This window comes from Sphingopyxis sp. (assembly GCF_036261875.1).
Taxonomy (GTDB): Bacteria; Pseudomonadota; Alphaproteobacteria; order Sphingomonadales; family Sphingomonadaceae; genus Sphingopyxis.
In genome coordinates, this window is sequence record NZ_DATAJZ010000039.1 from 1 (window position 1) to 55,637 (window position 55,637).

58 protein-coding genes, 1 pseudogene, 1 riboswitch and 1 other annotated feature (1 of these 61 running past the window's edge) are annotated in these 55,637 nt (G+C 66.1%); of the genes and pseudogenes, 32 read left to right on the forward strand and 27 right to left on the reverse strand.

What is annotated here, in order from left to right; all coding sequences use genetic code 11:
* Positions 1-244 precede the first annotated feature (244 nt).
* The 4 genes from VHO04_RS16610 to VHO04_RS16625 form a co-directional block, all read right to left on the reverse strand.
* On the reverse strand, positions 245-397 hold the full coding sequence (locus tag VHO04_RS16610; protein WP_329629350.1) for a hypothetical protein: 153 nt from the start codon (positions 395-397) through the stop codon (positions 245-247).
* 106 nt (positions 398-503) lie between these two features.
* Entirely contained in the window at positions 504-1,079 is a 576-nt protein-coding gene (locus tag VHO04_RS16615) for an LptA/OstA family protein (RefSeq protein ID WP_329629351.1), read from the reverse strand.
* Positions 1,076-1,717, reverse strand: a complete 642-nt coding sequence (lptC, locus tag VHO04_RS16620; RefSeq protein ID WP_329629352.1) for an LPS export ABC transporter periplasmic protein LptC — start codon at positions 1,715-1,717, stop codon at positions 1,076-1,078. Before lptC ends, VHO04_RS16615 begins: the two co-directional genes overlap by 4 nt.
* A 22-nt stretch (positions 1,718-1,739) precedes the next feature.
* Positions 1,740-2,357 (reverse strand): ribonuclease D, encoded by a 618-nt coding sequence (locus VHO04_RS16625; protein WP_329629353.1) that lies wholly within the window; start codon positions 2,355-2,357, stop codon positions 1,740-1,742.
* 260 nt (positions 2,358-2,617) lie between these two features.
* On the opposite strand from VHO04_RS16625, the gene VHO04_RS16630 reads away from it, so the two are divergent.
* The gene (locus tag VHO04_RS16630) at positions 2,618-3,373 is read left to right on the forward strand and encodes a cold-shock protein (RefSeq protein WP_329629354.1); all 756 of its coding nucleotides are present in this window, start codon (positions 2,618-2,620) and stop codon (positions 3,371-3,373) included.
* A gap of 226 nt (positions 3,374-3,599) precedes the next feature.
* Here the strand turns inward: VHO04_RS16630 and VHO04_RS16635 are convergent, their stop codons facing one another.
* The 4 genes from VHO04_RS16635 to VHO04_RS16650 form a co-directional block, all read right to left on the reverse strand.
* Positions 3,600-4,058 (reverse strand): DNA starvation/stationary phase protection protein, encoded by a 459-nt coding sequence (locus VHO04_RS16635; RefSeq protein ID WP_329629355.1) that lies wholly within the window; start codon positions 4,056-4,058, stop codon positions 3,600-3,602.
* A 117-nt stretch (positions 4,059-4,175) separates the two neighbouring features.
* Positions 4,176-4,736, reverse strand: coding sequence for a hypothetical protein (locus tag VHO04_RS16640; RefSeq protein ID WP_329629356.1), 561 nt, complete (start codon positions 4,734-4,736; stop codon positions 4,176-4,178).
* Positions 4,737-4,767: 31 nt separating this feature from the next.
* Complete coding sequence (locus VHO04_RS16645) at positions 4,768-5,097, reverse strand: hypothetical protein (protein ID WP_329629357.1); 330 nt, start codon at positions 5,095-5,097, stop codon at positions 4,768-4,770.
* A gap of 52 nt (positions 5,098-5,149) precedes the next feature.
* Positions 5,150-5,800 (reverse strand): GGDEF domain-containing protein, encoded by a 651-nt coding sequence (locus VHO04_RS16650; protein WP_329629358.1) that lies wholly within the window; start codon positions 5,798-5,800, stop codon positions 5,150-5,152.
* Positions 5,801-6,010: 210 nt separating this feature from the next.
* Here VHO04_RS16650 and purE point away from each other — a divergent pair, with 210 nt between their 5' ends.
* The 9 genes from purE to VHO04_RS16695 are packed head-to-tail and all read left to right on the forward strand — an operon-like array spanning position 6,011 to position 15,264.
* Positions 6,011-6,508 carry a 5-(carboxyamino)imidazole ribonucleotide mutase gene (gene purE / locus VHO04_RS16655; RefSeq protein ID WP_329629359.1) on the forward strand — a complete coding sequence of 166 codons (498 nt, stop codon included), beginning with the start codon at positions 6,011-6,013 and terminating at the stop codon, positions 6,506-6,508.
* A gap of 6 nt (positions 6,509-6,514) precedes the next feature.
* Entirely contained in the window at positions 6,515-7,588 is a 1,074-nt protein-coding gene (locus VHO04_RS16660; RefSeq protein ID WP_329629360.1) for a 5-(carboxyamino)imidazole ribonucleotide synthase, read from the forward strand.
* Positions 7,585-8,079: a dihydrofolate reductase gene (locus VHO04_RS16665; RefSeq protein WP_329629361.1), complete on the forward strand. Its 495-nt coding sequence runs from the start codon at positions 7,585-7,587 to the stop codon at positions 8,077-8,079. The genes VHO04_RS16660 and VHO04_RS16665 overlap by 4 nt, the downstream gene beginning before the upstream one ends.
* Before the next feature lie 12 nt (positions 8,080-8,091).
* Positions 8,092-9,291, forward strand: coding sequence for a dipeptidase (locus tag VHO04_RS16670; RefSeq protein ID WP_329629362.1), 1,200 nt, complete (start codon positions 8,092-8,094; stop codon positions 9,289-9,291).
* Entirely contained in the window at positions 9,288-10,217 is a 930-nt protein-coding gene (locus VHO04_RS16675) for a bifunctional riboflavin kinase/FAD synthetase (RefSeq protein ID WP_329629363.1), read from the forward strand. Before VHO04_RS16670 ends, VHO04_RS16675 begins: the two co-directional genes overlap by 4 nt.
* 20 nt (positions 10,218-10,237) lie before the next feature.
* On the forward strand, positions 10,238-11,278 hold the full coding sequence (locus tag VHO04_RS16680) for a glycerophosphodiester phosphodiesterase family protein (RefSeq protein WP_329629364.1): 1,041 nt from the start codon (positions 10,238-10,240) through the stop codon (positions 11,276-11,278).
* A 50-nt stretch (positions 11,279-11,328) separates the two neighbouring features.
* Complete coding sequence (gene ileS, locus VHO04_RS16685; RefSeq protein WP_329629365.1) at positions 11,329-14,295, forward strand: isoleucine--tRNA ligase; 2,967 nt, start codon at positions 11,329-11,331, stop codon at positions 14,293-14,295.
* Positions 14,292-14,816 carry a signal peptidase II gene (gene lspA / locus VHO04_RS16690; RefSeq protein ID WP_329629366.1) on the forward strand — a complete coding sequence of 175 codons (525 nt, stop codon included), beginning with the start codon at positions 14,292-14,294 and terminating at the stop codon, positions 14,814-14,816. Before ileS ends, lspA begins: the two co-directional genes overlap by 4 nt.
* A 28-nt stretch (positions 14,817-14,844) precedes the next feature.
* On the forward strand, positions 14,845-15,264 hold the full coding sequence (locus VHO04_RS16695; RefSeq protein ID WP_329629367.1) for a DUF3035 domain-containing protein: 420 nt from the start codon (positions 14,845-14,847) through the stop codon (positions 15,262-15,264).
* 45 nt (positions 15,265-15,309) lie between these two features.
* Here the strand turns inward: VHO04_RS16695 and VHO04_RS16700 are convergent, their stop codons facing one another.
* The 5 genes from VHO04_RS16700 to VHO04_RS16720 all read right to left on the reverse strand — a co-directional run bounded on the left by VHO04_RS16700 (position 15,310) and on the right by VHO04_RS16720 (position 18,849).
* On the reverse strand, positions 15,310-15,615 hold the full coding sequence (locus tag VHO04_RS16700) for a transcriptional regulator (RefSeq protein WP_329629368.1): 306 nt from the start codon (positions 15,613-15,615) through the stop codon (positions 15,310-15,312).
* Complete coding sequence (locus VHO04_RS16705) at positions 15,612-16,061, reverse strand: hypothetical protein (protein WP_329629369.1); 450 nt, start codon at positions 16,059-16,061, stop codon at positions 15,612-15,614. Before VHO04_RS16705 ends, VHO04_RS16700 begins: the two co-directional genes overlap by 4 nt.
* Before the next feature lie 96 nt (positions 16,062-16,157).
* Positions 16,158-17,390: a cytochrome P450 gene (locus VHO04_RS16710; protein WP_329629370.1), complete on the reverse strand. Its 1,233-nt coding sequence runs from the start codon at positions 17,388-17,390 to the stop codon at positions 16,158-16,160.
* Between the two features lie 122 nt (positions 17,391-17,512).
* On the reverse strand, positions 17,513-17,815 hold the full coding sequence (locus VHO04_RS16715; protein WP_329629371.1) for a hypothetical protein: 303 nt from the start codon (positions 17,813-17,815) through the stop codon (positions 17,513-17,515).
* Positions 17,816-17,928: 113 nt separating this feature from the next.
* Positions 17,929-18,849 carry a DUF4189 domain-containing protein gene (locus VHO04_RS16720; protein WP_329629372.1) on the reverse strand — a complete coding sequence of 307 codons (921 nt, stop codon included), beginning with the start codon at positions 18,847-18,849 and terminating at the stop codon, positions 17,929-17,931.
* A gap of 113 nt (positions 18,850-18,962) precedes the next feature.
* A riboswitch (TPP riboswitch) is annotated at positions 18,963-19,073 on the forward strand.
* Between the two features lie 42 nt (positions 19,074-19,115).
* On the opposite strand from VHO04_RS16720, the gene thiC reads away from it, so the two are divergent.
* The 8 genes from thiC to VHO04_RS16760 all read left to right on the forward strand — a co-directional run bounded on the left by thiC (position 19,116) and on the right by VHO04_RS16760 (position 26,424).
* Positions 19,116-21,005, forward strand: coding sequence for a phosphomethylpyrimidine synthase ThiC (gene thiC, locus VHO04_RS16725; RefSeq protein ID WP_329629373.1), 1,890 nt, complete (start codon positions 19,116-19,118; stop codon positions 21,003-21,005).
* 72 nt (positions 21,006-21,077) lie between these two features.
* Positions 21,078-21,866 carry a DUF4145 domain-containing protein gene (locus VHO04_RS16730; RefSeq protein ID WP_329629374.1) on the forward strand — a complete coding sequence of 263 codons (789 nt, stop codon included), beginning with the start codon at positions 21,078-21,080 and terminating at the stop codon, positions 21,864-21,866.
* Positions 21,867-21,875: 9 nt separating this feature from the next.
* Positions 21,876-22,526, forward strand: coding sequence for a hypothetical protein (locus VHO04_RS16735; RefSeq protein ID WP_329629375.1), 651 nt, complete (start codon positions 21,876-21,878; stop codon positions 22,524-22,526).
* A gap of 50 nt (positions 22,527-22,576) precedes the next feature.
* Positions 22,577-23,805 (forward strand): IS3 family transposase gene (locus tag VHO04_RS16740; RefSeq protein ID WP_329629376.1). Its coding sequence is split into 2 segments (ribosomal slippage): positions 22,577-22,865 and positions 22,865-23,805, totalling 1,230 coding nucleotides; the frame shifts between segments, so codons are not numbered across the junction.
* Positions 22,858-22,972, forward strand: a sequence feature (AL1L pseudoknot). (Overlaps the previous gene by 115 nt.)
* A 69-nt stretch (positions 23,806-23,874) precedes the next feature.
* Positions 23,875-24,168 (forward strand): hypothetical protein, encoded by a 294-nt coding sequence (locus VHO04_RS16745; RefSeq protein WP_329629377.1) that lies wholly within the window; start codon positions 23,875-23,877, stop codon positions 24,166-24,168.
* A gap of 48 nt (positions 24,169-24,216) precedes the next feature.
* On the forward strand, positions 24,217-24,744 hold the full coding sequence (locus VHO04_RS16750; RefSeq protein WP_329629378.1) for a 2'-5' RNA ligase family protein: 528 nt from the start codon (positions 24,217-24,219) through the stop codon (positions 24,742-24,744).
* A 391-nt stretch (positions 24,745-25,135) separates the two neighbouring features.
* Positions 25,136-25,771: a hypothetical protein gene (locus tag VHO04_RS16755; protein WP_329629379.1), complete on the forward strand. Its 636-nt coding sequence runs from the start codon at positions 25,136-25,138 to the stop codon at positions 25,769-25,771.
* Between the two features lie 203 nt (positions 25,772-25,974).
* Positions 25,975-26,424, forward strand: a complete 450-nt coding sequence (locus VHO04_RS16760; RefSeq protein ID WP_329629380.1) for a glycine zipper 2TM domain-containing protein — start codon at positions 25,975-25,977, stop codon at positions 26,422-26,424.
* Here VHO04_RS16760 and VHO04_RS16765 read toward each other — a convergent pair.
* From VHO04_RS16765 to VHO04_RS16785, 5 genes are all read right to left on the reverse strand, one after another.
* Positions 26,421-27,302 (reverse strand): arylamine N-acetyltransferase, encoded by an 882-nt coding sequence (locus VHO04_RS16765; protein WP_329629381.1) that lies wholly within the window; start codon positions 27,300-27,302, stop codon positions 26,421-26,423. The two genes, VHO04_RS16760 and VHO04_RS16765, sit on opposite strands and share 4 nt — an antisense overlap.
* A 93-nt stretch (positions 27,303-27,395) precedes the next feature.
* A complete protein-coding gene (locus VHO04_RS16770; protein WP_329629382.1) occupies positions 27,396-28,253 on the reverse strand; it encodes a TauD/TfdA dioxygenase family protein in 858 nt (285 codons plus the stop codon).
* A gap of 60 nt (positions 28,254-28,313) precedes the next feature.
* The gene (locus VHO04_RS16775) at positions 28,314-28,616 is read right to left on the reverse strand and encodes a hypothetical protein (RefSeq protein WP_329629383.1); all 303 of its coding nucleotides are present in this window, start codon (positions 28,614-28,616) and stop codon (positions 28,314-28,316) included.
* A gap of 62 nt (positions 28,617-28,678) precedes the next feature.
* Entirely contained in the window at positions 28,679-29,086 is a 408-nt protein-coding gene (locus tag VHO04_RS16780) for a DUF1801 domain-containing protein (protein WP_329629384.1), read from the reverse strand.
* Positions 29,087-29,099: 13 nt separating this feature from the next.
* Positions 29,100-29,525: a DUF1801 domain-containing protein gene (locus VHO04_RS16785; protein ID WP_329629385.1), complete on the reverse strand. Its 426-nt coding sequence runs from the start codon at positions 29,523-29,525 to the stop codon at positions 29,100-29,102.
* Positions 29,526-29,636: 111 nt separating this feature from the next.
* On the opposite strand from VHO04_RS16785, the gene VHO04_RS16790 reads away from it, so the two are divergent.
* On the forward strand, positions 29,637-30,203 hold the full coding sequence (locus VHO04_RS16790) for a hypothetical protein (RefSeq protein WP_329629386.1): 567 nt from the start codon (positions 29,637-29,639) through the stop codon (positions 30,201-30,203).
* A 169-nt stretch (positions 30,204-30,372) separates the two neighbouring features.
* Positions 30,373-30,957: a hypothetical protein gene (locus VHO04_RS16795; RefSeq protein ID WP_329629387.1), complete on the forward strand. Its 585-nt coding sequence runs from the start codon at positions 30,373-30,375 to the stop codon at positions 30,955-30,957.
* Here VHO04_RS16795 and VHO04_RS16800 read toward each other — a convergent pair.
* The 4 genes from VHO04_RS16800 to mutM form a co-directional block, all read right to left on the reverse strand.
* Complete coding sequence (locus VHO04_RS16800; protein ID WP_329629388.1) at positions 30,954-31,382, reverse strand: OsmC family protein; 429 nt, start codon at positions 31,380-31,382, stop codon at positions 30,954-30,956. The genes VHO04_RS16795 and VHO04_RS16800 overlap by 4 nt on opposite strands.
* Before the next feature lie 243 nt (positions 31,383-31,625).
* On the reverse strand, positions 31,626-33,008 hold the full coding sequence (dnaA, locus tag VHO04_RS16805; protein WP_414713130.1) for a chromosomal replication initiator protein DnaA: 1,383 nt from the start codon (positions 33,006-33,008) through the stop codon (positions 31,626-31,628).
* A 478-nt stretch (positions 33,009-33,486) separates the two neighbouring features.
* Positions 33,487-33,750: a 30S ribosomal protein S20 gene (gene rpsT, locus VHO04_RS16810; RefSeq protein ID WP_257547308.1), complete on the reverse strand. Its 264-nt coding sequence runs from the start codon at positions 33,748-33,750 to the stop codon at positions 33,487-33,489.
* Positions 33,751-33,939: 189 nt separating this feature from the next.
* The gene (mutM, locus tag VHO04_RS16815) at positions 33,940-34,752 is read right to left on the reverse strand and encodes a bifunctional DNA-formamidopyrimidine glycosylase/DNA-(apurinic or apyrimidinic site) lyase (RefSeq protein ID WP_329629483.1); all 813 of its coding nucleotides are present in this window, start codon (positions 34,750-34,752) and stop codon (positions 33,940-33,942) included.
* 93 nt (positions 34,753-34,845) lie between these two features.
* On the opposite strand from mutM, the gene VHO04_RS16820 reads away from it, so the two are divergent.
* From VHO04_RS16820 to VHO04_RS16855, 8 genes and pseudogenes are all read left to right on the forward strand, one after another.
* Entirely contained in the window at positions 34,846-35,583 is a 738-nt protein-coding gene (locus VHO04_RS16820; RefSeq protein ID WP_329629390.1) for a class I SAM-dependent methyltransferase, read from the forward strand.
* Positions 35,580-37,124, forward strand: a complete 1,545-nt coding sequence (gene ubiB / locus VHO04_RS16825; protein WP_329629391.1) for a 2-polyprenylphenol 6-hydroxylase — start codon at positions 35,580-35,582, stop codon at positions 37,122-37,124. The genes VHO04_RS16820 and ubiB overlap by 4 nt, the downstream gene beginning before the upstream one ends.
* A gap of 31 nt (positions 37,125-37,155) precedes the next feature.
* Positions 37,156-37,413: a type II toxin-antitoxin system CcdA family antitoxin gene (locus VHO04_RS16830; protein ID WP_329629392.1), complete on the forward strand. Its 258-nt coding sequence runs from the start codon at positions 37,156-37,158 to the stop codon at positions 37,411-37,413.
* 2 nt (positions 37,414-37,415) lie between these two features.
* Entirely contained in the window at positions 37,416-37,697 is a 282-nt protein-coding gene (locus VHO04_RS16835; protein WP_329629393.1) for a CcdB family protein, read from the forward strand.
* Between the two features lie 4 nt (positions 37,698-37,701).
* On the forward strand, positions 37,702-39,069 hold the full coding sequence (locus VHO04_RS16840; RefSeq protein ID WP_329629394.1) for a bifunctional phosphopantothenoylcysteine decarboxylase/phosphopantothenate synthase: 1,368 nt from the start codon (positions 37,702-37,704) through the stop codon (positions 39,067-39,069).
* Positions 39,062-39,493, forward strand: a pseudogene (gene dut, locus VHO04_RS16845) (dUTP diphosphatase); the annotation flags it as partial. The gene VHO04_RS16840 and the pseudogene dut, both read left to right, overlap by 8 nt.
* A 92-nt stretch (positions 39,494-39,585) precedes the next feature.
* Positions 39,586-40,335, forward strand: a complete 750-nt coding sequence (locus tag VHO04_RS16850; protein ID WP_329629395.1) for a HesA/MoeB/ThiF family protein — start codon at positions 39,586-39,588, stop codon at positions 40,333-40,335.
* On the forward strand, positions 40,323-40,688 hold the full coding sequence (locus tag VHO04_RS16855; RefSeq protein ID WP_329629484.1) for a DsrE family protein: 366 nt from the start codon (positions 40,323-40,325) through the stop codon (positions 40,686-40,688). The genes VHO04_RS16850 and VHO04_RS16855 overlap by 13 nt, the downstream gene beginning before the upstream one ends.
* Before the next feature lie 127 nt (positions 40,689-40,815).
* Here VHO04_RS16855 and VHO04_RS16860 read toward each other — a convergent pair whose 3' ends face one another.
* From VHO04_RS16860 to VHO04_RS16880, 5 genes are all read right to left on the reverse strand, one after another.
* Positions 40,816-41,559 (reverse strand): class I SAM-dependent methyltransferase, encoded by a 744-nt coding sequence (locus tag VHO04_RS16860; RefSeq protein WP_329629396.1) that lies wholly within the window; start codon positions 41,557-41,559, stop codon positions 40,816-40,818.
* Entirely contained in the window at positions 41,559-42,686 is a 1,128-nt protein-coding gene (prfB, locus tag VHO04_RS16865; RefSeq protein WP_329629397.1) for a peptide chain release factor 2, read from the reverse strand. The genes VHO04_RS16860 and prfB overlap by 1 nt, the downstream gene beginning before the upstream one ends.
* A gap of 62 nt (positions 42,687-42,748) precedes the next feature.
* Positions 42,749-45,265: a penicillin-binding protein 1A gene (locus tag VHO04_RS16870; protein WP_329629398.1), complete on the reverse strand. Its 2,517-nt coding sequence runs from the start codon at positions 45,263-45,265 to the stop codon at positions 42,749-42,751.
* A gap of 240 nt (positions 45,266-45,505) precedes the next feature.
* On the reverse strand, positions 45,506-46,651 hold the full coding sequence (locus VHO04_RS16875) for a DSD1 family PLP-dependent enzyme (protein WP_329629399.1): 1,146 nt from the start codon (positions 46,649-46,651) through the stop codon (positions 45,506-45,508).
* A 4-nt stretch (positions 46,652-46,655) separates the two neighbouring features.
* Positions 46,656-47,621 (reverse strand): N-acetylmuramoyl-L-alanine amidase family protein, encoded by a 966-nt coding sequence (locus VHO04_RS16880; protein ID WP_414713131.1) that lies wholly within the window; start codon positions 47,619-47,621, stop codon positions 46,656-46,658.
* A 586-nt stretch (positions 47,622-48,207) separates the two neighbouring features.
* Between VHO04_RS16880 and VHO04_RS16885 the strand changes: the two genes are divergently transcribed.
* The 4 genes from VHO04_RS16885 to VHO04_RS16900 form a co-directional block, all read left to right on the forward strand.
* A complete protein-coding gene (locus VHO04_RS16885) occupies positions 48,208-50,838 on the forward strand; it encodes a ribonuclease E/G (protein WP_329629400.1) in 2,631 nt (876 codons plus the stop codon).
* A 366-nt stretch (positions 50,839-51,204) separates the two neighbouring features.
* Positions 51,205-52,608 (forward strand): M48 family metalloprotease, encoded by a 1,404-nt coding sequence (locus VHO04_RS16890; protein WP_414713134.1) that lies wholly within the window; start codon positions 51,205-51,207, stop codon positions 52,606-52,608.
* Between the two features lie 56 nt (positions 52,609-52,664).
* Positions 52,665-54,263 carry a DsbA family protein gene (locus tag VHO04_RS16895; RefSeq protein ID WP_329629401.1) on the forward strand — a complete coding sequence of 533 codons (1,599 nt, stop codon included), beginning with the start codon at positions 52,665-52,667 and terminating at the stop codon, positions 54,261-54,263.
* A 2-nt stretch (positions 54,264-54,265) separates the two neighbouring features.
* Positions 54,266-55,637, forward strand: the 5' portion of a protein-coding gene (locus tag VHO04_RS16900; protein WP_329629402.1) for a tetratricopeptide repeat-containing sulfotransferase family protein. The gene runs 224 nt beyond the window's last position; the window shows 1,372 of its 1,596 coding nt (coding positions 1-1,372); the start codon lies at positions 54,266-54,268; its stop codon lies beyond the right edge, outside the window.

A 55,637-nucleotide genomic window follows, 5' to 3' on the forward strand; every position in this document is an offset into this window, starting at 1 on the left:
GATCCTCCCTGCGGCGCAGCCGTGGGGAGGGGGACCGCCGCGAAGCGGTGGTGGAGGGGCCGCGACGGTTGCGCCAAGGGCCCCTCCGTCAGCGCTGCGCCAAAGGCGCAGTTTATCCTGAGCGCCTGCAAGGCAGTCGAAGGGCGCTGCCACCTCCCCATCGCTGCGCGACAGGGAGGATCGGCGACGGCCATTCTCCACCCCAAAGCCGACCTCACGCCGATGCCATATACACAACCGCCGCTCAGCGCGCTTTCGACGCCCCCGCGTGGCGGATGATCCGGTCGATCAGCCGCCGCTCCTCGCTCGTCGGCTCGGCGGGTTCGATCCCGACATCGGCGGGCTTGCGGCGGCCGAACAACGGACGGCGGACGGGAAGAAAGGGGGAATATCGCATCGGGGGCACGCCTTGCTCGTGCGGCCGCCCCCCCGGCACCGCATGGGGTCTGGTCCCCGCGACAACCCTCGCGCGCGGCGCCTTGCCCAAGGATTAAGGGGTAAGGTTACTGCTTCCTTTGCGGAACCGAGAAAGTGCCGGTGACGCGCCCGTTGGTGCCGCCGGTGATCGGATTGCCGTCGGGGCCTCTTGCGGCGCCGCGTCCGTCGACCGTCGCGCGGCCGCTGTTGAGGTCAATCACCAGCCGCCCGCCGCTCAGGTGATTGCCGCCCTGGTTGAGCTGGACGTTGCCGACCATCGTGATCAGCCTTTTGTCGAGGTCATAGATGGCGACATTGCCCTTCGCGGTCTCGTCGCCCTTGTTCACCGTCACCCCGCCGGTCGCGTCGAGGCGGTTGACGTCGGTGCCGCCCGAGCGCGTGTAGGCGACGGTCATCCGCGGCGCCTTCACCGTCAGCCCCGCCTGCGTCACCGTCACCCCGCCCGCCAGCACGACACGGTCGGCGCGGTCCTGCACCTCGATGCTGCCGGCGTCGAAATCGACCGGGGCATTGCTGTTGTGGTTGGCGAGCGCCTGCGCCCGCGCCGGGGCGCCGCCGCCGGTCGCGAGGATGCCCAGGCTGGTGAGCGCGAAGCCCGCCCCCGCGAGCATGGCGCTCTTCATCGTCCAAAGCCCCTTCATTTCTTCAGCGCTCCCTGGTTGATCCGAAGCTTGGCATTGCCCGACAGGCGCACGATGCGGCTGTCGAGGTCGGCGACAAGCTGGTTGGCCGAAAACCGGCCGATGTTCAACGTGCCGTCGACGCCGCCGGTGCCCGTGAGGCTGCGTGCTTTCAGGTCGATCGCGACATTGCTCGCGTCGATCGCATAGCCGTCGGCGCTGCGCACCTTCACCGTGCCGGGCACCGACACCTTCTCGCTATCCATATCATATTGCCCCTCGGCGGCGGCGATCGTCGCCGGGCCGTCCTTCAGGCGAATCGCGCCCGAAAGCTCCTGCATCCGCACGATCGGCTCGGCCGAGCTTTTCTGCACCGCGCTCCCCGCGAGCAGGGCAAAGGGCTGACCCTTCGAATCCTGGCCGCGATATTCGGCGCGCGTCACCTTCATCCGCTCGCTCGCCATGTCGACCTTGTCCTTGGCGAGCAGGAAGCTGATCTCGGTGCGCTGGGTGAAGGGCGAGAAGACGAGGACCGCGGCGATCACCCCGATGATCAGCGGCAGGCCATAGCGCAGGCTGCGCACGACGCGGTCGTGGCTCGACCCTTTCGCGGCCCACAGGCGGCGCATCGTGCGGTCATGGTCGGCGCGTTCGGACATGGTCTTTCTTGCGAATCGCTTTTCAGGTGTGCGCGAAAATATCGGTTTCGGGCCAGCCCGCGAGGTCGAGCGCCGCCCGGGTCGGCAGGAAATCGAAGCACGCCTGCGCCAATCCGGTGCGCCCCTCGCGCGCGAGCCGGGCGTCGAGCACCTCCTTCATCGCGTGGAGGAAGCGCACGTCGCTCGCCGCATAATCGCGCTGCGCGTCCGAAAGTTCCGCCGCGCCCCAGTCGCTCGACTGCTGCTGCTTCGACACGTCCTGGCCGAGCAGTTCGCGCACCAGTTCCTTGAGGCCGTGGCGGTCGGTATAGGTGCGAATCAGCTTCGAGGCGATCTTGGTGCAATAGACGGGCGCCGTCACCACCCCCAGCGCGTGCTGGATCGCGGCGATGTCGAAGCGGCCGAAATGGAATATTTTCAACCGGTTCGGGTCAGTGAAGATCGCCTTCAGCACCGGCGCGTCATATGTGCTGCCGGGCTTGAAGCGGACGAGGTGCTCGTCGCCCGATCCGTCGCTGATCTGGACGACGCACAATCGGTCGCGCAGCGGATTGAGGCCCATGGTCTCGGTGTCCACCGCGACCGCGCCGGGGCCCAGCGCGCCCTCGGGCAGGTCTTCTTCGTGAAAATATACGGTCATGGGCCTGCCTTAGGCGAAGGCGCCGCGCCGCTCAATGACTGGTTTCGCCGGGGAGGGCGCGACCGGCCCGGCTCCGCGCAAAGCCAGCAAAATTGCCTATCGCTGCCATGAATTTTCTGTTCGCAGACTGTGGATAATTAGGTTATATCTTGCGTTCTTGGCGGCACGGGGCGAGTCTGTGCCCATGGTGAACTGCGTCCCCGTCCGGCGCAAGGAGCCGGTTCAATGGGGTGTGGACGACCGAAAGCGACTAACAGACTATGAGTTTCAACAAGGATCGCCGCGGCCAGCGGGGACGCGGCAAGCGCGATGATTTCGGCAATTTCGACAGCTTTGAACCCGCACCCTATGGCGGCGACAGCTATGGAGGCGGCAATCGCGGCGGTGGCTTCGGCGACCGCGGCGGTTTCGGCGGCGGTGATCGGGGCGGCGGCTTCGGTGGCGGCGATCGCGGCGGCTTCGGCGGCGGACGCGGCGGCGGCATGCCGGCGCAGGTCGTCGGCGAGGGCCAGGGCACGGTGAAATTCTTCAACCCGTCGAAGGGGTTCGGTTTCGTCGCGCGCGATGACGGCGGCGAAGACGTCTTCGTCCACATCAGCGCGGTCGAGCAGGCGGGCCTTCAGGGTCTCGCCTCGGGCCAGCCGCTCGGCTTCACGCTCGTCGAACGCAACGGCAAGGTGTCGGCCATCGATCTCAAGATCGAGGGCGAGCCGATGCCGATCGAGGAATTCGCACCGCGCCGCGACGACCGCGGCCCCGGTGGCGATCGTCCGGGCGGCGCCCGCGGCCGGCGCCAGCTGACCGGCGAGCGCACCTCGGGCACGGTGAAATTCTTCAACACGACGAAGGGCTTCGGCTTCATCGCGCGCGATGACGGACAGGCCGACGCCTTCGTCCACATCAGCGCGGTGCAGCGCGCCGGCATGGCCGGCCTCAACGAGGGCGACCGCGTCGCTTTCGACATCGAGGTCGATGATCGCGGCAAATTCGCCGCGGTGAACCTGCAGCCCGAATGAGCGGCACGCTTCGCTAAAAACGGAAAGGGCGCCCGCGGGCGCCCTTTTTGTTTTGAGAGGCAGCAAATCCCACATGGTCGCCGCCTTGACGCTACCTCTCTTTCATCGTCACCCCGGACTTGATCCGGGGTCCATTCAAAGCAGCGCTGGAAGAATGGATTCCGGATCAAGTCCGGAATGACGAAAAAGCAGATCATTGCGTCCAAACGGACCGTGAATCTCCAACTCAATACCCCAAGGTCGCCTCGAGGAACCAGATCCGCTGCTGCGTCTCGTCGGCCCAGCCGTCGACCAGCCCGCTCGTCGCGATGTCGCCGTCCGATTCGGCCGCCGCCTTGGTCTCCTTGAGCTGGTCGAGCAAGGTCCGGTTGTCGGCGGCCAGCGCCTTGATCATCGCATCGGGTTCGACCGAGGCCGCGTCGTCGTCCTTGATCGACTGGCGCCGCGAGACGTCGCCGATCGAGCGCAGCGTCGGCGCGCCATTCTTGCGCACGCGCTCGGCGATCAGGTCGGTCGTCGCGAGAATCTGCGCCGCCTGCTCGTCGAACAGCAGGTGCAGCTCGCGAAAGCGCGGCCCCTGCACATGCCAGTGATAATTCTTCGTCTTGAGATAGAGCGCGAAACTGTCGGCGAGCAGCGCGTTGAGCGCATCGGCGACGGCGGGCTGGTTCTTCTTGTCGGACATGGGAGAATCCTTTCTGTTGTTGGCCTCTAGATAGGACAAACGCGCCGAAAAGGCCCATGGAAGCATTTGGTCGCTATCATCGACAAAAACGATGAAACCCGAAATGCGGATCGGTCCCTACAGGCCAAAGGCGCCCATCGCGGTCCGCACGCCCCACAGCGCCAGAACCGCCGCGCTTCCCCAGCGGACGAAGCGCGCCCCGCGGCGCCCGGCGGTCGCCGCGCCAAAGGCGAGGAAGGGCAGCATCGCCAGCACCCAGCCGATCATCCCCCCCGCCGCCGCCCACAGCCCCGCGCCGCTCGTCGCCGCAAGCGCGCCGATCAGGAAATGGCTGCGGTCGCCGAATTGAAGCGCCAGCATCCGCCCCGCCAGCATCGCCGGCGACGCCTGTTCGGCGCCCGCATCGGCCAGCGGAGCCGCGCGCCATAGCAGCGCGACCGCCGCCGACAGCATCGCCGCCGCGACGAGCAACTGCGCGACGCCCTGTCCGATCATCCGGTTGGCAAGGGCCCCCGCAAAGGCGGCAACCAGCGCGTGGATCAGGAACGCGCCAAAGACGATGACGACCGTGACCCGGCGGCCCGGCCGCACGGTCAGCAGATGCGACAGGAAAAGTCCCGCGCGCCCGTCGGCATTGGCGAGGGCCACCGCGACAAGGGCGAGCATGATCGCATCCATGGGAGCGGCCTGCGGCCTCGGCGCCCCGCCGTCAATGCCCCAATCGCATCGCGACCAACGCCAGCCACGCTTCCTGCGCGCCGCTGGGCAGCGGCCCGCGCGGCGCCGCGACCGCGTCGCTCATCGCGTCGAGATAGGTCAGGATCGCGGCGCGATAGCCGCCGCCCGCGACCGCCGATTCGAGCCGGCTCGCCAGCGTCTCGACCGCGCCGAAGCCGTGGTCGCGCGCCAGGCAGCGGATGTCGTCGATGCCCTGCACGATCTGCGCCAACGCACAATGCGGCAGAGCTTCGGCAAGCGCCCCGATCTGCCCGCTGATGCGGTTCTGGATGTCCTGGAATGGATCGGTCTGGATCGCCATATTCGCCCCCTGTCCCTTGTGGGAACGATGCGCGCATATGGTTAAGACGCGGTTAGCGGTGCCGCGTGGGTGAATCGGCGGCCTGCGCCTGCTTGCAGCGATACATGTCGCGGTCGGCGGCCGCCAATATCTCGGACTCGGTCGCCCCGGCGCGCAGCATCGCGACCCCGAAGCAGGCCGACAGCGCGATATCGTGCCCGTCATAGAGCGCCGGGATCGCGCTCAGCACATGGCGCAGCCGGTTGATCTGGACGCGCGCGCCCTCTTCGCTCGACTGGTCGAGGATCAGCCCGAACTCGTCGCCGCCGATCCGCGCCGCGACGTCGGTCGCGCGAATCGATTCGCCGAGGCGCTTGGCGATTTCCATCAGCGCGAAATCGCCCGCGGCATGGCCGAAGCTGTCGTTGATATATTTGAGCTGATTGACGTCGACGAAGACCACCGCGGCACTTTCGGCATGACGCTCGAAGCGCGCGAGCCGCTGGTGGATCGCGGTCAGGAAATAGCGGCGGTTGAACAGCGGGGTCAGCGTATCGCGCTCGGACACGCGCTCCAACTCGGCGACCGCGATCTTCAGGATGCGGTTCTCGCGGCGAAGCCCGTCGCGTTCGCGGCGCAGTTCGCGTAGCTGGTCTTCGATGGAGTCGACGGATACAAAGCCGGTCCGGTCGACCGCTATCCGTGCCCCCCCTGCGATATCCATTCCCAGTCCCCGGTGCGACCCACATCTCCGCCGGCCGGATTGCCGACAGCTCTATCCATCTGCATCTGTTAGCTGCGACTGGATACCAATCGGTAAACGCGCGGCCCGAAATGCGGCGTGCCCCGCGGGCGTTGCCCCGCTGCGGGACAGCCGCTAGGGGGAAGGCGGCGGCGATTCATCGTCGGCGCGGCCGGGACAGGAGGGTGACGGATGGGCGATGCAGCCCCAGCGGTGGGCGTGATCATGGGCAGCCAGTCGGACTGGCCGACCATGGCGCATGCGGTCCATATCCTCGAGGAGTTCGGCATCGCGCACGAGGTGCGAATCGTCTCGGCGCATCGCACCCCCGACCGCCTGATCGACTATGCAAAAAGCGCGGCCGGCCGCGGTTTGAAGGCGATCATCGCGGGCGCCGGCGGCGCCGCGCACCTACCCGGCATGGTCGCTTCGATGACGCGGGTGCCGGTGCTCGGCGTCCCCGTCCAGTCGGCCGCCTTGAGCGGCGTCGACAGCCTCTATTCGATCGTCCAGATGCCCGGCGGCATTCCGGTGGCGACCTTTGCGATCGGCAAGGCAGGGGCGACCAACGCCGGTCTGTTCGCCGCCGCCTTGCTCGCGACCGAAAGCACCGATCTGGCGCAAAAACTCGACGCCTGGCGCGCGGCGCAAAGCGAAAGCGTCGCCCCCACCCCCGTTCGCGAGGGCTGAACGCCGGTGCTCTCCCCCGGCTCGACCATCGGCATTCTCGGCGGCGGCCAGCTCGGCCGGATGCTCGCCGTCGCGGCCGCGCAACTCGGCTACAAGGTCCACATCTTTGCCCCCGATGCCGAAAGCGTCGCCGCCGAAGTCACCGCGCACCACAGCCAGGCCGCGTGGGACGACGAGCCGCGCCTCGCCGCCTTCGCCGCCGCCTGCGACATCGTCACCTTCGAGTTCGAAAATGTCCCCGTCGACACCGTCCGCTTCCTGTCGGGCCATGTCGCGGTGCATCCCGGCGCGCAGGCGCTGGAGGTCGCGCAGGACCGCCTTGCCGAAAAAAGCTTCGTCGCCGATCTCGGCGGCCGCACCGCACCCTTCGCCGCCGTCCCCGACCGCGCCGCGCTCGATGCGGCGCTTGGCGAGATCGGCGCTCCCGCCATCCTCAAGACCGTGCGCATGGGCTATGACGGCAAGGGACAGGCGCGCCTTGCCCACGCCGCCGACGCCGATGCCGCGTGGGAGACGATCGGCCGCCACGCCGCGATCCTCGAAGGCTTCGTCGCCTTTGCGCACGAATTTTCGGTGATCCTCGTCCGCGGCATCGACGGCGAAATCCGCTTCTGGGATTCGCCGGTCAACGTCCACGAAGACGGCATTCTCGCGACCGCCAGCCTGCCGCCGCCGCCGATCGTCCTGGATCAGCAGGACGAGGCGCGCGCGATGATGGCGAAGGTCGCCGACGCGCTCGACTATGTCGGCGTCCTCACCGGCGAATTCTTCGCCACCGACGCGGGACCCGTGTTCAACGAAATGGCGCCGCGCGTCCACAACAGCGGCCACTGGACGATCGAGGGCGCGGTGACGAGCCAGTTCGAAAACCATGTCCGCGCGATCGCCGGCCTGCCGCTCGGCAGCACCGCGACCCGCGCGCTGCCGGTCGTGATGCGCAATTTGATCGGCGACGGAATCGCGCAAATCCCCGCGCTGCTCGCCGACGAAAATTGCCGCGTCCACCATTATAGCAAGACCGAGGTCCGCGAAGGCCGCAAACTCGGCCATGCCACATGGTGCGGAGCCACTCCGGCATGAGCCGCCCCGAGATCACGCTGATCCTCGCGCGCGCCGCCAACGGCGTGATCGGCGCCGACGGCAAGATGCCGTGGCACCTCCCCGCCGACCTCCGCCGTTTCAAGCAGCTCACCATGGGCCGGCCGATGATCATGGGGCGCAAGACCTTCGACAGCCTGCCCGCGATCCTCGAGGGCCGCCGCCATATCGTCCTCACCCGCGATGCGGACTGGCAGGACGAGGGCGCGGAGGCCGCGCACAGCATCGAGGAGGCGCTGAAGCTCGCCAACGCGCCACAGGTGATGGTGATCGGCGGCGCCGAAATCTATCGCCTGTTCCTGACCATGGCGACGCGCATCGAACTGACCGAAGTCGCGCTGGAGCCCGCGGGCGATGCGACGATCGCCTATCCCGACGCGGCCGACTGGCAGGAAATCGCGCGCGAGGATCATGCCGCAAGCGAGGGGCGCCCGGCCTACAGCTTCGTCACCTTCACGCGCCGGACGAAATAGGGGGAGAAAAACATGCGTCGCTGGCTGATCGGCCTATTCGCGCTGCTGCTCGTCGCAGCGGCCGCCTTCTTCCTTCTCGCGCCGGGCATGATCGAGCGCGGCACGAACAAGATCGACAGCAAGCCGCTGCTGCACGTCAGCGACCACGCCAAGGCGCTGCACAAGACGCTGACGATCGTCGACCTGCACAGCGACAGCCTGCTCTGGAGCCGCAATTTCCTGAACCGCGCCGACCGCGGCCATATGGACCTGCCGCGCCTCGAAGAGGGCAATGTCGCGCTGCAGATATTGTCGAGCACGACCAAGGCGCCCAAGGGCCAGAATTACGACGCGAACAGCGGCGACACCGACATCGTCACCGCGCTCGCGATCGCGCAGCTCCAGCCGGTGCGGACGTGGAACTCGCTGCTCGAACGCTCGCTCTGGCACGCCGAGAAACTGCACCGCGCCGCCGCCGCCTCGGCGGGCAGGCTCGTCGCGGTTGCGACGCAGGACCAGCTCGACGCGCTGCTCGCCGCGCGGCGAACGAAAGTGCCGCCGCCCGTCGGCGCAATGATGAGCGTCGAAGGGCTGCATAACCTCGAAGGCCATATCGACAATCTGGACAAGCTCTACGCCGCGGGCGTCCGCATGGCGGGGATCACCCATTTCTTCGACAATGAGTTCGCCGGGTCGATGCACGGCATGAAAAAGGGCGGCCTCACCCCGCTCGGCCGCGAGGTCGTCGCGCGGATGGAGACGATGGGGATGATCGTCGATGTCGCCCATTGCAGCCACGCCTGCGTCGCCGACATCCTCAAGGTCGCGCGCCGCCCGGTCGTATCGAGCCACGGCGGGGTGCAGGCGACGTGCAAGGTCAACCGCAACCTCACCGACGACGAAATCCGCGGCGTCGCCGCGACCGGCGGCGTCGTCGGCATCGGCTATTGGGACGCCGCGGTCTGCGACACCTCGCCCGCCAGCGTCGCCAAGGCGATGAAGCATGTCCGCGACCTCGTCGGCATCGAACATGTCGCGCTCGGCAGCGACTATGACGGCGCCACCACCGTCCGTTTCGACACCTCGAAGCTGGTGCAGGTGACCGAAGCGCTGATCGAGGCGGGCTTCACCGACGACGAAATCCGCGCCGCGATGGGCGGCAACGCGATCCGCGTGCTGCGCGCAGGGCTGGTCCCGCTGACGCCGCCCCCTGCCGTCGCGCCAGCGCCATGATCCGCCTCGACGGCCACGACCGCATCCCCGAAGCCCTGCGCGACGGCGTGATCGCGCTCGGCAATTTCGACGGCTTTCACCTCGGCCATCAGGCGGTCGTCGGGCGCGCCGTCCATCATGCGACCGACGATGCGCGGCCATGCATCGTCGCGACCTTCGACCCGCATCCGGTGCGCTTCTTCAAGCCCGACGTCCCGCCCTTCCGCCTGACGACGCTCGCCCAGCGGCAGGAGCTGTTCGCCGCCGCGGGCGCCGATGCGATGCTTGTCCTGCCCTTCGACGCGACGCTCGCCGCGACCACGGCCGAGGATTTCATAACCGAACTGCTGCTGGATCGCTACGGCGCCGCGGGGGTCGTCACCGGCGCCGATTTCGTGTTCGGCAAGGGCCGCGGCGGCAATGTCGTCACCCTCGCCGACCACGCCCGCCGCCTCGGCTTCTTCACCGAAATGGTCGCGCCGGTCGACGACGCACAGGAAGTCGTCTCGTCGAGCCGCATCCGCGACGCGCTGCGCTCCGGCGACTGCGCCACCGCGACGCGCCTCCTCACGCGCCCCTTCACCGTCCGCAATGTCGTGCAGCACGGCGACAAGAACGGCCGCCTGCTCGGCTTCCCGACCGCCAACCTCGACATGGGTCAATATCTGCGCCCGCGCTACGGCATCTACGCGGTCACCGGCCGCCTTCCCGATGGCCGCATGCTCAAGGGCGCAGCGAATCTCGGCATCCGCCCGAGCTTCGACCCGCCGAAGGAATTGCTCGAACCGCATTTCTTCGACTTCGCCGAAGACCTCTACGGCCAGGAAATCGACGTCGCTTTCCACGCCTTCATCCGGCCCGAGGCGAAGTTCGACAGCATGGACGCCCTGATGGCGCAGATCGCGGCCGATTGCGACGCGGCGAAAACCCTGCTCGCCGAGCTGTAACCATCATCCGGGGGGATGGCATGACCGACAACGACGACTGGGCCGCGGCACTCGAAGGCCCGACCAGGAAGCCGATGAAGCGCGGCACCAAAATCTTCCTTTGGGCCTTCGCCGCGCTTGTCGCCTGGCTCACCCTGTCGAACGCCAGCTGGCTCGCTCCCGATCCCGCCGGAAAGCGCGTCCTCATCGCCCATCGCGGCGTGGCGCAGCTTTTCGATCATGGCGGGGTCACCGACGATACCTGCACCGCGACGCGCATCTTCACGCCCGAACATAATTATATCGAAAACACCCTGCCTTCGATGAAAGCGGCGATCGGTCGCGACGCGGGCATGGTGAAATTCGACGTCGCGGCGACGAAGGACGGGCAGGTCGCGGTCTTCCACGACTGGGCGCTCGATTGCCGCACCGACGGCAAGGGCCCGATCCGCGACCGCACCATGGCCGAGCTGAAGGCGCTCGACGTCGGCTATGGCTACACCGCCGATGGCGGCAAGACCTTCCCCTTGCGCGGCAAGGGCGTCGGCCTGATGCCCAGCCTCGATGAGGTGCTGCACGACCTCGGTCACGCCTCGCTGCTCGTCAATTTCAAGTCGCGCGACCCCAGCGAGGCCGAACTCGTCCTCACCAGCTTCGCACGCGCCGGGATTGATCCGAACCAACCGCGCTTCGGCTTTTTCGGCGATGCGCGGCTGATGCAGGTCATCCGCGCCAGGGCGCCCGAGGCCTGGACGATGGACCCCGAAAGCGCCAGGCGCTGCACGAAGGATTATATCAAGTTCGGCTGGTCGGGCTGGTATCCGCCGAGCTGCGTCGGCGGCACGATCATCGTCCCGCTCGACTATCAATGGGCCTATTGGGGCTGGCCCGACCGCCTGCAGGATCGCGCCGCGAAGCACGGCACGCGCGTGCTGTTCGTCGGTCCGCGCGGCAGCGACACGGACGGCATGGGACTGACCGAGGTCCAGCAGCTCACCCGCATCCCGGCGAGCTTCACCGGCTATGCGTGGATCGACGATATCTACAACCTCGGTCCGGCGCTGAGGCCACGGCAGAAATAGCGCCAGCCGAAGGTTTGCGCGCACGCGAATCTGCGCTAAGCGCCGCGACCATGAGCGACACTGCATCCAGCCCAGAAGCGCGCGATTATCGCGACACCGTCTTCCTGCCCAAGACCGACTTTCCGATGAAGGCCGGCCTGCCGCAGAAGGAGCCGCTGATTCTCGCCAAATGGCTCGAGGGCAATCTCGAGGGGCAGATTCGCGAGGCCCGCAAGGGCCGCGACCAGTTCATCCTCCACGACGGCCCGCCCTACGCCAATGGCGACATGCACATCGGCCATGCGCTCAACCATATCCTCAAGGACATGGTCGTCCGCACCCAGACGCTGAAGGGCCGCGACGCGCCTTATGTTCCCGGCTGGGACTGCCACGGCCTCCCGATCGAGTGGAAGGTCGAGGAGCAATATCGCAAGAAGAAGCTCAACAAGGACGAGGTTCCGGTCGAGGAATTCCGCGCCGAATGCCGCGCCTATGCCCAGCATTGGGTCGACACCCAGCGCGAGCAATTGAAGCGCCTCGGCATCGGCGGCGACTGGGACCATCCCTACCTGACGATGGATTATGAGGCCGAGGCCACCATCGTTCGCGAACTGCTCAAATTCGCCGCCAACGACATGCTCTATCGCGGCGCCAAGCCGGTGATGTGGTCGCCGGTCGAAAAGACCGCGCTCGCCGAGGCCGAGATCGAATATGAGGACATCGTCTCGACCCAGATCGACGTGGCGTTCGAAGTAATCGCGGCGCCAAACGCTCCGGCAATTCAAGATTTGCTCAATCTCGGTCAGAAAGTCCAAGCGGTCATTTGGACTACCACCCCTTGGACAATCCCTGTCAACCAGGCGCTCGCTTATGGGCCAGATATTGATTACGTAATTTTGCAACAAGGCGGTGGTGGCCTCAACGCGCTCATTGCAGAGAAATTGACTGATGATTTCTTGGACAGATTCGCAACCACCCATCCAGATGAGCACTTTGAAATTTTTTGCCGCGTCAAAGGCTCTGACCTCGCCGGAATAACGGCTCGCCATCCGATGTGGTGGAAATTCGTCGATAGCAACTTTTACACGCGCCCGCGCCCCTTCCTCGCGGGCGATTTCGTCACCACCGACAGCGGCACCGGGCTCGTCCATATGGCGCCCGACCATGGCGAGGATGATTTCGACCTCTGCAAGGCGAACGGCATCGACCCCGTCTTCGCGGTCGAGGGCGACGGCAAATATCGCGCCGACTGGGCGTGGCTCGGCGGTCAGGGCAGCGTGATCAACCCCAAGTTCAACGCCCCCGACGGCCCGATCTGCTCGGACCTCCGCGATGCGGGCGGTCTGCTCGCCGCCAGCGCCGACTACAAGCACAGCTACCCGCATAGCTGGCGCTCGAAAGCCAAGGTCATCTTCCGCTGCACCCCCCAATGGTTCGTGCCGATGGACAAGGTGATGACGCATATCGAGCCCAAGACGCGCGGCGAAAAGCGCTGGGAGAGCGAAGGCGGCGCGATCAACCCCGCCGAGGAAAGCCTCTGCGCCGCCCCGACGCTGCGGCAGGCGGCGATGCAGGCGATCGACGACACGCGCTTCGTCCCCGCCAAGGGCCGCAACCGCATCGGATCGATGGTCGAGGGCCGCCCCGACTGGGTGCTCAGCCGCCAGCGCGCATGGGGCGTGCCGATCACGCTCTTCGTCGATCGCAAGACCGGGCAATATCTCAACGACCCCGTGGTCAACGACCGCATCGTCGCGGCCGTCCGCGAATCGGGCGTCGACGCATGGAGCGATGCGCGCGCGCAGGACTATCTCGGCGACGCCTACAACGCCGCCGACTACGAGCGCATCACCGACATTCTCGACGTCTGGTTCGATTCGGGCTGCACCCACGCCTTCGTCCTCGAAAGCGGCCGCTGGCCCGCGCTCGTCCGCCACGACGGCTCGACCCACAGCGCCGACCTCTATCTCGAAGGCAGCGACCAGCATCGCGGCTGGTTCCAGTCGTCGCTGCTCGAAAGCTGCGGCACGCGCGGACAGGCGCCCTACAAGGCGGTGCTGACCCACGGCTTCACCATGGACGCCAAGGGCTTCAAAATGTCGAAGTCGCTCGGCAATACGATCAGCCCGATCGACCTGATGCGCGACTATGGCGCCGACATCCTCCGCCTGTGGGCGCTCAGCGTGGACTTCACCGAGGACCACCGCATCGGCAAGGAAATCCTGACCGGCGTCGCCGACCAGTATCGCAAGCTGCGCAACAGCTTCCGCTACCTGCTCGGCGCCTTGGAGGGCTTCACCGAGGAAGAACGCGTCACCGACGTTTCGGCGATGCCCGAGCTCGAACGCTATATGCTCTCGCTGCTCGCCGAGCTCGACGCGAAGATGGCGCAGGCGGTCGATGACTTCGACTACAACACATACACCCGCCTGCTCGCCGATTTCTGCAACGAGGATCTGTCGGCCTTCTATTTCGACATCCGCAAGGACGTCCTCTACTGCGACCTCGGCCCCGCCGCCCCGCTCGGTACCGACACCCGCCGCGCCTATCGCAGCGTGCTCGATGTGCTGTTCCACGCGTTGGTGCGCTACGCCGCGCCGGTGCTCGTGTTCACCAGCGAAGAAGTTTGGGGGACGCGCTATCCCGATGCGGGCAGCGTCCATCTGCTCGAATGGCCGACCGTGCCGGCTGCCGAAGCGGATTTCGCGACGCGGACGAAATGGAAAGACATTCGGACCGCTCGTAGCCTCGTAAATGAAGCGATCGAACCCCTCCGCCGTGACAAGATAGTTCGCTCCAGCTTGGAAGCCGAAGTAATCCTCAGCGTTCAGGATTCGACGGCCGCCGCCGCATGTCGGTCGGTAGACATGTCGGAAATCTGCATCACGGCGTCCTGTCACATCGCCGATGATAAGGATGGTGTAGTGGTAACCCGCACCGAAAACCACAAATGCGGCCGCTGCTGGCGCCACCTCCCCGAGGTCGCCGACGACGGCGCCTTGTGCAATCGCTGCGAGACGGTATTGGGCGAAGGATGAGCCAGCGCTCCCCCCATCTCGGCTTCGGCCTCCTCGTCGCGGCCGTCGCCTTCGTCCTCGATCAACTCGCGAAGTGGGTCGTCACCGTCCCGCTGTCGCTGGAAACCCAGCCCGGCCGGTCGATCGAGTTCACCTCTTTCTTCAACCTCACCTGGGCGCAGAATTACGGCATTTCGCTGTCGATGTTCTCCGACCAGTCGCCGACGACGCGCTGGATTCTCGTCGCGGTGACCGCGGCGGTCGCGCTCGCCGTCGCGTTCTGGATGACGCGCGAGAAGGCGAAGGGCGACGTAATCGCGCTCGCGCTGATTCTTGGTGGCGCGCTCGGCAATATCGTCGACCGCGTCCGGCTCGGCTATGTCGTCGACTATGCCGACCTGCATTTCGGGTCGTTCCGCCCCTTCATGATCTTCAACGTCGCCGATGCCTGCATCACGATCGGCGTCGTTTTGCTGGTTGCGCGCGCGCTGCTCTTGGGCGAAAAGGCCCCAGCCGCGGGCGCCACGCCGCCTGCCGAGTAAACGGGGCGAATTGGGAGTATTTAGTCAAGTGAACCGGACCACCGCCATTCTCGCCGCCTCGATTCTCGCGACGACGCTGTCGGCCTGCGGATCGAACAGCCTGTTCAGCCGCGACCGCCCCGATGAAATGGCGGTGTCGCGTCAGGCGCCGCTCGTCGTGCCGCCCGATTTCGCGCTGACCCCGCCCGCCCCGGGCGCCGCGCGCCCGGGCAACGAGACCACCGCCGAACAGACGCTGAAAGCGCTCTTCGGCGGCGACGCGACGCGCAGCGCGGCCGAAACGCAGGTCATCGGCAAGGCCGACGGCGACCGCGCCGACCCCGGCATCCGCAGCAGCGTCGGCAGCCCCGACACGCAGGTCGTCGACAAGGGCCTCGTCACCCGCGACATCGTCTTCGCCCCCGAAGGCGACGGCCGCGACGCCAGCGCCTCGATCCCCGGCGCCTGAGCGCCGGGCCGGAGCGGTTTCCGGCCCGTCCTGATTCGACAGTCTCTATTCGGCCGCGGCGGGCAGATGCGCGACCAGCGCGCGTAGCGCCGCGACATGGGCATCGAGCGCCGACGCACCGGCGCGGGTCAGGGACGCCCAGGTCCGCTGGCGACCGCCGACCGCGGCCTTGCGCAAATGGACATAGCCGGCGTCGCCCAGCACCGCGAGATGCTTCGACAGCACCGAATCGCTGACATGGGTGATTTCGCGTAGCTTGGCGAATTCCATTTCGCTGACTTTCGCGAGCAAGGCCGCGATCTGCAACCGTGCCGGCGGATGCAGCAGCATATCGATCGCGTCGACGCTCACGCCGCCCCCCGCATCAGTTCGCGGCGATAAATCCGGGTCCACGCGACGCTCGCACCCAGCGACACGACAAAGGCGATCCCCGCGATCCCCAGCTTCGTCGCCACCGACAGGCCGCTGATATGGGCATGGATTTCGGCCGCCATCGTGACGATCAGGACACCGAGCAAGGCCAATGTCACCGGCAGCGTCGCGCCTTTGCGATATCCGTTGACGAAGACGCCGTAACGCCGCCGGTCGTCGGTCACCAGCCACGCGACGCCCGCCATCGCGATGACGACGGACGGCAACTGGATCGCCGGGCCGAAGCCGACGCCCAGCACCAATATCGTTAGGACCGCGCCGAAGGCGGCGTGCCGCCACGGCGGGCAATAGGTGGCCTTCAGCGCAAGGTCGCGCTGCGCCGCATCGATGCTGTCGAGTGCGGCGCGGGCTTCGATCGGATTCATGAAACGGCTCCTTAACTTTCCAATATGGAAAGCGATAACCGTCTCTTTCCATATTGGCAAGTCTTTACTTTCCAGTTTGGAAAGAAATGCCGGCGGCTATCCCGCGACGATCCGCACCGGCATATGCGTAAAGCCATGCAGGAACGGGCTCGGCAGCCTTTCGGCCGGCCCCTGCGGCGCAATGCGGATGCCGCGCGCGACGATTTCCTCGATCAGCGTGCAGAGCTGGATTTCGGCCAGCCGCGCGCCGACGCAGCGATGGATGCCGTGCCCGAAGGCGACGTGTCGCCGCGCATTCTCGCGCCCGACATCGAAGACATCGGCGTCGGCGAACACGCTCTCGTCGCGGTTCGCCGAAATATACCAGAGGATCACCTTCTCGCCCTTGCGCAAGGACTGCCCGCCCAGCTCGACGTCGCGCGTGCAGGTGCGCCGCATATGGGTGACCGGCGACTGCCAGCGGATGATCTCCTGCGCCGCATTGGGGATCAGCGACGCATCGGCGCGCAGCCGGTCGAGTTCGCCCGGAAAGCGGTGCAGCGCCTCGACCAGCCCGCTCATCGAATTGCGCGTCGTATCGTTGCCGCCGACAATCAGCAGCGCGATGTTCGCGAGCCGCTCCATCGGGTTCAGATTCCCCATCGCCTCGCTATGCACCATGCGCGACAGCAGGTCGTCGCTCGGCGGCAGCGCTTTGCGCGCGGCGAATTCGGCGTCGAAGCGCGCGAGCATCGCCTGCATTTGCGCCATCCATTCGGCGCGATATTCCTCGGTCGCGGTCTCGGGCGAGACATTGCCGCCATAGTCCGACCAGCGCTTGAGGTCGTGGCGCTCTTCCCACGGAAAATCGAACAGGATGCACAGCATCCCGATCGTCAGCGGCACCGAGACGCTTTCGACCCAGTCGAACGTCTCGCCGACCGGCAGCGCGTCGAACAGCTCGCGCGTCCGCTGCTTCACCGTCTTTTCGCGCTCGCTCATCTGGCTCGGGCTGAAGGCGGGCGAGATCACCCGGCGCTGCGCGGTATGCACCGGCGGGTCGGCGGCGATGAAATTGGGCAGGTTCGATTGCGGCGGCGGATCGGCGATGACGATATTGCCATTCTCCCACGACGAGGAGAAGGTCGCGGGGTCGAGCTCGACCGCCTGTACCAGCGCGTGCGTCGCCACCGACCAATAACCGCCATAGGGGCTGTCTGCGCACCAGCTCACCGGCATCTCGGCGCGCAGCCGCGCGAACGGCGCGCGCCATCTGTCCTCGACATAGAGCGCGATGTCGCTGACATCGACCGGGCTCACCGCCCGCGCTTCGTCCACCACCGACGCCATATCGCTCTCCCGCTATCGCTTCGTTTTGCGGGAGTGTAGCCGCGCCGGATCGCACCGCAAGCCGGCGCGTGCGGAAAAGCGGGCCGTGCGCCGCGCGGGCCGCGGCGACGCACGGCCCCGGTTCACATCTTGCGCGCGGGCTTCGGCGCGGGCTTGGCCGCCATCGCGTGATGCTGCGCGGGCCGATGATGCTTCGCCGCAACGCGATGCTTCGCCGTGCGGTGCTTCGCGACGTGGTGCTTTGCGGCGGCATGATGCTTCGGCACGGCGTGATGCTTCACCGCGGCGGCATGGCCTTCGCGCTGCATGCAATTGTCGGTCACGGTCTTCGAACAATAGGGCGTCGCGCTCTGGGCGGTCGCGGCCGTCCCCGACAGTGCGAACAGCGCGGCGGCGCCGATCGCGGCAAGGGTGAACTTCGGCATGACGGATTTCCTTTCATCCCATGGAGAGGATGGGGAAGATCGCACGCCCCGCATGGCGGCAGCGCGTCCGCCACATTACAATCCTGCAATGCGGGCCTGCGATGCGGGCGAAGTCAGCCCCCGCCGGCGGCATGGAAATCATGCACGAACAGCCCCGGCGTGCGGCTGTCGAACAGCGCCTGCAATTCGCAGCCCTTGCTCTTCTGCTTCTTGCAATTCGCTTCCGCCGCCGCCTTCGCCCGCTTGGCCGATGTTTCGACCGTCGCGCTGTCGTCGCCGCCGTTCATGCGATAGGCCTGGATGAAGCCGTTGCCGGTCAGCGCGTTCGAATCGCACTTGTGCTTCGTCGCGTCGGCGCACGCCTTGATCGCCGCCGCGATCGCCTCGTCGGCACCCCGATAGCCGCTCGCGACATAGAGCTTGCCGTCATAGCCGTCGGCCGCGTTGCCGACGACCCACGCCGACGCCGCGAAAAATTTGCGGACCCCGGCGCCGGGAAAGCGGTGGTTGGTGCTCGACCGGATCGTCGCGAAAACCTCGCACGGCAGCAATTGCTTGGCCGAGCATTCGGCGAGCACCTGCTTGCGCTCGGCCCCGCCCTCGCCGGCCCAGCCCTTGTAGAAATAACCCTGCCGGTCGCGGATGACCGTCATCGACGAATTCCACCACGTCCCCGCCGCGGTGCAGCCGCCGCCCATCACCGCGTTGCACGCCGCCAGCACCTCGCTCTCGCCGACATTATTCGATCCGACGTAATTGCCGTCGACCCACACGTCGGCGGCGTCGGGGTGCCAGGCCATCGCGGCATAGCTGTTGTTCGGCGCCGGCGCGGGGGCGGGCGCCGCGGCCGAATCGTCACGCACGCACAGCGGGATCGGCGCGACGCCGTTGCCGCCCTGCGTCATTCCGACCATCCGCTCGCCGGGCCCCGGACCGTTGCACGGATATTGCGCGTGCGCCGCCGCCGGCCACAAGGCCCACGCCAGCAGCACCGCCAGCATCTGCATCACACGCCGCATATCGAATCCCGTCATATCCCGACCCTTTTATCCAGTTGATAAGACGGCCCTAATCGCATTCTCCCTTAGCGAAAGTGTTCGCGGTCACAAGCGGCGCATGGACAGTGCGCGCGCCGCCGCCTATAACCCGCCCATCCCCGGGGAGCCTGTGTGCGGAAACAGGTTGAGAGCGGAACAACCCGCGACCCGTTGAACCTGATCCGGGTAATACCGGCGGAGGGAGGGTCGGTATTCCTAGCCCGGAATCCCCATCTTCGCTCCGATAACTGGAGCGAGAGCACATGGCCGACATCGATTCCCGCATTGAAGCGAAACTCGGCGCGATCGGCGTCACCACCGGGCCGATCCGCGGCAGCCGCAAGGTCCATGTCGCGAGCCCCACCGGCAGCGGTATTCGCGTCGCGATGCGTGAGATCGACCTCGACCCGCACTCGGGCGAGCCCAGCGTCCGCGTCTACGACACCAGCGGCCCCTACACCGACCCCAATGCGAGCATCGACATCGCCGAAGGCCTCCCCGAACTGCGCGCCGCCTGGATTCGCGCCCGCGGCGACGTCGAGGAGGTGACCCAGCGCGAGGTCCGCCCCGAGGACAACGGCCAGCTCGGCCCCGACCGCAGCGGCGGCGTCCCCGCCTTCCCCAACGTCCGCAAGACGGTTCTCCGCGCCAAACCGGGCGCGAACGTCAGCCAGATGCACTACGCCCGCCGCGGTATCATCACGCCCGAGATGGAATATGTCGCCACCCGCGAGAATCTCGGCCGCGAGCGCCTCGCCGAATATATCCGCGACGGGCAGGACTGGGGCGCCAGCATCCCCGACTACGTCACCCCCGAGTTCGTCCGCGAGGAAGTCGCGCGCGGCCGCGCGATCATCCCGAACAACATCAACCACCCCGAAAGCGAGCCGATGGCGATCGGCCGCAACTTCCTCGTCAAGATCAACGCCAATATCGGCAACAGCGCGGTCGCGTCCGACGTCGCGAGCGAGGTCGACAAGATGGTCTGGTCGATCCGCTGGGGCGCCGACACCGTCATGGACCTGTCGACCGGCCGCAACATCCACGACACGCGCGAATGGATCATCCGCAACTCGCCCGTGCCGATCGGCACCGTCCCCATCTATCAGGCGCTCGAGAAAGTCGGCGGCATCGCCGAGGAGCTGACGTGGGAGATTTTCCGCGACACGTTGATCGAGCAGGCCGAGCAGGGCGTCGACTATTTCACCATCCACGCCGGCGTCCGCCTTCCTTATGTGCCGCTCGCCGCCAAGCGCGTCACCGGCATCGTCAGCCGCGGCGGCAGCATCATGGCGAAATGGTGCCTCGCGCATCACAGGGAAAGCTTCCTCTACGACCGCTTCGACGAGATTACCGAGATCATGAAGGCCTATGACATCGCCTACAGCCTCGGCGACGGCCTCCGCCCCGGCAGCATCGCCGACGCGAACGACGAGGCGCAATTCGCCGAGCTCTACACGCTCGGCGAGCTCACCAAGCGCGCGTGGGAACAGGATGTGCAGGTGATGATCGAGGGCCCGGGCCACGTCCCGATGCACAAGATCAAGGAGAATATGGACAAGCAGCTGGAGGCGTGCGGCGAGGCGCCCTTCTACACGCTCGGGCCGCTCACCACCGACATCGCGCCGGGCTACGACCATATCACCAGCGGCATCGGCGCCGCGATGATCGGCTGGTACGGCACCGCGATGCTCTGCTACGTCACGCCCAAGGAGCATCTTGGCCTCCCCGACCGCGACGATGTGAAGGTCGGCGTCGTCACCTACAAGCTCGCCGCCCACGCCGCCGACCTCGCCAAGGGCCACCCCGCCGCCAAGGTCCGCGACGACGCGCTATCGAAAGCGCGCTTCGAATTCCGCTGGCGCGACCAGTTCAACCTGTCGCTCGACCCCGACACCGCCGAGCAATACCACGACCAGACGCTTCCCGCCGAGGGCGCCAAGTCGGCGCATTTCTGCAGCATGTGCGGGCCGAAGTTCTGCTCGATGAAGATCAGCCAGGAAGTCCGCGAGTTCGCGAAGCTGCAAAATCAGGACAGCGCCGGCTTCATCGCCGCCGAAGAGGCCGAAAAGGGCATGGCGGAGATGAGCGAGGTTTATGAGGAAACCGGGCGCGAGCTGTATATGGGCGCGGGGGGCCGGGAGCATGATTGATATCGCTACCGACTAGAGCGCACAGTTAAATGGTGTAAACAATGCGTTCGGTCTTGAGAGGGGCGATAGCTAGTGACTGCAAAATTCGTACAGCCGAGCACTGGCTTGACCGCCTTCTCATGCCCTCACTGCAGCGCGCTCACTACTCAGTATTGGAGATCTATAAAGGCAACATTCAAGCCAGATGAAAACTCTGCGCCTTTGAGAATAACCAGTTTGCAAGAAGAAAAAGATTTTTTTCTCAAAGACATACAAGACAAAGAAAAAAGAAGGGACTTTGAGCTGTTTCTCGAAAGGCTGCACTCTGGCACGCCCTTCATAGAAGGCCGGCATGAGCGATATACCGAACACGTGCAGAACGCCGATATCTCGGAATGCTACAACTGCAAAAAATTAGCATTCTGGATTGGCAACGAATTGATCTGGCCTCACCTTAATGAGGCACCGATTCCCAACGCCGATATGCCAGAAGAGATTCAGAGAGACTTCTTGGAAGCAGGTCAGATCGCTCGTCAGTCCCCCCGTGGCAGTGCAGCCTTACTTCGTTTGTGCATTCAAAAGATTTGCATTCATCTTGGCGAAGAAGGAAAAAACATAAATAGCGACATATCTTCTCTAGTAAAAAAGGGACTCGACGTCCGGGTTCAAAAAATGCTGGATGTGGTTCGGGTTATAGGAAATAACGCCGTGCATCCGGGAGAACTCGATATTAGAGATGACAGAAAGGTCGTCGAGCAACTTTTCTCACTGGTTAATATGATAGTAGATTCTATGATCAGCCAGCCGAAAGCTATAGAAAAACTATATGCTGGTCTTGGAGAGAAAATACATTCCGCGATTGATCGACGCGATATGAAATAAGGGAAGAGGATGGAACAGGACGTCAAATGCCCAGTCTGCCTATCTCTTGACGAATACCGCTGTGTCAGCACGCCCTTCCTGCACGACGCGTTGCTGTTCAATTGCGAGGTTTGCGGTAAGTTCGCTCTATCAAGAACAGTTATAGACGATTACCTCGACTTAAGAATGCCGGGCATGACACCCATGCGCCGCGCCGCTCTATCTCACAAAATCCGTCAGTTTACCGACAATGATGAGCGCCCAAGTTTGTGGACCACGGACAGCCTTTCGGATTTTTGTGAAGGCGACAATGTACTTCCAACGCCGTCGCAGCAGGTCGTGAACATTATCAGGTACATTGGAGAACGGATCGAAGAATCTGGCAAAACGCTAGGTAAACTTCCGCCATCCTTCCATGCTGCCGTGGGCTCTCCAAACCGTTCATTCTGCATGAACCTAGTTATTGAAATTGAGGGGCGCCGTCTAATTACCTGCACTTCGATGCAGGCGCTGAGTGGCCCACCCTTGGTTCAACAAGTTGGACTCACGCTGTCGGGATGGGACATCTATGAGCAAGAAAAGTCAGGAAAAATATCCACTAAAACGGGATTTATGGCTCTCAGGTTCGGAGAAGCCATTCTGGATGCTCTACTGAAAGACCATATAAAACCGGCAGTATGAAGCGCCCCGGGTTTCCCGGAGGCTCCTACTTGTGAGAAGAAGGAGCCACGATGAGCAAGACGACGAACAAGTTTTCACCTGAGGTCCGCGAACGCGCTGTCCGGATGGTTGACGAGCACCGCGCCGATTACGGATCGGAATGGGCGGCGATGACCTCGATTGCAGGCAAGATCGGCTGCACGGCAGAGACGCTGCGCCGCTGGTGCCGCGAGGAGGCGAGCCGACGAGCGGGGCCAGCGGCGCAAACCGCCAGCGACAAGGATCGGTTGAAGCTGCTTGAGCGCGAAGTGAAAGAGCTTCGCCGGGCCAACGAGATCCTGCGCAAGGCGTCGGCATATTTTGCGCAGGCGGAGCTCGACCGCCCCGGCAAATGGTGATGTCGTTCATCGACAGCCACCGTGAGGAACTGGGTATCGAGCCGATCTGCCGCGAGTTGGCAATCGCCCCATCCTCCTACCACGAACATGCGGCCCGGCTTGCTGACCCTGCCAAACGGTCAGCGCGAGCCCGGCGCGATGACGAGATCAAGCAGCAGATCAAGCGTGTCCACGACGACAGCTCCGGCCTCTATGGCACGCGCAAGGTCTGGCACCAGATGCGCAGAGAGGGAGCGACAGTAGCCAAATGCACGATCGAGCGGCTGATGCGCGCCATGGGCTTGACAGGGGTAAGGCGCGGAAAGACTTGCGTGACGACCGTCAGCAATCCCAAAGCTCCATGTCCGCTCGACAAGGTGAACCGGGAGTTCCGCGTCAGCCGGCCGAACGCGTTGTGGGTGGTCGACTTCACATATGTCCATAGCTGGGCGGGCTTTGTGTATGTCGCCTTTGTGATCGACGCATACGCGCGACGGATCGTTGGCTGGAAAGTCAGCACCGCACCCACCGCCAGCTTTGTCCTGGATGCTCTGGAACAAGCGATCCACGCCCGACAGCCCAGTCCGGAAGATGGGCTGATCCATCACAGCGATCGCGGCGTTCAATACCTGGCTATGAATTACACCCAGCGCCTGGCGGAAGCAAAGCTGGTGCCTTCTGTCGGCAGCGTCGGCGATTCCTATGACAACGCCTTGGCCGAAACCATCAATGGCCTCTACAAAGCCGAGGTCATATGGCGCCAACGGTCATGGCCGAGCGCATCGGCGGTCGAGATGGCGACCTTGAACTGGGTCGAATGGTTCAACAACCATCGCCTCTTCGGCCCCATCGGATACATCCCGCCCGCCGAAGCTGAGGCCAATTACTATGCAACCGTTGAGACCCTCGATATGGTCGCATGACTCAAACGAAACAGCCTCCAGAAAACCCGGGGCGCTTCAGTAAACTCTCTGGGATATCATCTTGTTGACATGAGAGATGTCAGCAAAGCCGGAATCATCGACAACTTAATGAGGATTCAAATTAGAGATTCAGCCTTTGTTTTAGCTGACTTAACACATGAAAACGCGGGCGCATATTGGGAGGCAGGTTATGCCGAAGGTTTAGGAAAACCTGTCCTCTACATTTGTGAGAAGGCAAAATTCGATGAAAGGAAGTCGCACTTTGACACCAATCATTGTACGACGGTGCTCTGGGAAAACGACAATCCAAGCAACTTCACACAAGATCTGATCGCTACGCTTAAGCGTTCCCTCGACATCTAACTGTCCGCCATTCGCGCCAAATCCCCACACCATGCTACACTCCCACCCATGCGCGCCCGGAACCCCCTCTATGTCATGGCCAAGCCGCCGCCGGAGGTGCAGGCGCAGATCGCCGCGCTGCCGCGCAACGACCCCGGGCGCGGCCCCGCCCTGCTCCATGTCACGCTCATCTCGCTCTACGACCTCCACCATGCGCCGCCCGAGTGGCTGCCCGCGACCATCGCCGCGCTGGACGGCTTCGCCGCGCCCCCCTTTCCGCTCCGCTTCGACCGGATCGAGAACCGCAAGGCGGTGACGCTGCGCACGCGCGAGCCGCTGGCCGAGGCGCGGGCGTTTCAGAAGGCGCTGGTCAACCATCTGGTCGCCGCAAAGGCGCCGATCATGGACGGCACCACCCCCGAACCGCATATCACGATCAACTATCGCGGCGACCGGCTGGGTTCGCAGACATTCGGCGCGCTGAAATTGCCGCCGATCGGCTGGACGGTCGACGAAATCATCCTGACCGAAAGCATCGTCGGCAAGACCACCCATGTCGAACACGGCCGCTGGCCCCTCCGCGGCGGTGTGGGCTGACGGTGGCTGCTTTGGGCGGGAAGCGGATATTCCCCTTCCTGAAAGGGGGGGGGTTAGGGGTGGGTAGCGAGCGTAGCGAGCCGGAAGGAAGAGCGCCGCCTTCGGCGGCCACCCACCCCCGCCCCTCCCTTCCAGGGAGGAGAGAAGATAGCTCCGCAATCGGTCGCAAGCGGACATCTCCTATCTTCGTCATCCCGGACTTGATCCGGGATCCATTCATCCGACGATGAGAGAGTGGATCGCGCATCACGTCCGGGATGACGATGCAAGCTATGTCCGCTGCCAGCCGGAGACCGACATATGTTCTCCCCCGCCCGCGCCGATCCTATTTCGCACACCCCCGCCCCGAAACCCCTGTCCTACATTCCCCATCTGTGGTTCATCCTGTCGGATGAAGCCGGAAAAACTCCCCCCTCGCCCCGCCGCGCCGCTCGACGATGCCGCGCCCGCCGCCCTCGCCCCCGTGCCGCTGCGCGCGCGCCACGACGGCTGGACGCCCGAGCGGCAGGTCGGCTTTATCGAGGCGCTCGCGGAGACTGCCTGCGTCGTGCAGGCGGCGGCCGCGGTCGGGCTGTCGGCCACCGCCGCCTACAACCTCCGCCGCCGGCCGGAGGCGCAGGCGTTCCGGCTGGCGTGGGACGCGGCGCTCGACATGGGGGTGCGGCGGCTCGCCGATGCGGCGCTGTCGCGCGCGGTCCACGGCGTCGCGCGCCCCGTCTTCTATCAGGGCGAACAGATCGGCGAGCGGCGCTATTATGACGAACGGCTGACCCAGTTCATCCTCCGCCGCCGCGATCCGGTGCGCTTTGGCGACTGGCGCGACGGGCGCGAAGCGGTGCAGCATTTCGACGGCCCGGCGCTGATCCTCGCGCGGCTGCTCAGCCTCGCCGAGGATTCCGCCTATATGGGCGAGGATCGCGGCACCCCGGCGCCGCCCGACCCCGCGCTGCTCGCCGCCGCGCTCGGCATCGATCCGCGCGACCTGCGCCCCGACGGCGAAAATTATGGCGACGATGACGATTATTGACCGGCGGGTATCATTTTACCGGAAGGGAATGACAAGTTTGACAACTTCCACGAGCGCGCGCCTCGCTGCCCGGCCCGGGAGGGCCGGTCGCCGCGGATTCGGGAGCCCATGGAACCCCGCCCCGTCTCGCGGGTCTATTCTTGGTGGTGGGGCCAAGGGACGCCCCGCCGCTCCGGTCCGGCATCCCCAACGGAGTGATGCCGATGAACAGATGGATGATCCTGCCCCTCGCCGCCGCGACCGCCCTGACCGGCGCCTGCGCCTCGACCGGCGGCTATGGCTATGACGACGGCGGCTACGGCTATTACGATCGCGGCTATCACGACCGCTATGGCAATTACGACTATAACCGCCCCGACCCGCGCTACGGCGGCTATTATGCCGAAAATTATTATCGCAGCGACCGCCGCTACAAGGAACGCCGCCTGTCGAACAGCGACCGCGTCTATCGCGGCCGCAACGGCCAATATTATTGCCGTCGCAGCGACGGGACGACCGGGCTGATCGTTGGCGGCATCGCCGGCGGCGTGATCGGCAACGTCATCGCGCCGGGCGACAGCGAAACGCTGGGCACCGTGCTCGGCGCGATCGGCGGCGCGGTCGCCGGCCGCGCGATCGACCGCAGCGGCAACAAGGACGTGCGCTGCCGTTAGGCCTGAATTTCGGCGGTGGTCGCCGCGCGCTCGATCGCGCGGCGCCAGCCGGGTTCGGGGGTCAGCAGGAAGATGTCGGCGAGCGCGGCCTCGATCTCGTCGGCGGACAGATAGCGCTGCTCGATCACGCCGCCCACATGGCGGATCGTCAGCCGGTTGTCGCGGAGGCCATGCCGCGCCTCGGCGGTCGTCCGCGCCGCGACGAGCTGGTGCCGGAAATGCGAGGACGGGTGCTGCGACGTATACCAATTGCCGATCTCATAATCGATCGCCGGTGCGGGCGCGGCCTCCAGGTCATAGAGCGTTTTCCACGCCCCCGCGATCTCGGCCTCGACCCGGTATCCGGTATCGAGCGGCTGGACACGATAGCTTTCGTGCCGCGTCGGCTGCGGCAGCGCATCGCCGAGCGCGAGCGGCTGCGGCGGCACCGTCGCGCCAAAGCCGACATCGGCGAGCCACCCCCGCCCATCGATCGTCACGCGCACCACCATGTGCGTGCGCCCCGTCGGCGGCGCGTCGTCGGGCAGCATCCAGCGCACCCGGCCGAGCAGCCCCTCGGCCGCAAAGCCGATCGTCTGCAGCACGCGCAGGAACAGGCCGTTCTGCTCGAAGCAATAACCGCCGCGACGGCGATCGATCAGCTTCGCCTCGATCGCCCGTGGGTCGATGTCGACGCCTTCGCCGGTCAGCGCGTCCATCGCCTCGAACGGAATCGCCGCCTGATGCGCCGCCTGCAACGCGGCGAGCGTGTCGAGCGTCGGGGCGACCGGGCCGGCATATCCGATCCGCACCAAATAGCGGGCGAGGACGTCATCGCCGGCCGGTGCCGGATCGGGGAAATCGCCATCCGAAGCGGGGGCGTCAAAGCGGTGCAGCATGGGCGGATCGTCCTTTCGCGAATCGCAGGCCCATGCTTATGAAAGCTCAAGCCCGGTTGAGATCAAGCACCGAAATCGGTCGGCGGAGCGGCCTCAGCGCTCGTCCCTGTAGAAGGGCCGGTCGCCCGCGATCGTCACCCGCTCCATCCGCCGCACCGCGGGGAAATAGTCCGACGCGGCATAATGCTGCGCGGCGCGATTGTCCCAGAAAGCGATCGAGCCCGGCTCCCAGCGGAAGCGGCACTGATATTCGGGGATCGCCGCCTGCGCATAGAGATGCGCGAGCAGCCGGTCACTTTCCTTCGCCGACAGCCCTTCGACATGGCTGGTGAAGGCGATGTTGACATAGAGCGCCTGTTCGCCGGTTTCGGGATGCGTGCGCACCAGTGGATGGACCTGCGGCGGATATTGCTTGTGCAATTCCTCGACCGGCTTGCCGAGCCGCCCGGCGAAAACGCGCACGATGTCGTGCACCGCGGTCAGGCCGCGGCAGAAGTCCTGCATCGCCGGCGACAGGCCGCGAAACGCCGCGGCCATGTCGGCGAACAGCGTGTCGCCGCCGACCGCAGGCACCTCGACCGCGCGCAGGATCGACCCCAGCGATGGCTCGGCGCGCCAGGTGACGTCCGAATGCCAGGCATTTTCCTTGCCCTTCGAATCGGGGCCGTGCGCGATGTGCAGCACTTCGGGATCGGGCTGATCCTTCGGCGTCGCGGGATGGATTTCGAGCGTCCCGAAGCGGCGGGCAAAGGCGATATGCTGCGCGGGGGTGATGGGCTGGCCGCGAAAGAAGACGACCTTGTGCGCGAGCAGCGCGGCACGGATTTCGGCGATGACCGCGTCATCCTGCTCCTGCGACAGGTCGATGCCCGAAATCTCGGCCCCGATCGACGGGGTCAGCGGCGCGACCTTCAGCCGCGCGAAGCTCTGCGGCGATGCGGCGACGTTCATGCCATTCTCTCCTTGCTCCCGAAGCGGGCATTAGGCGAGCGCGGGAACGCCGAGTCAAGCTCAGCGACGTCTTTCCTTCGCCTTCGCCGGCCCCTGCCGCGCCACGGCGCCGCGCCGCGCCACCTCCGCACGATAGCTGTCGCACGCGCCGCCCTTGGGCCATTTGGCGCAATAGTCGCGCCAGAAAGCGAGCTGTTCGTCGGTCATATGGTCGGATTTGGTGGACTTTTCGCCGATCTTGCGCGTCTCGCCGAGCACCGAATCGGACAGCGCCGTATCGACCGTATATTGCGCCGCGACCGGCACCGCTGCGCCGAACGCCAGCACCGCCGCGATCATGGGCAAGCCTGTCTTGATCATCATCGTCTCCCCTTTGGGCGACGGATCAACCCTGCTGCGCGTCCGAAAGTTCCCCCGGCGGGCGCCTATGCCCTTGATCGCGCAGGCTTCGCCAGATTCGCTTCGACCGCGCCGCGCACCAGCGCCTTGAACGCCGCGGCATCGACGCTGTCACCCTCGAACAGGTCGATCGCGCGCCGAACATTCCCGTCGAGGCTCGCGTTGAACAGCCCCGCCGGATCGGCGACCGCCGCGCCCCTGGCAAAGGTCAGCTTGACCTTGTCCTTATATGTCTCACCGGTGCAGATCACGCCCGCGCGCTCCCAGGTCGGCACGCCCGCGGGGTTGGTCGGCTTGCGCCATTTGACCGCTTCCTCGATCGCCGGATCGGCCTCGCGGATCAGCGCGCGCAGCTTTGCCAGCGTCGCGCCGCGCCAGTCGCCGAGCGACGCGATCTTCGCATCGATCAGCACCGAAGCGTCTTCGTCCGCCATCACCCTGTCTCCCTTACATCTTCTCGCCGGGCAGCACGCTCGCCTGCCGCACCCAGTCGGCGAAGGCGCTCTCGTCGACCGCATCGGCCTCATGGACATGAAAATAGCGCGTGTCGCCGCTCTTCGACGCCACGGGCGGCACCGGGTCGAGCCGCCGGCCGTCGAAAAAGGCGACCTTGATATAGCGGTCATAGCAATGGATGCTGAGGAACCAGTGGTTCGGCAGCGCATCGGGCGCGCCATAAAGCGGCGAATTCCACTTCACCGCCTTGCGCACGCCGGGCACCTCGCGCGCGATCAGCGCATCGAGCCGCGCCCAGGCGGCCGATTTCCAGCCCGGCATCGCGGCGATATAGGCCTGCACCGGCGCATCGCCTTCGCCCTTCGCGATCTGCGGATTGCCGCCCGACAGCAGGACGGGCTTTTCGGATTTCGCCATGACTCGCTCCTCGCAAGGCGCGTGATGCCACGCCGGGGCCGGTCCATCCAGCAGCGATGTTCTTCGCTGTCCCGCCATGATAGGAGAGGCGCGACAGCAGGAGAAAGCCGCATGGTTCGTCGTCGTATCCCCGTCCTCGCCACCTCTTGTCTCGCTCTTGCTCTCGCCGCCTGCGGCGCAAAGGCGGAAAAGGCGGGGGCCGAAGCCCCGAAGAGCGAGACGCCGGCGGCAACGGCCCCGGCCAGCAATCCCTCGGACGCCGGCACCACCAAGGCGGGCGATGCCGGCCCCGCCATAACCTCGCCGCTGCCACCGACCGCGGGCAGCAAGCTCGCCTCCTATGTGGGCAAATATCCGTTCGACAAGGTCGACGGGATCGCGTGGAACGACCATGCGCTCGTCAAGGCGGGAATCGCCGCGACGGTGAAGGACGCCGCGGTTCTGAAGGCGATCACCACGACCCAAGGCCCCGCCTCACCGATCGAGATGCGCGGCGACAAGGTCGCATCCTGGGCGTGCGAGCAGCATAATTGCGGCGCGCACCAATGGTCGGTCCAGATCGACCCGCGCACCGGCGCGACCGACGTCTGCTATTTCGACGAAGCCGCCGATCCCGCCAAGGCCCGCTGGTTCCTAGCGAGTGGCAAGGAAGAGAAACGCGACGGCAACTGCCAGTAGCGCCCGCGGCCTTGTCACCTCCCTGTTCCCCACCTTCGCGGGGGAACAGGAGGGCTAAATCGCGAGTCTCGCCGATCCCGGCAATTCAGCCTTTCAACCCGACATCTGGATTCGACTCTCGCTCCAGATAAGAACATAATGGGAACATTATCCGATTCGGAGAAGAGAGATGGCACCGATGTTCCGCTATTTCCTGGGCTTTCAGGTCGCCGCCGACCGCGCGGGCTGGCTGGCGCGCCAGTTGCCGCAGGTTTCGGGCGACCTGTTCGCGGGGCTGAAACCGCAACTCTATCATCTGACGCTCTGCACGATCGCCGAGACGCGGGCGCCGCATCCCTTCCTGCGCCAGCGCGTAGCGAGAGCGTTCGAGGCGGGCCTGCCTGCGGCGGCGTCCATTCCCTTCGGCCGGATCGTCGCGCGTGATGCGGGCGCCGCACTTATCACCGCAGGCAGCGTCGGCGAGGTCCGACAGCTTTACGAAGCGATCGTCGCTTTGCTCGCACCGCACGATATCGCGCCCATGCATCGCAAATCGGGTCTCCGCCCGCATGTCACGCTCGGTTACGGCGCCTGCGATTTTCCCGCCGTGCCGCTCGCCTGGAACTGGATCCCGCGCGACTTGGCGCTGATCGAAAGCCATGTCGGTCACGGCCGTCACCGCGTGCTGCAAAGCTGGGCGCTCGCGCCGCCGGCGCAGGCGATGTTCGACTTCATGGCCGACGAACTGCCCCCGCCGCTACGCCATGCCGCCTAGGCTTCGAGGCTATGCTCGAGCGTGATCTCGCAGTTGAGCAGCTTCGACACCGGACAATTCTTCTCGGCCTCGCCCGCGATCGCCGCGAATTCGTCGGCCGAAATTCCCGGCACCTTGGCGGTCAGCATCAGCGCCGACCTGGTGATCGTGAAACCGCCGTCCTGCTGTTCGAGCGTCACCGCGGCGCTGGTTTCGAGCGTGTCGCCCGAATAGCCCGCACGCGCGAGACCGAAGGATAGCGCCATGGTGAAACAGGCCGCGTGCGCCGCCGCGATCAGTTCCTCGGGATTGGTTCCCGGCTGCCCCTCGAAACGGGTGCCGAAGCCATAGGGCTGCGCGTCGAGCACCCCCGACTTGGTCGTGATCGCCCCCTTGCCATCCTTGCCGAACCCTTCGTAGCGGGCGGATGCGCGATTGACGGTCATGATGGTCTCCTTCGGTTGAAAAGTGGCGGGACTCGGGAAATGGGCCGTGCACAACCTACGCCCGGCGCCCGCCCGCTGCCACGCCTTTTAGAGGCAGCTAGGTGAGCGGTCCGCCGCCATGTCAGGAAACGACCGGAAGCGGGCAAGATATCCTCCCCGTGCCGGGGAGGATCGGCGACGGCAGTTCCCCACCCCAAAGCAGACCGCCACCGGCGGGGATAATCCCGGGGATAAAGTTGTGGATCAGCCGTTGAGGCTGCGCCGGATCGCCGCGATTTCGGCGTCGAGTTCGCTGTCATGGACGCGAAGCGCCTCGACCGTGCGCACCGCGTGGATCACCGTCGAATGGTCGCGCCCGCCGAAGCGGCGGCCGATCTCGGGATAGGAGCGCGGCGTCAGTTCCTTTGCCAGATACATGGCGACCTGACGCGGACGTGCGATCGCGCGGACGCGGCGTTTCGAGGCCATTTCGGCCTTGTCGAGCCGGTAGTGCGCGCAGACCGCGCGCTGAATCTCGTCGATCGTGATCCGCGGGCGGGCGCTGCGCACATTTTCCGCGAGCCGGTCCTCGGCCAGCGCCAGGTCGATCACCGTCCCGGTCAGCGCGGCGTAAGCCAGCAACTTGTTGAGCGCGCCTTCGAGCTCGCGGATGTTGCGAGTGAAATGCTTGACCAGATAAGCGACGACCGGGTCGGGCACCTCGACCATCGGCATCGCGGCGAGCCGCTGGCGGATGATCCGTTCGCGAAGGTCATCCTCGGGCGCCTCAATATCGGCGACGAGTCCGCCCGACAGGCGCGACAGCAGGCGCGCTTCAACCCCGTCGAGCATCGCGGGCGGGCGGTCGGCGGTGACGACGAGGCGCTTGCCCGCCGTCATCAGATCGTCGATCGTGTGAAGCAGTTCCTCCTGCGTCGAATTCTTGCCGATCACGAACTGCAGATCGTCGAGCAGCAGCAGGTCGGCGGCGCGCAGCCGCGCCTTGAACGCCATCATGTCGCCGCCGCGCATCGCGCCGACGAATTCGAGCATGAACTTCTCGGCCGACATCAGGATGATCGTCGCGGTCGGATGCGCCGCGGCATAATCCTGCGCGATCGCCTGCAAGAGGTGCGTCTTGCCCTGCCCGGTCCCCGAGCAGAGATAGAGCGGGTTGAACTGCGCCGTCTCGACCATCGCCATGCGGCGCGCGGCGTTGGCGGCAAGGATGTTCGAGCGCGCGACGACGAAGCGGTCGAACGACAGGCGCGGATCGAAGCCGAGCAAGGCGGGGTTGGCGGCGGCGGGCTGGGGCGCCTCGAACGCCGGCAGCGGCTGGGTCGCCAGCGTCTCGGCGCGGGCGGCCGCGGCGGCTCCGCCGCGCACAGTCACGCCGCGCACGGCAGGCAGATGCTGGCGCCATGCGAGTTCGAGCCGGTCGCCGAAGCGTTCGTTGATCCAGTTGGCCGAAAAGCGGCTCTGCGTCTCGAGCGTCACGACGCCCGACAGGGTGCAATAATCGGCAAAGCGGACGGGCTTCAACCAATGGTCGAAGGTGCGCGCGCCGAGGTCGCGGCGCAGGCCCTCGGCAACGCGCGGCCAGAGCGTAGCGGCGTCCCCGCTCACTGCCCCGTTCCTTGCGTCCATGCCATGCCGATCCCCGCTTTGTATCACGCCGTGCCGCCCCTCGCTGCCCCCGTTCGGTTCCTCGCGCGGCCGGCCACACGCAAATTCGCGCTGCCTGCGCCAGGACGCAAACATTCCGTCCCGGACACGCAGTCCGAAAGAGCGCGAATCATGTCGATGTGACGGCCACCGGCGAAGGCCGATGACTCCCTCTGTCTAGGCAAGGCGGCGCGAGTCGATCAAGTCCGACACATGTAAAAATACTGAAATAAAAATCTTGACTCGCAAGGGGGGTCGGAATCGCGTCGGAACTCCGATTTTCCTATGTTTTTCAATATCTTATTTGTGACGTCAAATATGACAGCAGCGAATCGCAGCAAATCCGTCACTTACCGCGCTGCAACACAACTGCCATCGCGGCGTCACGAACGGACGCACAAAAAAATGCCCGCCGGCATCGGGCCGGCGGGCATTTTTTGTACCCTTTCGGGACGATCGATCAGGCGATCGCGTTCACGCTCTTGGTCAGGCGCGAATATTTGCGAGCAACCGTATTCTTGTGCAGCACGCCCTTGGCGACACCGCGCGCCATTTCGGGCTGCGCAGCCTTCAGCGCGGTCGCCGCGGCGTCCTTGTCGCCCGAAGCCACGGCCGCCTCGACCTTCTTCACCAGCGTGCGGATGCGCGAAACGCGATTCTTGTTCACGGTAGCGCGCGCCTGGTTGCGACGGATGCGCTTCTTTGCCTGCGGCGTATTGGCCATAAATTCCTCTAGTCTTTCAAACGGTCAACATGGTCGGAGCGCAGCCTCATCGGAGCAGCCGAATCGCGCGAGGTGCAGCGAATCAATGTCCGGATGCGGCCGGTTCCGGACGACCGGACCCTGCTCGAAGGGTGCGCCCATAGCCACGAAGGGCTGTCCGGTCAATGCCTATTGCGGCAAAAAGCCGCCTCAACGCTGGCATTTCGGGCAAAAGAAGGTCGATCGCCCGCTCTGGACGACGCGCGCGATCGTCCCGCCGCATTCGCAAGCCTCGCCCTCGCGGCCATAGACGCGCCAATCCTTCGCGAAATAGCCGAGGTCGCCCTCGGGACTCAGGAAATCGCGCAGGGTCGATCCGCCCGCGGCGATCGCGGCGGTCAGTACCGCCTTGATCGCGGGCACCAGCGCCGCGAGTTTCGCGCGCGACACATCGGCCGCGGGCTTCAGCGGCGATATCTTCGCCATGTTGAGCGCTTCGCAGACATAGATGTTGCCGAGCCCGGCGACGACCGTCTGGTCGAGCAGCATCGCCTTGATCGGCGCGCGCCGCCCGGCCAGCGCGCTGGCAAGGGCGGCGGCGTCGAAATCATCCGACAACGGCTCGGGGCCGAGGGTCACGAACGCCGGGAACAGCGCCAGCGGATCGCCGCTGACGAGGTCGACCGACCCGAATCGGCGCGGGTCGTGAAGGAACAGCCGGTGCCCCGCGCCGGTTTCGAGCAGCAGATGGTCGTGCTTCCCCGCCTCGCCGCCCTCGGTCCGCCAGCGTCCCGACATGCCGAGGTGGAAGATCATATGATCGTCACGGTCGGTCGACACGATGCCATATTTGGCGCGGCGCGACAGGGTGGTGACAGTCGCGCCGGTCAGCCGCTGCGCAAGGTCGGCGGGAAAGGGCCGGCGAAGGTCGGGGCGGAACGTCGTGACCGCCGTCAGCCTTTGCCCTTCGAGGAAGGGCGCGAGGCCGCGGACGGTGGTTTCGACTTCAGGAAGTTCGGGCATATCGCGCATCGGGCTACGCGCCATTTGCGCGGGCGGCAAGGCCCGGCTAAAGGCCGGAGCGCACTTCCGCACTCCCCGCAAAGGCGCGCATAAATGGCTACCCCCGACACCGTCAGCTTCGGTTACGAACAGGTTCCGGCGACCGAGAAGACCGCGATGGTCGGCGAGGTGTTCAGCCGCGTCGCGCGCAAATACGATATCATGAACGACGCGATGTCGGGCGGGATGCACCGCCTCTGGAAGGATCGCTTCGTGCGCCGCGTGAAACCGCGCAGCGGAGAGGCGATCCTCGACATGGCAGGCGGCACCGGCGACATCGCCTTTCGCATGGAGCGCTCGGGCGCCAGCATCACCGTCGCCGACATCAATCCCGACATGCTGGGCGTCGGCATGGAGCGCGCGGCCGAGCGCAGCATCGACAGCCTCGTCTGGTCCGAGCAGAATGCCGAGAAACTCTCCTTCCCCGATCGCTTCTTCGACGCCTATACGATCGCTTTCGGCATCCGCAACGTCACCGACATTCCGGCCGCGCTCAAGGAAGCGCACCGCGTGCTGCGCTATGGCGGGCGCTTCTTCTGCCTCGAATTCTCGACCAACGAATGGCCCGGCTTCGCACAGGCTTATGACGCCTATTCGCACCATCTGGTGCCGAAGCTCGGCAAGCTGATCGCGCAGGACGAGGACAGCTATCGCTATCTGATCGAATCGATCCGCCGCTTCCCGCCGATGCCCGAATTCGCCCGGATGATCCGCGAGGCCGGTTTCACCGCGGTGAAGGTCGAGCCGATCATGGGCGGTCTCGTCGCGATTCACAGCGGGTGGAAAGCTTGACCCGACCCGTCACTCATATCGCTCGCCTGCTGAAATGGGGGCGCATCCTCGCGCGCCACGGCGCGCTGCGCGGGATCGAGAGTGCGCCGCAAACCCCGCCGGGCGTCAAGCGTCTGTGCCGCCTCGCGCGGTTCGGGACGATCCAGCCGAAAATTCCGGACTATGCCGCGGCCTTTCAGGCGATCGGTCCCGCAGCAGTCAAGCTCGGCCAGACACTCGCGACCCGGCCCGACCTTGTCGGCGAAGAGGCCGCCCGCAATCTGCTGAGCCTGCAGGACGCGCTCGCGCCGGTCGGTTTCGAGCGCATCAGGGCCGAGATCGAGCAGACCTTCGAGGCCCCGCTCGAAAGCCTCTATACCGAATTCGACCCCGAACCCGTCGGCTCGGCCTCGATCGCACAGGTCCACCGCGCGGTAACCACCGATGGCCGGAAGGTCGCGGTGAAGGTCCGCCGGCCCGGCATCGACAAGCAATTCGCGCGCGACATCGAAACCTATGAATGGGCGGCCGCGCATCTCGAAGCGTTCGGCGGCGAGGCGAGCCGGCTGCGTCCGCGGCAGGTGATCGCCAATTTCCGCCGCTGGACCTTGCGCGAACTTGACCTCCGCCGCGAAGCCGCCTCGGCCTCCGAGCTCGCCGACGCGATGGTCGGCGTCCCGACCTATGAAGTGCCCGCGATCGACTGGGACCGCACCGCGAGCCGCGTGATGACGCTCGACTGGATCGACGGCATCAAAATCTCGCACCGCGACCAGCTCATCGCCGCGGGGCACGATATGGAAAAGCTGGCGGCGAACCTCGTCAACGCCTTCCTCCGCCAGGCGATTGCCGAAGGTTTCTTCCACGCCGACATGCACCAGGGCAATTTGTTCGTGAAAGCCGACGGCACGATCGCCGCGGTCGATTTCGGTATCATGGGACGGATCAACCGCCAGGCGCGCTACTGGCTCGCCGAAATCCTCTATGGCCTCACCACCGGCAATTACCGCCGCGTCGCCGAGATTCATTTCGAGGCGCAATATGTCCCCGACTATCATAGCGTCGAGGAGTTCGCGACGGCGCTGCGCGCGGTCGGCGAGCCGATGCGCGGCAAGCCGGTGAGCGAACTCAGCGTCGGTCAGATGCTCGATGGGCTGTTCGCGATCACCCGCGATTTCGACATGCAGACGCAGCCGCACCTGCTGCTGCTGCAAAAGACGATGGTGATGGTCGAGGGCGTGGCGACGATGCTCGATCCGAAGATCAACATGTGGGACGTCTCCGGCCCCTTCGTTCGCGAATGGATTCGGGGCGAGCTCGGCCCCGAGGCCGCGCTCGCCGACGGCATCCGCGAACAGGGCAAGACGCTGGCGCTGATCCCCGACATCATCCGCCGCCTCGACGCACAATTGCCGAAGCCTGGCGGCGCGCCGCCCGCACCGCCGCTGCCCGACATCGCGCTGATGTGGGAAAAGAGCGAGAAACGCGTCTGGTGGCGCTATGCGCTGACGGCGCTGGTCGGCGCGGCGGCCGGAGCGGTCGCGTTCAACTGGTTCGGTTGACATGCATGAATCATGCGCATAGATTTTGCGCATGAATCGCCCGTCGCGCTCCATGGCCGGCAGAAAGCCGACCAACATCACCCTTCCGGCTGATTTGGTGGCCGAAGCCAAACGCCTGGGCATCAATGTCTCGCAGGCTTGCGAGGCGGGGTTGACAGGCGAAGTCCGAAAAAGGCTGGGCGAAGAATGGAAACGCGAAAATCGGGAAGCCATCGAGTCTTCCAATGAATATGTGCGCAAGCATGGTCTGCCGCTCGCCCGGTATCGAGATCGCCTGTGGCGCAGCTAGACGTGTTCCGGACCGATGAAGGCGAGTATCTGCTCGACTTCCAGTCGGACACGCTGGACCATTACAACACCCGTTTCGTGATCCCGCTGGTCAGCCCGGATCATGGACCGAAGCTTGCCGAACGGCTTAATCCCGTCTTTGCCATCGATGGCGAACCGATGGCACTCTACACGCAATTTGCGTTGACCGTACCGGCGGCGGATCTCAAATATTTCGTGACGTCGCTGTCCGACCAGCATTATCTCGTCATGTCGGCCATCGACATGCTCATCAGCGGATATTGATGCCATGGCCCCGAAGCGTATCCTGCTCATCATCGGCGGCGGCATCGCGGCCTACAAGAGCATCGAGCTCGTCCGGTTGCTTCGCAAGTCGGGGCATGTCGTGCGCTGCGTGCTGACGCGCGCGGGCGAGCAGTTCGTGACCCCGTTGACGCTCGCCGCCCTGTCCGAGAATAAAGTCTATACAAATCTTTTCGACCTGAAGGATGAGGTCGAGATGGGGCATATCCAGCTCAGCCGCGAGGCCGACCTCGTCGTCGTCGCGCCCGCGACCGCCGACCTGCTCGCGAAGATGGCGGCGGGCATCGCCGACGACCTGGCGACGACGCTGCTGCTCGCGACCGACAAGCCGGTGCTCGCGGCGCCCGCGATGAACGTCCGCATGTGGCTGCACCCGGCAACGCGGCGCAATGTTGCGACGCTGCGCGGCGACGGCATCACCGTGATGGAACCCGACGAGGGCGAAATGGCGTGCGGCGAATATGGGCCGGGTCGGCTTCCCGAGCCGCAGGCGATCAAGTATGCGATCGACACGGCGCTTTCTTCTCCCCTCCCGCTTGCGGGAGGGGGTGATCGGAGGCACGTGACTCTGGTCACGGGAGGGCCTGTTTCGGTCGATACGGAAGCCGACATGCCCTCCCCTAACCCCTCCCGCAGGCGGGAGGGGAATATTGAGGACCAGCCCGACTTCGCGCCCGCGAACCATCGCCCCCTATTCGGCCGCCGTATTCTGATCACCGCGGGACCGACGCACGAGCCGATCGATCCGGTGCGCTACATCGCCAACCGGTCGAGCGGAAAACAAGGCTTCGCGATTGCCGCCGCCGCCGCCGAGGCGGGCGCCGAGGTGCTGCTGATCGCCGGGCCGGTGCCGCTGCCGACCCCGCCCGGCGTGATCCGCGTCGATGTCGAGACGGCGCGCGAGATGGCAGCCGAGGTCGAGGCGGGCCTGCCCGTCGATGCCGCGATCATGGTCGCCGCGGTCGCCGACTGGCGCGCCGCCGACACCGCGGCGCAGAAAATCAAGAAGGACGGCAGCGGCGCGGTCCCGCCGCTCGCGCTCGCCGAGAATCCCGACATCCTCGCCGGCCTCGCGAAAAGTGCGCGGCGCCCGCCGCTGCTGATCGGCTTCGCGGCCGAGACCAACGACGTCCTCGCGCACGCCGGGGCAAAGCTGGCGCGCAAGGGCTGCGACTGGATCGTCGCCAACGATGTTTCCGCCGACCCGATGGGCGGCGAGACGAACCGCGTGCATATCGTCAGCAAGGCTGGCGTGGACAGTTGGGACCGGCTGCCGAAAGGCGCTGTCGCCCGCAAATTGATGGAAAAGATCGCCGATGAGCTCGACGCCCGCCTGCCCGCTTCCGATGATTGAGATCGCGATCCAGCGCCTGCCGAACGGCGGCGGCCTGCCCCTGCCCGCCTATGCAAGCGCGGGTGCGGCGGGGATGGATGTCGTCGCGGCCGAGACGCTGACGCTGCGCCCCGGCGCGCGCCACGCGGTCGCGACCGGCTTCGCGATGGCGATCCCGCCCGGCTATGAGGTGCAGGTGCGCCCGCGCTCGGGCCTCGCGCTCAAGCACGGCATCACCTGCCTCAACACGCCGGGGACGATCGACAGCGACTATCGCGGCGAAGTGAAGGTGATCCTCGCCAACCTGTCCGACGATAATTTCGAGATCGCGCGCGGCGACCGCATCGCCCAGCTCGTTCCTGCGCCCGTCCAGCACGCCGCTTTTGCCGAGGTTGTGACCCTAGACGAAACCGCGCGCGGGACGGGCGGCTTCGGCTCGACCGGGGTCGCCAGCGACGAGACCATCGAAGACGATAATATCCCTGAAAATGTCGGCTCGCTCGCGGCGATGAAGATGCGCCAGCCCGGCGAATAAGCTTGCTCAGCGACGCCGAACTCGACCGTTACGCGCGCCAGATCGTCCTGCCCGCCTTCGGCGGCGCGGGGCAGGCGAAGCTGAAGAGCGCCCATGTCGCGATCGTCGGCGCGGGCGGGATCGGCTGTCCGGCGATCACCTATCTGGCCGCCGCGGGGGTCGGCAGGCTGACGATCGTCGACCATGACCGGATCGAGTTGTCGAATCTCCAGCGCCAGCCGCTCTTCACCGACGCCGACCTCGGCGCGCCGAAGGCCGAGGTCGCGGCCGACGCCGCGCGGCGGATCAACCCGCATGTCGAGGCGGTGGCGGTGGCGGAACGGCTCGACGCGGACAATGCCGAGGCGCTGCTCGCGGGCGCCGGGCTGATCCTCGACGGCTGCGACAATTTCGCGACCCGGCTCGCGGTCAATACGGCCGCGGTGGCGCGCCAGATCCCGTTGCTCTCCGCCGCGATCGGCGCCTTCGAGGGACAGGTCGCGCTCTATGAGGGCTGGCGCACCGACAGCCCCTGCTATGCCTGCCTCGTCGGCGACGACCCCGACCGCCCCGGCATCAACTGCGCCGAACAGGGGGTGATGGGCGCGCTCGCGGGGATGGTCGGGACGATGGCGGCGCTCGAAGCAGTGCGCGCGCTCACCGGCTGGGGCCGGGCGCTGACGGGCAAGCTCGCGATCCTCGACATGCTCGACCGGCGCTGGCGCGAGGTCGCAGTCGCCAAGGAACCGGAGTGCCCGATATGCGGGGGCTGAGCCTCATCGTCGCCGCCGCCGACGGCGGACGCTTCTATGCCGCGCTCGAAACCGCGGCCGCGGCGAGCGCGCTGGGGCGTCCCGCGCGGCTCTTTCTCCAGGGCGAGGCCGCGGCATTGCTCCGCGCGCCCGTTTCGTTCGACGGCGATCCCGCGCGCCGGGCCGCCGGGCAACCCGACCTCGCATCGCTGATCGCCGAGGCGATGGCGATGGGCGTGCGGCTGATCGTCTGCCAGTCGGGCCTGGCGCTGGCCGGCATGACCGCGAGCGAGCTGGTGCCCGATATCCGCGCGGGCGGGCTGGTGAGTTTTCTGAGCGAGGCGGGGGCGGACGATCAGCTGGTCGTTTATTGACACTCCCCTCCCGCCAGCGGGAGGGGTCGGGGGTGGACCAGCACCGTTTCAGATGCCCTCCCCGCTGCGAGTAGCGAACAAGTTCGCAACTCTCGCTGCCCCTCCCGCTTGCGGGAGGGGGGTAAAGTCACGGATTCTTGCAGACGGTGATCGCGTCGGGCGCCGGCCGCTTGCCCTCGGGGACGAAGCGCGCGAGATAGCCCCCGGCGTGCGCCTTGTCGTCATAGGACACGAGCTTGTAGCCCACCGCCTCGAATTCGCAGACGAGCAGGCGGAAAGGCGTGCCGTGCTGCGCGATCGGGCGGTCACCGTCGACGACGATCACCTGCCCGCCCTTGCGGAGCGCCGGGCGCAGCCGCCACAGGAAAGCGTAGGGCTCGCCGATCTCGTGATACATATGGACCATGAACACGCGGTCGAAGCTGCCCGCAGGCAAGCGCGGATCGTCGACCGCGCCGAGTTTCAGCGAGACATTGTCGAGCCGTTCGCGCGCGACGCGGTCGGCGAGGCGCTCGATCACCTCGGGCTGGATGTCCTGCGCGAGGACGCGCCCCGTGGCGCCGACGCGCGGGGCGAGCCGCACCGTATAATAGCCGTCGCCCGCGCCGATGTCGGCGACGGTCATGCCGGGGCGGACGTCGGCCGAATCCATGATGTCGTCGGCTTCGTTGACGCGGTCGCGCGCTTCCTCGGTCGACCATTTGGTCGAGGTGATCGGCGCGACCGGACGGTCGGCAGGCGGAAATTCGCGCGCGGTTTCGGGGCGGTCGCTATCGCTGCTCCACGGATTGTCGCAGCCGCCGAGCAGCAGCAGCGCCGCCAGCGCGGCAAAAAGCGGCAGCGCCGCGGGCGGGGCCGCGCGGCGGATCATCAGTCGATGTCCTCCACCTCGACCTTTTCGCCGGTCACCTTCTGCGACAGCGCCGCCGCCATGAACGGATCGAGCGCGCCGTCGAGCACGTCGCCCGGCGCGGTCGAGGTCACCCCGGTGCGCAAATCCTTCACCAGCTGATAGGGCTGGAGGACATAGGAGCGGATCTGGTGGCCCCAGCCGATCTCGGTCTTTGCCTGATATTCGCCCGATGCCTCGGCCTCGCGCTTCTGAAGCTCGGCCTCGTAAAGGCGCGCCTTCAGCATTCCCATCGCGGTCGCGCGATTCTTGTGCTGCGAGCGGTCGATCTGCGACGCGACGACGATGCCGGTGGGCATGTGGGTGATGCGCACCGCCGAATCGGTCGTGTTGACGTGCTGCCCGCCCGCGCCCGAGGCGCGATAGGTATCGATCTTGAGGTCGCTTTCCTTGATCTCGATCTCGATATTGTCGTCGATCACCGGATAGACCCACACCGACGAGAAGCTGGTGTGGCGCCGCGCCGAGCTGTCGTAGGGCGAAATGCGGACGAGGCGGTGGACGCCGCTTTCGGTCTTGGCATAGCCATAGGCATTCTCGCCCTTGACCAGCATCGTCGCCGACTTGATCCCCGCCTGGTCGCCCGCCTGATATTCGATCAGTTCGACCTTCATGCCGCGCTTCTCGGCCCAGCGGCTGTACATGCGCTGGAGCATTTCGGCCCAGTCCTGGCTTTCGGTGCCGCCGGCGCCGGCGTGGACCTCGACATAGCAGTCGTAGCTGTCGGCCTCGCCCGCGAGCAGCGCCTTGACCTTGTCCTCCTCGGCGCGCGCGGCGAGCGCGGCAAGGCTGGCGACGGCATCGTCGACGAGCGCTTCGTCGCCTTCCATCTCGGCGAGTTCGATCAGTTCGACGGTGTCGCCCATTTCCTTCTCGATCGCGCGCGTCGCGGTGATCGCCTCGTCGAGACGGCGGCGTTCGCGCATGACCTCCTGCGCCGCCTTGGGGCTATCCCACAGCGTCGGGTCCTCGACCTTCGCGTTCAATTCATCGAGGCGGCGCACCGCGCGGTCCCAGTCGAGGAACCGGCGCAGCAGCGCCAGCGCGGCGTTGATGGTATCGACATGATCCTGCGCTTCGGCGCGCATGACATTGCTCCTGAAATTCGATCGGGCACCGGCCATAAAGGCTGGCGCGCCATAGACAAGCGTCAGATGATCCCGCCGCGATCGTCGAGGAAATCGGCGTCGGTGCGGCGCCCATTGCCCTGCTGGACAGGCACGTCCTGGCGTTTCGGCGTCTTGACCGGCTTGATCTCCTCTTCGCGGATCGTCCGGCGCGGCTCGCTTTCGGGCTTGAAGGCCTCCCAGATGATCGCCGCCTTGGGGTCGGTTCCCGGCCAGCTGCCGTAAACGCGGCGGCCCGACTGGCGATCGATGCGCACCATGCGGATGCCCTTCGGCGCGATGAAGGGCACCGGCGGCGCATCGGTCAGCGCGCCGAGGAAGAAATCCTTGAAGATCGGCGCCGCGAGGCTGCCGCCCTGCGCATAGCCGCCCATATTGCGCGGCTGGTCGAACCCGACATAGACGCCCGCGACGACATCGGGCGAACCGCCGACGAACCAGACGTCCTTCGGCCCCGTCGTGGTGCCGGTCTTGCCGAACAGCGGCACGCCGAGGTCGCGCAGCCGCACCGCGGTGCCGCGCTGGACGACGCCCTCGAGCATATGGACGACCTGATAGGCGGTCAGCGGGTCCATGAGCTGTTTGCCCGACGGCGCGAAGCGCGGCATCGGCCGTCCGTCCCAATCCTTCATGTTGCAGCCGTCGCACGGGCGCCAGTTCTTCGGAAAGATCACCTTGCCGCGGCGGTCCTGCGCATAGTCGATCAGCCGCGGTTTCAGTTCGCGGCCGTGGTTGGCGAGCATCGAAAAGGCGTTGGTCATCCGCTCGACCGTCGTCGTCCCGGCGCCGAGCGCGGTCGAGAGATAGGGTTCATGCTGGCCGATGCCCATCGTCTTGATCGTCTCGACGATCGGCTCCATGCCGACCTGGCTCGCGGTGCGTACGGTCATCAGGTTGCGCGACTGTTCGAGGCCCCAACGCATCGTATGTTCGCCCGACCCGCCCGCGCCGCCATAGTTGCGGAAGCATTTGTTGCCGAGGCTCGCGCCCTGATAGACGCAGAACGGCCCGTCGACGATCAGCGTCGCCGGGGTCATGCCGTTGTCGAGCGCGGTCGCATAGACGAAGGGCTTGATCGTCGATCCCGGCTGGCGTTCGGCCTGCGTCGCGCGGTTGAACGGCGACAGGCGCACGTCGAAGCCGCCCTGCATCGCATAGATGCGCCCCGAATGCGGGCTTTCGACGACCATGCCGCCCGACACTTCGGGGATGTTGCGAAGCTGATAAACGCCGGGCGCGGTCGCCTTGACCGCGATCAGGTCGCCGGGGCGCATCGCCGAAAAGGCGCTGCCGCCCGTCTTGCGATACCCCATCGACGCCGCTCCCGCGGGCAAGCGGCCGATATCGCCGTTGGCAAAGCCGATCCGCGCCTCGCCCGCCGATTTCGACAGCACTGCCGCGACGCGCCAATTGTCGTAATCGATGCCGATGAAGCTCGACGCGAGGCGGCTTTTCCACTGCTCGTCGGCCTCGATCCGCGCGATCGGCCCCGACCAGCCCTTGCCGGTGTCGTAGCGGACGAGCCCGCGGCGCAGCGCGGCCGTCGCCGCTTCCTGCATCTTGCTGTCATAGGCGGTGCGGACCCACAGGCCGCCGCCATAGACGGACAGCGGGCCGTCGTCGGGAGTTTCGCCGAACTGGTCGATCAGCTGGCGGCGCACCTCTTCCATATAATAGCCGCCGACCTGCGCGACCGCCTTGTTGCCCGTTTCGGAGAGGCCGAGCGGCATCGCCTGCGCGGCGTCGCGCTGTGCGGCGGTGATCCAGCCGTTGCGGAACATTTCCGAAAGGACGAAATTGCGCCGCGCCATCGCCTTGTCGGCATTGCGTGCGCGGCCATAGGTTTCGGGCGCCTTGGGCAGGATGGCGAGGAAAGCCATTTCGTGGAGCGCGAGCTGATCGACATCCTTGTCGAAATAGGCGCGCGCCGCCGCCTGCACACCGAAGCTGCGGCGGCCGAGGGGGATTTCGTTCAGATAAAGCTCGAGAATCTGCTCCTTGGTTAGCGCCGCCTCGATGCGCTTGGCGAGGATCGCCTCGCGAATCTTGCGGGTATAGCTGACCTCGTTGGTAAGGAGCAGATTCTTCGCGACCTGCTGGGTGATCGTCGAGGCGCCGATCGGGCGGCCGCTGTTCGTCAGATTGGTGATGATCGCGCTGACGATGCCGGGATAGTCGATCCCGCCATGCTCGAAGAAAGTGCGGTCTTCCGCCGCCAGATAGGCGCGGACGAGGAGCGGCGGATATTCGCTATATTCGAGCTGGACGCGCCGTTCGCGCGCATAGCTGTGGACCGGCTTGCCCTCACCGTCGCGGACCATCGTCGGCAGCGGCGGCTCGTAATCGCGAAGCTGGTCGACCGACGGCAGGTTGCGCGCGAAGACGATCCAGCCCAGGATCAGCGCCAGCAGCCCCACGCCGATCAGATAGCCGAGCCAGCGGAACCAGCGGCGCAGCCACATCTCGCGAAACCAGGACATGGCCGCATTGCCGTCGCGGCGCAGGCGGTAGCGGAAATGGGACATGGTCTCGGACGGCATAGGGCCAAGCCTCTAAAGGCTGCGCGCGCGAAAGGGAAGCGGGCTTGCGGCGGGTTGCCGACAGGTAGCGAGTGTTTCCAGCCGGTTCGCACGAAGACACAAAGACACGAAGAGGTCGTGATTGCCGCAAAGCGGCCTTCTCCCTCAACGACACATCTTTTCACGCCGGTGAAGGAGATAAGGGGCCTGTCGGCCCTAACCAGCCTCTTCGTGTCTTTGTGTCTTCGTGCAAAATATCTTCTACCGCGCCCGGCCGCGCGCGCTCACGGGCCAAATCGCGACCAGCGTGTCGCCCGACACGACATGATAATGATCATAGAGGTTCACCGTCGGGTCGCAGTGCGGAACCGTCAGCATCACCGGATCGCCCGGCGCGAGCCGATCTCCGATACCGGAAGCGATCAGCGCCGAATGCTCGTCACCCATGAAGGCGAAGCGCGCATCCTCGGGCGCGCCGCGCCGGACGACCGCGACCCCGCCGTCGGTCGATAGCGCCTTGAACCCCGCGTCGATCGTCACGAGCCCGGCGTGATTGGCGCTGACGACGCGCGCATCGACGCCGAGCGCGGTTTCGAACGGGACATCGCCGTCGCCGCTCAGGTCGCAATCGAGATATTGCGTGTCCATGAAGACATAGGAACCCGCCTGAAGCTCGGTGAAGACGCCGAGGTCGAGATCGATGCGGTGCGTGCCGGTGCCCGATCCGGTGACGATCCCCGGCGCGAAGCCCGCTTCGGCGAGCGCCGCGATGACGCTCTTCAGATAATCGGTGCGCTCGACGATCGCGGCGCGGCGTTCGGCATAAACCTCGATATGCTGCTGCGACCCGCAATAATATTGGACGCCGCGGTAGCGAAGGCGCGGCAGCGCCGTGATCGCCCGCGCCAGATCGACCGCCGCCTCGGCCGACGCGACCCCGGTGCGCCGGATGCCCGGATCGATGTCGATCACGACGTCGAGCGTCGCGCCCGCAACTTCCAGCGCCGCGTCGATCCGTTCGGCGACGGCGGGATGATCGACGACCGCCATCAGGCCGTCGGCGCGCGCTGCGAGCGCCGCGAGCCGGTCGATCGCGCGCGGGGCGGCGACCGGCGAGGTGATGAGGATGCCCGCGATGCCGCCGTCCACCAGCACCTCCGCCTCACCGATCTTCGCGCAGCAGACCCCAAGCGCGCCCGCGCCCAACTGCCGCTTCGCGATATCGACGCTCTTGTGCGTCTTGGCATGGGGGCGCAGCCCGACGCCATGCCCCGCGGCGAGCGCCGCCATCGCTGCGATGTTGCGGTCGAGCGCCTCGACATCGAGCACCAGCACCGGCGTGTTGAGGTCCGCGCGCGAGCCCTGCCGGCCGATCAGATGCGCGTGCAGGCTGATATCGTCGCTCATGCCGTCAGCGTCCCGTCGCCGCGATCCGGCGCGCGAAATGAATCTGCACCGCGTCGCGCACCCCGCGCGCGATCTTTTGCTGCCCCGCCTTCGACGACAGAAATTCGGCGTCCGCCTTGTTCGACACGAAGCCGGTCTCGAACAGGATCGACGGCGTGTCGGGCGCCTTCAGCACCACGAACGACGCGAAGCGGTGCGCGGTCGTGCGGAAATCCACCTCGTCCGACGCCTCGCGCTGGAGCAGACGCGCGAAGTCCGACGCCGTGTTCATCGTCTCGCGCTGGGTGAGGTCGAGCAGGATCGACGATACCGCGCTGCCATGCGCGCCCAGGTCGACGCCGTTGATGATGTTCGCCTTGTTCTCGCGCGCCGCGAGCCGCGCCGCTTCGCGGTCCGACGCGACCTCCGACAGCGTATAGACCGACGCGCCGTGCGCCTGTTCGTTCGCGGCGGCGTCGGCGTGAATCGAGAGGAAGAGGTCGGCCTTCAGCCGCCGCGCGATGCCGTACCGCTCCTCGAGCACCAGAAAGCGGTCGTCGGCCCGCGTCAGTGCGACGCGCACGCGGCCCTGCGCGACCAGCGCGTCGCGGATCGCCTTGGCGAGCGCCAGCGTGATATCCTTCTCGCGCTGGCCGCCGTGCGGCGAGATTGCGCCGGGATCGTGCCCGCCATGCCCCGCATCGATCACGACGAGCGGCAGGCGCGGATCGGCCGGCCCTTCGATCGCGGGAAGCGGCAGCGCAGGCTTCGGCTTGCCGATCGGGACGGTGACGCTGTAGCGCTTTTTCGGCCGCTCGGCGCGGAATCGGGCGATATCGGACCCCGAGACGCGCTCCAGCCCGACGCTGTGCCGGAACGTGTCGGCCGACTGCGCCATCGGCGACGACAGGCTCGCGAGAGCAAACGCCAGCGCGGCCGCCTGACCGCCGCGTCGCGACCCAATATGGAACCAGCGTCTGTTCGAAACCATGAAGCCCTCGGCCGTGAAACACGGTGAATCCCTTATTAGCCGCATCCTGTCAAACAGGGGTTAACCCGCCGCGAAGCGCACGCGATGATTGCAATCGGGTGACATATTCCCATCTTATGCGGCGGCGGAGGTTGCCGTCGGCCCATGCCGATGCTAGCACCCCCGCACTGACGGTGTCCGACCCGGCGCCGTCCGGCCTTTTGAGGGGAAGGCCCGGCCTGCGCGAATCGCGGATCGGAGCCGCCCTGGTGCCGGGCACGCGGGGAAGAACGCACGTCCGTCAGTCCACCCGGATGATCGGGCGGCCGGCGCGACCTTCTCCGGAATGTCGACCAGCCTCCTCGCTCACCCAAGTAACCAGGTTGATGCCGCATGAGGCTTGCCATGCCCTCTTCAGATCGCGACGCAGGCGCTTTCGCCCCTGCGCTTGTCGCGACCGAAGACCGCATGTGCGTCCAGGACCGGACGCAGGCCGCGCACGGCAATAACGTCTTTTTTTCTTTGAACCCTAACGACCGCCGCCGTCCGTCCCGGATGGTCGCGGCCTTTTTGTTTGGCGCGCCGCGGCGCGCCTGGAGTGATAATAATGACCACGCGCATGTTGATCGACGCGCGGCACCGGGAAGAGACCCGGGTCGCCGTCACCAAGGGAAACCGCATCGAGGAGTTTGATTTCGAGTCCGCGGAGCACAAGCAGCTCAAGGGCAATATCTATCTGGCCAAGGTCACCCGCGTCGAACCGTCGCTGCAGGCGGCGTTCGTCGAATATGGCGGTAATCGCCACGGCTTTCTGGCCTTCAGCGAAATCCACCCCGACTATTACCAGATTCCGAAGGAAGATCGCGACGCGCTGCTGCGCGAAGAGGCCGAACATGCCGCCGAGGCCGCGCTGCGCGCCGAGGAGGATCTCGACGAGCTCGAAGGCGATGTCGCCGACGTCGAATATCACGACGACGAAAATGGCGACGCCCCTGCCCCCGAAACCATCGGCGAAGACGCGGATGGCGATGAGGATGGCGATGCCGAGAATGGCGATGACGAAGGCACCGAGGATGGCGCCGAAGAGGACAAGAATGGTCGTGGCGACCGCAAGCGCCGCGGCCGCGATGGCCGCAAGGGCGGACGGGGCCGCGGACGCGGCCGCCGCGGCGACGACGAGGACGGCGAAAGCCGCATGTCGCTGCGCCGTCGCTACAAGATTCAGGACGTCATCCGTCGCCGCCAGGTGATGCTGGTGCAGGTCGTCAAGGAAGAGCGCGGCAACAAGGGCGCGGCGCTGACCACCTATCTGTCGCTTGCCGGCCGCTATTGCGTGCTGATGCCCAACACGATGCACGGCGGCGGGATCAGCCGCAAGATTTCGAACGGCGCCGATCGCCGCAAGCTGAAGGCGATGATCGACGAGATGGGCCTGCCGCCGACGATGGGCTGCATCGTCCGCACCGCGGGGATGAGCCGCACCAAGGTCGAGATCAAGCGCGACTTCGACTATCTTGCCCGCCTGTGGGACGAGATTCGCGAAAACACGCTGGGGTCGAGCGCGCCGGCGCTGATCCATTCGGACAGCGATCTCGTCAAGCGCGCGATCCGCGACATCTATCACAAGGATATCGAGGAAGTACTCGTCGAGGGCGACGAGGGCTATAAGGCCGCGAAGCAGTTCATGAAATTGCTGATGCCGAGCCACGCGCGGCGCGTGAAGCAATATGCCGACCCCGTGTCGCTCTATCAGCGCTACGGCGTCGAGGATCAGCTCGCGGGGATGCTCAATCCCGTCGTCCAATTGAAATCGGGCGGCTATCTGGTGATCAATCCGACCGAGGCCCTGGTGTCGATCGACATCAACTCGGGGCGGTCGACGCGCGAACATAATATCGAGCAGACCGCGCTCAGCACCAACCTCGAGGCTGCGCACGAAATCGCACGGCAGCTTCGCCTGCGCGACATGGCGGGGCTGATCGTGATCGACTTCATCGACATGGATCACGGCTCGAACGTCCGCAAGGTCGAGCGCGCGATGAAGGACGCGCTCAAGAACGACCGCGCGCGCATCCAGGTCGGCCGCATCTCCGGCTTCGGGCTGATGGAGATGAGCCGCCAGCGGCTGCGCACCGGCGTCCTCGAAGCTTCGACGCGCCCCTGCCCGCATTGCGAGGGCACCGGCCTCGTCCGCACCGCTTCGTCGGCCGGCCTCAGCGCGCTGCGCCTGATCGAAGAGGAAGCCGCGCGCGGCAAGGGCAGCAAGATCGTCCTGCGCGCGAGCCAGGAAGCAACCTTCTACCTCCTCAACGAAAAGCGCCGCGAACTGCGCGAAATCGAGGAGCTCTACGGCGTCTCGGTCGAAATCCTTCCCGACGGCGAGACCGAGGGCGCGCGGATGGCGGTCGAGGTCGGCGGCCCGCCGCCGGTCCAGCGCCGCAGCTTTGCCCCGATCGTCGAGATCGAGGAAGAAGAGGATTTCGTCGAAGAAGATGAGGACGAAACCGAGGAGGAAGAGGCCGAGGCCCGCCCTGCTCGCCACGAACGCCAGGGCGGCGACGACGAAAGCGACGGCGAAGGCCGCAAACGCCGCCGCCGTCGCCGCCGCGGCCGTCGCGGTCGTCGCGACGAGGAAGGCGATGAAACCGGCGAGACCGAGGCCAGCGACGACGCCGAAGCCGAGGAAGCGCCCGCCGAAGAGGCTGCACCGGTAGAGGCTGAAACTGCCGAAGCCGAAGAAGCCGAAGCGAAACCGCGTCGCCGGCGCGGTGGACGCGGCCGCAAGAAAGCCGAAGAGGTAACGGAGACCGAAGCCGAAACGGCCGCGACCGAAGAGGCCACGCCGGTGGAAGCCGAGGCTGTTGCCGAACCCGTCGCCGAGGAAGCCCCGGCGGCCGAGGAAAAGCCGAAGCGCAAGCGCGCCCCGCGCAAGACCAAGGCCGCACTTGCCGCCGAAGCCGCGGAAGCAGCCGAAACGGTCGAAGCGCCCGCCGCCGAACCCGCTCCGGAGGTCGAAGCCGAGGCCGAAGCCGAAAAGCCCGCGCCGAAGAAGCGCGCCAGCCGCGCCCGGAAGAAGGTCGAACCCGAAGCGGAAGCGGCACCTGCTGCCGTCGCCGAAGTCGATCCGGCCCCTGTCGAAGCGCCTGCCGAACCGGTGGCGGCCGAAGCGGACGACGGCGATGACGGCCCGGACGGCGAACCCCGCCGCGGCTGGTGGCAACGCACCTTCGGAAACTGAACCGATTTTCCGTGAGGGGGAAGGATGCTTCCCCTTCACGGAGAGGGGATGATTTCCGTCATTCCCGCGAAAGCGGGAATCCAGCTTTTCCTTCTTCGCGCCTTTGCGCCTTTGCGTGAGTCTTTTGAAAATCTCACGCAAAGGCGCAAAGGCGCGAAGGATTAAGAGAGCAGGAAGCTGGATTCCCGCTTTCGCGGGAATGACGAGGAGATAAAAGGCGGACGATGAGGCTGCGCCGCCGCCGCTTCGGCCCCGGCAACTGATCGCATTATCGCCCTCGGCACCCTTGCGCCTGCGCACCTCGCGCCCCAATAAGCCCCCATGGCTTCAGTCGATGTTCAGGCGCGCGGCGCAAGACAGGCGGCGATGACCGCTTTCCCGCCGTTCCCCGCGTTTCGGGCGCATCGATTGCGCCCGCTGTTCCGCCTCCTGCTGACACTGCTCGCGATGATCGCGATTTCGGCGCGCCCGGCGGCGGCGCAGTCGATGCTGCGCGATGCCGAGACCGAGGCGTTGTTTCAGGACATGATGGACCCGCTGCTCGTCGCGGCGGGGCTGCGCCCCGGACAGGTGCAGGTCCATCTGCTCGGCGACCGCAGCATCAACGCCTTCGTCGCGGGCAGCCAGGATATCTATGTCTTCAGCGGACTGATCGAGACCGCCGACAGCGCCGAGGAGGTGCAGGGGGTGCTCGCGCACGAACTCGGTCACATCATGGGCGGTCACGCGATCCGATCGAGCGAGGGCATGAAAGCCGTGACGGGCATCTCGCTGCTCAGCCTGCTGCTCGGCGCGGCGGCGATCGCGGCGGGCGGCGGCGACGCCGGCATGGGCATCATGATGGCGGGCCAGCAGGCCGCGCTCGGCAAATATCTGGCTTTCAGCCGCACCCAGGAAGCGACCGCCGACGCCGCGGGCGCGCAATATCTGTCGAAAGCGGGGATCAGCGGCCGCGGCAGCCTCGCCTTTTTCAAGAAGCTGCAGAATCTCGAGTTCCGCTATGGCGTCAAGCAGGACGACGACCAGGCCTATGGCCGCACCCACCCGATGTCGGGCGATCGCATCCAGGCGCTGCGCGAGGTCTATATCGTCGATCCCGCGTGGGACAAGCCCGCCGACCCGAAGATCGAGGCGCGCTTCCAGCGCGTCAAGGCAAAGCTGTCAGGCTATATCGCCGATCCCGACCGGACGCTGCGCAAATATCCCGAGACCGACACCAGCATCCCAGCGCGCTATGCCCGCGCCTATGCCTGGCACAAGAGCGCTTATCCCGACAAGGCGCTCGGCGAAGTCGAGGGACTGCTCAAGACCGATCCGCACGACCCCTATTTCCTTGAGCTCGAGGGACAAGTGCTGCTCGAATCGGGGCGGCCCAAGGATGCGATCCCGCCGCTGCGCGAGGCTGTCGCCAATTCGCGCTCGCAGCCGCTGATCGCCGCGACGCTCGGCCATGCGCTGATCGCGACCGAGGACCCCGCCAATTTCGCCGAGGCGGAGAAGGTGCTGAAGACCGCGGTCGCGCTCGACAATCAAAATCCTTTCGCCTGGTATCAGCTCGGCATCGTCTATGCAAACAAGGGCGATCAGGCGCGCGCCGCGCTCGCTTCGGCCGAACGCTATAATCTGGAAGGTGGACAGTCGGGGCTTGCACTGCGTAATGCCGAAACGGCGATGCAGGGCTTGCCCGAAGGGTCGGCCGACTGGATTCGCGCACAGGATATTGCACTGGTCTCGCGCGCCGAGGTGGAACGCGAGCGCAAAAAGCGCTAGATTCAAACGAGATACGATAGGGACGTATCGCCGCGAGCGATGCACAAGGGCGACAAGTGACCGAAAAGAAAGACGATTATTACCAGCCGTGGCTGCGCGATCCGGCTCCGATGCCCGAAGCGTCGGCCCCCGCACGCGACGCCTCGGATCAGGGGGGGCTTGCCAAGCCCAAGGACGAGCCGCCCGTCGGAATCGACCTCGCGCGCTACAAGGCCGCCGAAAAGCCGCAGGCGCCGCTGGTGAAGCCCGAAGCGATCAAGGCGGGCGCCGCAAGGCTCTGGGACCGCGTCCGGGACGGCGCCGAAGCCTTCGCCGACTGGACGATCGGGGTCGGCGAACGCGCCGACATTCCCGCGCGGGTCGAGGCGATGGAAATCCCGCGCCGCTCGCGCGAACTGGCCGCAAAGACAGGCGCACTGACGGCGCGCACCGCAAGCGCCATCGGGCGCGGATCGGCGAAAGCAGGCCGCGCTGCAGCAAAAGCGAGCGGCGAAACCTGGGACAAGATGGCGCTCGGCGACAAGGTCGCCAGACTGTCGAGCGAAGCCGGGCGTGGCATCGGCGAGGTCGCCGGCAAGACCAAGGCCGGGATCAGCCATGTCGCCAAAGCGGGCAGCGAGAGCCTGCGCGAGCAGATTGGCGAAGCCGCGACCAAATTGCGCCCCACGCCGCGCGAGGAAGCCGGACCGCCGCCCTCGGGCCTTGAACAGCTACTCGCGCGCGAAGAGGCCGAAGCGCGTGTCGCCGAAGCATCCGCGCCCGATCTGCCGCTCTTCACCGGCGAGGCGGTTGCCGCCGCCACACCGACGCCGGCGAAACCCACCCGAGCGAAGGCCGCCGCCGCGACGCCGCCGCCCTCGATCTCCGGCCCCGAACCCGACGACCGTATGCCACATCACCCAGCGCCCCGCGCCGCGGCACCCGGAAGCGCCCTCCCCGCACCGCTCTGGGCGATGGCGCTTGGCGCCCTGCTTTTGCTCGGCGCCGTCTTCTGGCTCGGCGGCCGCTTCGGCGGCGGAATGAGCAAGAGCGAAGTGGAAACCATCGTCGCCGACTATATCCGCGCGCATCCCGAGATCATCCCCGAAGCCTTTGAGGCGCAGCGGAACAAGGAAATGGCGAAGGCGGTCGAGGCGGTGCGTCCGGCGCTCGAAAAACCCTATGCCGGCGCATGGGCGGGCAATGCCGACGGCGACGTCACGCTCGTCGTCTTCACCGACTATGCCTGCGGTTTCTGCCGCGCGAGCGTGCCCGACGTCGACCGGCTGATCCGCGAGGACAAGCGCCTGAAAGTCGTCTTCCGCGAATTGCCGATCATCTCGCCGCAGAGCCGCGATGCCGCGATCATGGCGCTCGCCGCCGCGCGGCAGGGCAAATATGACGCCTTCCACCATGCGATGTTCGCCGCCTCCTCGCTCGACCCGTCGGCGATCGCCGCGGCGGCCGGCAAGGCGGGCGTCGTCACCGACGGCAGCGCCGACGCGACCGCGAACGAGGCGCTGTTCCAGCGCGAGATCGATTCGAACCTCGCGCTCGCGACCCAGCTTCAGCTCAACGCCACCCCGACGTGGATCGTCGGCGACCAGCTCTTCCAGGGCCAGGTCGGCTATGACGCGCTCCGGCAGGCGATTGCCAAGGCGCGGAAGAAAGGCTGAGGATGGAGGCCGGCCGGGCGCACGCATCAATCGCGCGCGGGGTCCGCAATCCCGAGCTGATGGCGGCGGCGCTGGCGCTGGTCGAGGGGCGGCTTCACGATGCCGAGCCGGTGCTGAAGGCACATCTGAAGCGCGATCCGTTCGACGTCGCGGCGATCCGGATGCTCGCCGAGTTGGCGGCGCGGATCGAACGCTATCGCGATGCCGAGGCGCTGCTGCGCCGGGCGCTCGAACTGGCGCCCGACTTTCTCGCCGCGCGGTCGAACCTCGCGACGGTCCTGCATCGCCAGGGGCGGTCGGCCGAGGCGATCGCCGAGCTCGACACGTTGCAGCAGGCCGATCCGGGCAACCCGGGCAACGCCAATCTGAAAGCCGCCGCGCTCGGCCGCGTCGGCGAGTTTGACGAGGCGCTCGAACTGTATGAGCAGGTGCTGCAAAGCGCCGGCAAGCAACCGAAAATCTGGATGTCCTATGGCCATATGCTCAAGACCGTCGGGCGCCAGGCCGACGCGGTGGCCGCCTATCGCCGGGCGCTCGCGCTTCACCCTGCACTCGGCGAAGTGTGGTGGAGCCTCGCCAATCTGAAAACGCTGCGCTTCGACGACACCGACCTGTCGGCGATGGAGGCGGCGCTGGATCGCGGCGACATCACCGCCGAAGATCGCTTTCACCTGCATTTCGCGCTGGGCAGGGCATATGAACAGCGACAGCAGCCCGAACCCGCCTTTGCCCATTATGACCAGGGGAACGCCCTGCGGCGGACGCTGCTCGACTATGACGCCGACCAGACACGGGCCGCAGTCGATCATGCCAGGACGCTCTATACGCCGGATTTCTTCGCGGCGCGCGGCGGCCATGGCGCCGATGCGCCCGATCCGATCTTCATCGTCGGCATGCCGCGCGCGGGCTCGACGCTGATCGAGCAGATATTGTCGAGCCATTCGATGGTCGAGGGCACGATGGAACTGCCCGATATCCCCAAACTCTATGCGAAAGCGCGCAATATGGGCGGGGTTGCCGGCCTGACGGCCGATCAGGCCCGCGAATTGGGCGAACAGTATCTGCGCGAGACGCAGGTCCAGCGCAAAAGCGACAAGCCCTTCTATATCGACAAGCTGCCGAACAACTGGCTGCACACCGGCTTCATCCGGCTGATTCTGCCGAACGCGAAGATCATCGACGCGCGCCGCCATCCGATGGATTGCTGCTTCTCCAATTTCAAACAGCATTTCGCGCGCGGGCAGGCGTTCAGCTACAGCCTGTCCGACATGGGGCGCTATTATGCCGATTATGTCGATCTGATGGGCCATTTCGACCGGGTGCTTCCCGGGCATGTCCACCGCATCTTCCACGAACGGGTGATCGCCGATCTGG

Bases quoted from the DNA above. Each gene is read 5' to 3' on its own strand.
- VHO04_RS16610 (WP_329629350.1), bottom strand. From the start codon at position 397: ATGCGATATTCCCCCTTTCTTCCCGTCCGCCGTCCGTTGTTCGGCCGC.
- VHO04_RS16615 (WP_329629351.1), bottom strand. From the start codon at position 1,079: ATGAAGGGGCTTTGGACGATGAAGAGCGCCATGCTCGCGGGGGCGGGC.
- lptC (WP_329629352.1), bottom strand. From the start codon at position 1,717: ATGTCCGAACGCGCCGACCATGACCGCACGATGCGCCGCCTGTGGGCC.
- VHO04_RS16625 (WP_329629353.1), bottom strand. From the start codon at position 2,357: ATGACCGTATATTTTCACGAAGAAGACCTGCCCGAGGGCGCGCTGGGC.
- VHO04_RS16630 (WP_329629354.1), top strand. From the start codon at position 2,618: ATGAGTTTCAACAAGGATCGCCGCGGCCAGCGGGGACGCGGCAAGCGC.
- VHO04_RS16635 (WP_329629355.1), bottom strand. From the start codon at position 4,058: ATGTCCGACAAGAAGAACCAGCCCGCCGTCGCCGATGCGCTCAACGCG.
- VHO04_RS16640 (WP_329629356.1), bottom strand. From the start codon at position 4,736: ATGGATGCGATCATGCTCGCCCTTGTCGCGGTGGCCCTCGCCAATGCC.
- VHO04_RS16645 (WP_329629357.1), bottom strand. From the start codon at position 5,097: ATGGCGATCCAGACCGATCCATTCCAGGACATCCAGAACCGCATCAGC.
- VHO04_RS16650 (WP_329629358.1), bottom strand. From the start codon at position 5,800: ATGGATATCGCAGGGGGGGCACGGATAGCGGTCGACCGGACCGGCTTT.
- purE (WP_329629359.1), top strand. From the start codon at position 6,011: ATGGGCGATGCAGCCCCAGCGGTGGGCGTGATCATGGGCAGCCAGTCG.
- VHO04_RS16665 (WP_329629361.1), top strand. From the start codon at position 7,585: ATGAGCCGCCCCGAGATCACGCTGATCCTCGCGCGCGCCGCCAACGGC.
- VHO04_RS16670 (WP_329629362.1), top strand. From the start codon at position 8,092: ATGCGTCGCTGGCTGATCGGCCTATTCGCGCTGCTGCTCGTCGCAGCG.
- VHO04_RS16675 (WP_329629363.1), top strand. From the start codon at position 9,288: ATGATCCGCCTCGACGGCCACGACCGCATCCCCGAAGCCCTGCGCGAC.
- VHO04_RS16680 (WP_329629364.1), top strand. From the start codon at position 10,238: ATGACCGACAACGACGACTGGGCCGCGGCACTCGAAGGCCCGACCAGG.
- ileS (WP_329629365.1), top strand. From the start codon at position 11,329: ATGAGCGACACTGCATCCAGCCCAGAAGCGCGCGATTATCGCGACACC.
- lspA (WP_329629366.1), top strand. From the start codon at position 14,292: ATGAGCCAGCGCTCCCCCCATCTCGGCTTCGGCCTCCTCGTCGCGGCC.
- VHO04_RS16705 (WP_329629369.1), bottom strand. From the start codon at position 16,061: ATGAATCCGATCGAAGCCCGCGCCGCACTCGACAGCATCGATGCGGCG.
- VHO04_RS16710 (WP_329629370.1), bottom strand. From the start codon at position 17,390: ATGGCGTCGGTGGTGGACGAAGCGCGGGCGGTGAGCCCGGTCGATGTC.
- VHO04_RS16715 (WP_329629371.1), bottom strand. From the start codon at position 17,815: ATGCCGAAGTTCACCCTTGCCGCGATCGGCGCCGCCGCGCTGTTCGCA.
- VHO04_RS16720 (WP_329629372.1), bottom strand. From the start codon at position 18,849: ATGACGGGATTCGATATGCGGCGTGTGATGCAGATGCTGGCGGTGCTG.
- thiC (WP_329629373.1), top strand. From the start codon at position 19,116: ATGGCCGACATCGATTCCCGCATTGAAGCGAAACTCGGCGCGATCGGC.
- VHO04_RS16735 (WP_329629375.1), top strand. From the start codon at position 21,876: ATGGAACAGGACGTCAAATGCCCAGTCTGCCTATCTCTTGACGAATAC.
- VHO04_RS16745 (WP_329629377.1), top strand. From the start codon at position 23,875: ATGAGAGATGTCAGCAAAGCCGGAATCATCGACAACTTAATGAGGATT.
- VHO04_RS16750 (WP_329629378.1), top strand. From the start codon at position 24,217: ATGCGCGCCCGGAACCCCCTCTATGTCATGGCCAAGCCGCCGCCGGAG.
- VHO04_RS16755 (WP_329629379.1), top strand. From the start codon at position 25,136: ATGAAGCCGGAAAAACTCCCCCCTCGCCCCGCCGCGCCGCTCGACGAT.
- VHO04_RS16760 (WP_329629380.1), top strand. From the start codon at position 25,975: ATGAACAGATGGATGATCCTGCCCCTCGCCGCCGCGACCGCCCTGACC.
- VHO04_RS16765 (WP_329629381.1), bottom strand. From the start codon at position 27,302: ATGCTGCACCGCTTTGACGCCCCCGCTTCGGATGGCGATTTCCCCGAT.
- VHO04_RS16770 (WP_329629382.1), bottom strand. From the start codon at position 28,253: ATGAACGTCGCCGCATCGCCGCAGAGCTTCGCGCGGCTGAAGGTCGCG.
- VHO04_RS16775 (WP_329629383.1), bottom strand. From the start codon at position 28,616: ATGATGATCAAGACAGGCTTGCCCATGATCGCGGCGGTGCTGGCGTTC.
- VHO04_RS16780 (WP_329629384.1), bottom strand. From the start codon at position 29,086: ATGGCGGACGAAGACGCTTCGGTGCTGATCGATGCGAAGATCGCGTCG.
- VHO04_RS16785 (WP_329629385.1), bottom strand. From the start codon at position 29,525: ATGGCGAAATCCGAAAAGCCCGTCCTGCTGTCGGGCGGCAATCCGCAG.
- VHO04_RS16790 (WP_329629386.1), top strand. From the start codon at position 29,637: ATGGTTCGTCGTCGTATCCCCGTCCTCGCCACCTCTTGTCTCGCTCTT.
- VHO04_RS16795 (WP_329629387.1), top strand. From the start codon at position 30,373: ATGGCACCGATGTTCCGCTATTTCCTGGGCTTTCAGGTCGCCGCCGAC.
- VHO04_RS16800 (WP_329629388.1), bottom strand. From the start codon at position 31,382: ATGACCGTCAATCGCGCATCCGCCCGCTACGAAGGGTTCGGCAAGGAT.
- dnaA (WP_414713130.1), bottom strand. From the start codon at position 33,008: ATGGACGCAAGGAACGGGGCAGTGAGCGGGGACGCCGCTACGCTCTGG.
- rpsT (WP_257547308.1), bottom strand. From the start codon at position 33,750: ATGGCCAATACGCCGCAGGCAAAGAAGCGCATCCGTCGCAACCAGGCG.
- mutM (WP_329629483.1), bottom strand. From the start codon at position 34,752: ATGCCCGAACTTCCTGAAGTCGAAACCACCGTCCGCGGCCTCGCGCCC.
- VHO04_RS16820 (WP_329629390.1), top strand. From the start codon at position 34,846: ATGGCTACCCCCGACACCGTCAGCTTCGGTTACGAACAGGTTCCGGCG.
- VHO04_RS16830 (WP_329629392.1), top strand. From the start codon at position 37,156: ATGAATCGCCCGTCGCGCTCCATGGCCGGCAGAAAGCCGACCAACATC.
- VHO04_RS16840 (WP_329629394.1), top strand. From the start codon at position 37,702: ATGGCCCCGAAGCGTATCCTGCTCATCATCGGCGGCGGCATCGCGGCC.
- VHO04_RS16855 (WP_329629484.1), top strand. From the start codon at position 40,323: ATGCGGGGGCTGAGCCTCATCGTCGCCGCCGCCGACGGCGGACGCTTC.
- VHO04_RS16860 (WP_329629396.1), bottom strand. From the start codon at position 41,559: ATGATCCGCCGCGCGGCCCCGCCCGCGGCGCTGCCGCTTTTTGCCGCG.
- prfB (WP_329629397.1), bottom strand. From the start codon at position 42,686: ATGCGCGCCGAAGCGCAGGATCATGTCGATACCATCAACGCCGCGCTG.
- VHO04_RS16870 (WP_329629398.1), bottom strand. From the start codon at position 45,265: ATGCCGTCCGAGACCATGTCCCATTTCCGCTACCGCCTGCGCCGCGAC.
- VHO04_RS16875 (WP_329629399.1), bottom strand. From the start codon at position 46,651: ATGAGCGACGATATCAGCCTGCACGCGCATCTGATCGGCCGGCAGGGC.
- VHO04_RS16880 (WP_414713131.1), bottom strand. From the start codon at position 47,621: ATGGTTTCGAACAGACGCTGGTTCCATATTGGGTCGCGACGCGGCGGT.
- VHO04_RS16885 (WP_329629400.1), top strand. From the start codon at position 48,208: ATGACCACGCGCATGTTGATCGACGCGCGGCACCGGGAAGAGACCCGG.
- VHO04_RS16890 (WP_414713134.1), top strand. From the start codon at position 51,205: ATGACCGCTTTCCCGCCGTTCCCCGCGTTTCGGGCGCATCGATTGCGC.